The organism is Streptomyces sp. TSRI0281, from assembly GCF_001905125.1.
Taxonomy (GTDB): Bacteria; Actinomycetota; Actinomycetes; order Streptomycetales; family Streptomycetaceae; genus Streptomyces.
In genome coordinates, this window is sequence record NZ_LWLE01000022.1 from 1 (window position 1) to 57,499 (window position 57,499).

Consider the following 57,499-nt stretch of genomic DNA (forward strand, 5'->3'; position numbering starts at 1 on the left):
AACCAGCCCAACGACCAACCTGGCCACCAGTCACACCAAACGCCGTTGCAGTACTAGCACCAACGCCCTGACCGCTCGGGAGGCCGGTGGCTGCTGATCAGCTTTGCTCGCAAGGATCGGGAGCATGGTCCGCAGGCAGCTCGATCTTGCGCAGCCGTGTGAATGGCACAGCGGAGGCGAGCGCGAGAGCAATCACACCCACCAGCAAGAGGGCGAGCCAGGCGCCGGACCTGTCGATGAGGAATCCAGCCGCGGCGGATGCCAGCGATGCGCCGAAGTTTACGGACGTGTTGATCCATGTCGACGCTTCCGTCCGGCTGGTGTCCGGAACCATGGTGTCGGCAATGAGGTATCCGGTGATGAGGGACGGGGCGAGGAAGAGGCCGACGAGGGCGAGGCCCGCGGCGAAGAGACCAAACGTGTCCAGTTGGGACACCAACACTGCGGCAAGCCCCATGCTGACGCACAGGACGAACAGTCTCTTGCCGATTCCCGCCTTGAGGTTCAGCTGCCCATAGAGAAACCCTCCGAGAGCACTTCCACCGGCAAAAGCCGCCAGGAGCCAGCCCGAAGCTGCGACAGCATCACGTTGCGCAGCGACGGCCGGCGCTGCGATCTCCGCGACGCCCAATACTCCACCGACGCCCAGCAGGACGATCAACACCCTTGCGAAACCTGGCTGTCGCAGCGGGCGATCACCTCGCGCGCCACTCCCTCCTGTTCCGCGCAGCGCCCCCGACGACGCGCTGGACGTCATCGCTGCAGTGCCGAAGAAAACCGCTGCCGCGGTCACCCAGAGCCCGATGCTGGGAGAACTGGCCACGATGACCGAGGTGATGATGACGGGACCACCGACAAAGAGGAGCTCTTCGCAGACCGCGTCGATACTGAATGCCTTTGTTCGCTGGTCACCGGCCGTCGTGAGCGATGCCCAGACCATTCGCATCGCCGCCCCCAGGGGTGGCGCTGCCAGGCCGACCACCGCGCTGAGAACTAGGAACCAAATAGCCGCAACCCCCTCGGCTTCCGCGATCAGCGCGAGAGCGATGAACCCTGAGGCCTGGCCCGAGGCCATCGTGGTGAGCGCGATCCGTTGACCGAATCGATCGACGGCCCGGGCGCGCCAGGGGGCGGCGATGACGTTGGCTATGCCGAACGCCGCTGTTGCGAAACCGGCCTGCGTGTACGAACCCGTACTGTTCTGGACGGCGAGGAGGAGAGCAAGACCGCCCATCGCGAGAGCGGACCGACCGATCAGGGCGGGGAGGAAGGCGCGAAGGGCGCCAGGAAGGAGAAGTACTGTGAGCACGAAGAAGCTCCGATGATGTGCGACCGACGCTAAACGCGCGGCCGCCAAGAGTCTGACGGCTATCGAGGTCCGGAGGGCAGGACAGACCGCACCCTCAACGGATCAGAACCTGGACGGGAGAGACCCAGGACCGTCAGATGAACATCACGATGAACATCCGGAAAGGGTAACAGGCTGCGGCCTCGATGTCGGCTTGGGCAATTCCACGCCGGTGACCTTCTCTACTGCCGAAGGTCGCATCTGTTCCAGGCTGAGCTGCCCAAGACCGGCGACGTGCGGAAGGGTGACCCGCTCAAACCGCGGGAGCGGATCGAGCGCGTCCTGGACGACAACCACGCCGCCGACCTGCCGGGAGCTCGGGCGCTTCGTCCATGGCCTCATGATGCCGACCCGCTCGCGGCCGGGTCAGGCGGCTTGGCGGAGACCGGCGGCGGTCAGGTCCTGGTCGCGGAGCGGAGTGAAGTCGATGTCGAGTTTTGGGTCGTACGCCTCGGGCTGGATGCCGAGTTCGTGCGTGCTGTACTCGCCGAACCGGTTGATGTGCTCGGTCAGGTACGGCGAGATGTGTGCCAGGTCCTCCGGAGCGATCGTCCAGCCCTCCTCCAGCAGCTGACGGACGATCTCGGCGATGTCCAGGGCGTTGTGAAAAATGACCGCGTTCGTGAGCAGGGCATTGAATTTCATAGCCTTCTCCTGCTCGACCGAGTCGTTGTCGGCGATGACCCCGCGGTTGCCGAAGCCGATCCACTGCGAGAAGCCGTTGAATGCTTCGGTCTTGTTCGTCGCCGCGGTCACCCGTCGGCGAAGCGCCGGATCACAGAGGTACCGCAGTAGCTGGACGGTGCGGATCACGCGGCCGACCTCGCGGAAGGCCACGTAGGTGGCGTTCTTCTTGGAGCCCGAGCGTAGCCGCTTGAGCAGCGTGGACGAGGAGATCACTCCCTCCTGTACGGAGACCGCCACCTTCATCAGGTCCCAGTCGATGACGTTCTTCCCGACCTCACCGAACAGCGCGTCGATGTGCACGTACTCGGTGGTCCTGCTGGGCCGGTAGAAGGTCAGGCCCTTCCAGTTCCTGATCCTGGGCATGAGGTCGAAACCCAGCAGGTGCGCGAGCGCGAACACCGGCTGGGACTTCATGTGGGCGCTGTCACGTTGGCTGGCTGAGTGGGATGATCTTCGGGTTGATCATGCTGGAGAGGGTTGTCCGTGGGGGACGGTCGCCGTCGTACAAGGGCCATCGGTGCCCGGTCGAGGTGATCTCCCACTGTGTGTGGCTGTACTTCCGGTTTCCGCTGTCCTTCCGTGAGGTGGAGGAGCTGATGCTCGAGCGCGGTGTCGTCGTCTCGCATGAGACGGTCCGCCGCTGGTGTGCCAAGTTCGGGCAGTGCTACGCCAGCGCGCTGCGCCGCCGGCAGCCCCGGCCCGGCGACAAGTGGCATCTGGACGAGGTCTTCATCAAGGTCAACAATGAGCGGAAGTACCTGTGGCGGGCCGTGGATCAGGATGGCAATGTCCTGGACATCCTCGTGCAGAACCGCCGGGACACTGCCGCGGCCCGGCGGTTCTTCCGCAGACTGCTGAAGACGACCCGCACAGTGCCCCGGGTGGTCGTCACCGACAAGCTGCGCTCCTACGGCGCGGCTCACCGTGAGGTCATGCCCTCGGTGGAGCACCGCTCGCACAAGGGTCTGAACAACCGGGCGGAGAACAGCCACCAGCCAACCAGGCAGCGTGAACGGGCGATGAAGGGCTTCGGCTCCGTAGGCAGGGCCCAACGGTTCCTGTCCGCGTTCAGCGGGATCTCGCCCCACTTCCGACCCCGCCGCCACCTGATGACCGCACACGACTACCGAGCCGAAATCCGCCACCGCTTCGCCATCTGGGACGAGATCACCAGCGCTGCCGGCTGGCCCACCACGGCCTGAACACAGGCCCGGACCGGGGCCCACCATGCCCCGACGCCCCGTCAGGCACGTACACACCCAACAACGTGACAGCGCCGGACCTGGGGCGCTCAACTTCCCCTGCGGACACGAACTCAACGCCACGAGCCGAACGTTTGGATCGGTATCCGGCGCAGCGGGAACCGATAGCGTCCGTTCAGGCCGTTTCGGCCGCCGGGACGGCGGTGCCGTCGCTCGGGGCGGCAGGCCATTCGCGGTGTCCTTCGTCATGCCAGAGCGGGCGTCGGTCGACCTGCAGGCCGAGGATCTCCGGTCGCGCGTAGTGACCGCGGGAGTCGACCCAGACCTTGACGGCGTTGATGTCGGCGAGGTCGATGACGGCGGTGACGAGCTTCTCCTCAAGGCCGGTGTGCGGGCCGGCGAGGTACTGGTTGAAGGGGTGAATCACAGCTGACCAGCCGCCGCCCGCAGTAATGTGCTTCTGTGGTCCGACAGTGGACTCCATCCACTGCAGGCACGTCTCGTCCACCGGGTTGCCGGCGGAGATGACGAACACCTGTGCCGTGAGTGCGTGAGTCTTCATCATGGCGTCGATCTGGACATCGGCGACGTTCTCGAAGCCGGTCATGGTGGACAGACCGGGCCACGCCGCTGCGTGGATCTGCTCGCCCTGGGTGATCAGGGACTGGCGGGCCAGGTTCATGGTGTGTTCCCAGCAGGCCAGACCGCCGATCCGGCCCAGAGTGCTGTCGAAGACGCTGAGGGTGGCGCCGCCACCCTGAGCCCACACGATCCGTTCGGCGTAGGTGGGCTGGAGCTTGCGGTGAACTCCGAGAAGGGTGCCGTCGGGTTCGATGAAGACCTGGCTGTTGAAACACGTGCGGGTCCCCGCGAGCCGTTCGCTGACACCGAGAACGGCGCCGACCCCGGCGCGGTCACAAGCGGCCTGGACCCGGGCGATCTGCGGACCGGGCACCTTGATGGACGCCTCGGCGTAGGCGGCGTTGGCGCCCTGCTGGTCCAGCGGGGCGTAGGCCTCGATCCAGTACGGGTATCCGGGCACGAAGGTCTCGGGAAACACCAGCAGGTCGATACCTTCCCGGCCGGCCTGTTCGATGAAGCGGATGACCTTGCCGACGGTTGCCTCCGTGTCCATGAACACCGGAGCGGCGTGCACCGCCGCGACAGTTCGTTGCGTGGAAGCGGGAGATGGCATGTCGGAGTCCTCCTCAGAAATAGAGCGCACCGGCAGGCACGGGCAGTCGAGCGGTGTCCGGGGCGCACGGTCCGGATGCGGATGAATGAGTGAGCCGGTCACGAAGGAGCCTGCCATCGTTCACAGCAACACGTGCCTATGCTGACCAGTTCGGACAGGAGATGCCAATATTCGCCACTTCCTGGCATGAGATCACGGACTCACCCGTCAGACGATGATGGGGATGGTCTCGGAGGGGTTGGTGGACCAGTTGGTGACGATGGGCTTGTCCACGGTGGCCATGCCGGGGAGTTCGAGCTCGGCGGGGTTGGGGTCGTCCTCGGTGGTGGATGACGTTCCCGAACTGTGTGCCGCTGTCGCCCTCCGTGGTCTTGGGGTTGATGCCGACGCACGCGACGGCGGAGCCGGTGAGCTTGATGGGGTGCTCGGTGGCGCCGACGTCCCGAACCATTACGGCGACCTGGTCCGCGTCTCCCTCGGGGAAGCCCGCCCCGCCGGTTTGTTGACCATCCGCGTACCCGTCGCAAAATCTGGCGACTCCCTCGGGCGGAAGTGGGTGAAGGACGGTCCGCAAGGTGCCGCTGTCGGCAACGTCGTGCACATCCAGCTGAAGTTCACCAAGGGGCACGCCAAGCCCAGGACCTGGGTCGTCTACACCGCCTATCCGGAGTAAACATGACATACGAAACCGGTCTCGCCTGGCTTGCGGAGCAGTGCATGGAAATGACCGAGCTGCTTCCCCCGGAGCTCGACTGCCTCGTCGAGCGAGGGCCGGTCTCCGCCATGGTCCTGATCGCCGAACGGTCGGTGTCGGAACTGGACGGTTCGGCGGGACTGCAACTGGGACGTGACGTGCGGCGTCTGCTGGATTCCACACTGCCCGAGGAGACGATGCGGACGGCTTGGGCCGGCTCCACAGACCACGCGTTCGACCCGTGCAAGGAGGACGTCGGTCCTCGGGCCTGGCTGAAGAGGATCGAATCCGCCTGGCTGGCCGCCGAGTTCCGCCGTGCTGCCGGGTTCGTTCCACCGGCCGCCGATCCGGTGACGGGCGACGCACCGCGCGCCGCCGCGCTCCGGGCGATCGGCCGGGCCGCCGCCGATCTGACGCTGGCGCACGAGGATGGGCAGCGGTACAACCCCCTGCCACAGCCAGGACTCGTGCCGGCGCTGGAACAGGTGATCGTCCAGGTCTGCGCCGACCTCGGCTACCGGCTGTTCCTGCGAGCCATGAAAATGTACGACGTGGCGGTCGACACGAGCAGCCTCGACGCGTTCGTAGCACTCGGCAAACAGTTCGGATACCCCGACCCGCTGGTGGAGGAAGGCCTCAACCAACGCTGAGGAGGTTCGGGCGGGCAGAAGAACCGGGTACCCGCCTCGCCCGGGCCAGCACACGTATAACTCTGGGGCGTCCCCCGCAGTAGTGCGGGGGACGCCCCAGAGAGACCCCGGGCACCCGGCGTCTCTCTGTCGGCGCCGTGTGTACGGGGTCATCGGACAGCGGCAGGTCTGGCGGCCGCCCGGGTCGGGGCGGGGCTGGCCGTGTGCGCGGAGCAGGCGGGCTGGAGGGCGAGGCGGACGGCGCACCGTCCGCTCATCCCGCCGGCGCCCATGGACGCAGGTGCTGGCGCGCGGCGCGTTCCTGTTCCATGGCGCGGTGCAGGTGCCACAACGTTACGGTGGGAAGCAGGCCGCCGAGCCGGGCAGCCGCCCTCAAGTCCTCCACAGCACCGGTCAGAAGGATCGTGGCTGTGTGCCCGGGCTCGCCGGCCCGGGCGGGAACTTCGGCCGCGGCCTCTTCGAGGAGATCGGCCAGCTCGGCTATACCCGGTCCTCCGGCACCTGTCTGCCCCACCCCACCGCCGCGTCACCGAGCTGAACAACACGACGGCCACGCCCCGCCGCCAGACGTAAAGAGACATCCCCATTGATCACAGAGACATCGTCCTCCACCACCCGAACACGAGAACACAAATCGACCCGGCGGGCGGCGGGATCCTCAGTCCCCGGGGAGTGCGCTGGGTCGTCCCGGCGGGTGAATCTCCCCTCGCGGGCGCGCGGCTGGTACTGCAGCGGTGTTTGTCGTGATGGGTGGACAGGGCCGTCCGGAGGGCGCGTTGAGCACTGCTATGCCCGTGGGGGTGGCGATGTGGGCGGTCGTGTGGCGGTCCCGGTGGGTGTTGATCAGGCCGGCGTTGCGCAGTGTCGTGGCATGCTCGCTGGCGCTGGCCTTGGCGATTCCGACGAGCGCGGCAAGTTGTTGGGTCGAGCAGTCCGGGTGACGGGCGATGGTACTGAGCACCGCAGCCCGGGTGTGACCCAGCATGGATCCGATCACGTCGACCGCCGACGCCGCACGGCCTTCGCCGGGCGGGGGAACGGCGAACAATGGTGTGGCCGTGCCCTCCTGGAGCTGAGCCACCGGATAGGTGAGGACGGGTTGCGGGACCGCGTCGAGGTCGACGACCGGGGCCTCGACAGCGAACACTGACGGCTGGAGCAGCATTCCCTGTCCGGCCAGGTGCACGTCGGTGTCCAGACGGGAGATCATCGCGACCTCCAGCACGGGTGCCCGCCAGCGGATCCGCCGTGGGTTGATGCGCGAGAGGAGGGTCTCGACGCCGCCGCTGAGCATCTGGCGGGAACGCACCGCGGCGTCGGCCGCGGTCATGGCCTGGACTTCCTGCCAATGAGGGATGAGGGCGCGGCCGGCCACGTGCTCCAGGCTGTCGCACAGTTGCTGCAGTAGCAGCGGATCGTCTGGCAGCTTGTGGGCCCATGAGGGCAGGGGCTGGTACTGAGCCGTGTGCTCCAGGCTGGCCCGTAGGCGGCTGCGGGGCGTGGAACGGATCTGTTCGAGCAGCTCGGCGGGTGTCGCGCCGTTCGTACCGCTCAGGAAGTCGGTTGTCCGCCCGCGACGGGGCATGAGTGCGAAGACCATACGCGAGGCGGGGTGCAGGGAGGACAGGGTGCGGTGGCGCCAGGCCCCGAGTCTTACCAGTTGTGTGCGTTCCTGCAGTTGTCGTGCCGCGGTGCTCAGCTCGATGCAGGGTGCGGGTCCGTCGGCGATGCGGGTGCGCGCGAGATCATCCAGGGTGAAGTGAATGCGTAACGGCACGTCGTCACCATCTCCCGAAGTCCGACCGGCCTCTGCCGGTGCTGCCGTCTTCCTTCGCTTCACAGCCATCCTCGTCGGGTGTGGGCGTGTGGACCAGTAGGGATCGAGCCCGACTGCCGGAAGGGACAGTCGGCTCTGCGAGGAGGAGTCGAGGAGGGCGTCTTCGATGACGGCGAGCTGGCGACGGGCGCAGAACGCTCAGCGCCGTGCAGGTCGGGTGGCGGCCTGCTGACGCAGTGTGCGGTAGATCGCGATCTGCTCGGCGTGTTCCTGGGTGACCTGGCGTCGGTATTGGTCTTCGAGGCCGCGCAGGGTACGGGCACGGCCGGCGTGGGCGTCGCACGTGGCGTCGGCGACGGCGACGGCGATCTCCCGGCGCCGGAGCCGGTCAAGATCCCGGGGCCGAGCGCCGGGCCTGCCAGTGACGTCCTCGTACGCGGAGAGCACCGCCGCTCGTGCTTCGGCTGGGTTTCTGTAGAGGAATCCACGGGCCTTCATGCAGTCGTGCCACAGGGGCAGGGCCCGCGCGGCGCGTTTGTCGTCGGCCGCCTTGCGGCTGACCTCGCTCGCCAGGTTCATCACGGTCATCTGGGCCTTCAGCCATTGGGTCAGGTCGCCGTACAGCTGCCGTTCGGCGTGCGCGACGCAGCCGTCCTCGTACATAAAGGCCACGCCGTCGGCGAGGTTCACCTCGATCCGGTGGGATGGTGTCCCGAACAGTGCCGCGCCGTAGGCCTTCGCCTTGTCCGGGGGCAGTGTCCGCAGGTAGTCGCCGTTGGGGTCCTCGGCCTGTGCCGGCCTGATCGTCGAGGGGCCGCCGTACCCCTCGCGCCGGCGCGCTGCGACATCGTCCCCCTGGGTGTCGTCACCGTCGCCCGGCCCTGGCGCGTGCCAGGCCAGGGGTTGGTACGGTCGGCCGCGACCGCGCATGCAGGCGGCGACCAGGCGTTCCTGTACCTCGAACAGGAGCCTCTGCTCCGCCGGGTCGCCTTTGGGGTCGGGGGCGGAACCGTGCACCGGTAAGGTCGCCGGTGACCTCGTCGCTCGGGACGATGCTTCAGGGGCCGGACGGTCGTCGGACGCTGTGCAGGAGGTCAGGAGAAGCAGCACGGTCATCCCTCCGAGCAGGAGGGACGTACGGCGCGGCGGGCAGGACCGGAACATGCGGGGCACCTCGTCGTCGGTTCGAGGACGGTCCCCGGGCGGCGTGGGCCGCTCGGGGACCGTCGGGGCGGTTCAGAGGAGCGGTGTCAGCAGCTCCGCACCCACTGGTTACCTTCGCCGTCGTCATTGGGGCGGTGCTGGGTCCAGCCCCGGGCGGGCGGCAGGCATCCCAGGCGGCGACTGTAGCCCTCGTCGCCGTAAAGGATGACGCTCCTGCCCGTCGTACCGCCGTTCCAGGACGACGAGTCGTCGTTGAAGATCGCCCAGCGAGCCCAGCTGGAGTTATTCCCCTCGAACAGGAACTCCCGACCCCCGTAGTTGGCGTCCCAGTACACACAGTAGTAGCCCGGGTTGCAGGTGTTCGCCGCAGTGGCTCCTGCGGTCGTCTCGGCCGCTGCGGCTCCCGGCGCCCCGAGAAGACCGGCTCCCATAAGGACCGTTCCTGCCAGTGCGATGAGCATGCGCTTCACGATGTGCTCCTTGTCTGCCGTGCTGTCCACTTCGAAAGGCGTGGGCAGCGTCGCTGCGTTCCAGACTGGCCGGTCCGAGCCGGCCGATCGAGACGGTTCGGCGTGGCCCGAACACCTCGCCGGCTTCGTCGGACGAGCCGCCTCGCGCGGGGCGCCCTCGACCAGGGAAAGATGACACATTTGTGGAGCACGGAGGCTTCGTGCAGACGCTCGATCTCCTGCTGCGGTGACACTCCCCGGTTCATCCGCCCCGTACCAAGCGCCTCTTCCTCAACTCCCCGACCGAGTCCGGCCGGTAGCCCGCTACCGGGTATACCCGCGGGAGCTTCATCCACTGCGCCGGGCTCGTGCTGCTCGGCAAAAGGAACAGCAGAAGGTAGACGACGCGTGACCGAAGAGCTCGACGCCCTGGCAGAGCTCAGCAAGAAGCGGGCGTGACACTCGCGCAGGGCGGCGGTCACGATGACCAGCAGTAACAGGCCGAGGGTCTCGACGACGAGTTCCTTGGCCACGTCGCGGTCAGTGACAGGTACTCACTCAGTACCTCGAACGCGAAGGGCACGAACGGCCGGTCCCGAGGAAGCACGAGGAGCCCGTCGAGGTCGACGGCCAGGAGCACGTCGTGAAACTCGGGGTGTTCATCAGCAACACCAAAAGCCGACGCGACCGGCTCACCCCCGAACCGCGCCAGGCCCTCGCGGAGCTCGGGGTGGAGTGTGCGTGACACCGGCCGTGGCCGGTCGTTGAACCCGCAGGACAGACGTCACGTCATGTCACACAGAGACGCCGGGCGAATACCCGGGGTCTCTGTGCTGTCGGCGCCGCTGGCATCACGGGGCGCCGTCCGGGGTGCCCGGGAGCTCCGGGCGGCCGAGCGCCTCCCGTCTACTTTCGGATGGTGAGCTGGGCGAGGGGTGAGCGCTGCCCTTCGCGGAGGGCAGCGCAGCGCGTCCCAGTCCACTTCCGGATGGTCTGCCGGTATCCGGTCGATGCGGTCGGTGCGGTAGAGCGGGACCGTGGCCGTGCCGCCCTGGGCGGCGCCGAACTTCACCTTCACCTCCTGGTCGGCGGGGCCGATCCAGTCGAGGCGGACCAGGTGGTCCCACTCCGTTTTACCGACCACTGGAGTGACCGGAATGTAGCTGACGTGGGGCAACGCATCGCTATCGTGGAGAAGGATGTGTCGGCGCGGGAGACCGGCTTGCCCGCACGGTCTGACCTGCGAAAACGGACCATGTCCGATTTGGGCGGCTCCCACCTCCGGCAGTACCTCCGGTCCCCCGCCCGGAACAACCGTCCAGCCTCCTGTCCAGCCACCCTCCGGTGCAACTCCTCCGGGCCGCTCCGGGCGGCTCCGGGCGGCTCCGGGCGGCTCCGGAAGGGCGCTGAGTAGCCGTCAGGGAGCGTGCGGAGCGGGGTGTGCCCAAGCGGGGCCGGACAAGCCCGGACGGGGCTTGTCCGGCAGCCCGCGCGGCTTGCCCAGGAGGCATCGGCGGGTGACCGCGAGGACGGCCGCCCGCGGGCCTGCGGCCTGCGGCACCGTGCGGGCCAGGCTGGCCTATCCCTCCACCAGGCCCGTCTCCGGCACGCAGATCCCGCACGCCTCGATGTCCGGCTCCGCCAGCGCGATCACCAGTTGCGGCTGAGGCCTCGTACCCGGCGTAACACCCGCTACCGGGGTTGACCGCCCCCGTTGTCCTCGAACAGCTCTCGGGTACGGCGCAGCAGCGCCTCCCGTACGCGGTCCGGTGACAGGACCCGTAGCGTGGCGCCCAGGCCGAGGAGGTATGTGGCGAGCTGGTCGGCGTCGTTGCCGCCGATTTCGACGATGGTGGCATCGGGGCCGTCCGGGTGATGGGTGCCGATCGTGGGCGGGACCAGCCGCAGGGCTTGGTCCATGGGGTGCGCCAGCCGGACTGTGGCATAGAGCGGGTACACGACGCCCGCGATGGATCGAGAGACGAGGAGCGCCGGGTCGGGCGGGTCGACGAGTTCGACGGCATGTCCGGTCGGCTGTACCCGTACCACCCGGTCGGCCCGGAATGTCCGCCACTGGTCCCGGGCGACGTCCCGGGCGACGAAGTACCAGCGGTGGCCTGTGTGTACCAGGCGGTAGGGGTCGATGTCCCGGACAGTGGCGTTCCCCGCATGGTCGCGGTACGAAAGACGGGTGCGTTCGCCACGACGGCAGGCGGCGGCCAGTTCCAGCAGCACGCCGGGCGAGATCTGACGTCCCTCGGGCCTGGCAGTGTGTACGAAGGTCGCATCCATCTCCCCCAGCCGGTCCGCGATCCGGGGCGGTAGGACCTGCCGAAGTTTCAACAGCGCCGACAGCGCGGCCTGTTCGCTGCCCAGGACGCCGCTGAGCGCGGCCTCTCGCAGCGCGACGGCCACGGCAAGCGCCTCCTCGTCGTCGAGGATCAGCGGTGGCACCCGGGTGCCACCGCCGAGGCGGTAGCCGCCCCACGGCCCGGGGTCGGACTCGATGCCGTAGCCGAGTTCCCGCAGCCGGGCGATGTCCCGCCGGACCGTGCGGTCGGTGACCGTCATTCGCTCGGCCAGCTCGCGGCAGGTCCACGTCGGTCGAGTGGACAGCAGCGAGACCAGTCGCAGCAGGCGGGCAGAGGTGCTGATCACATCCCGAAGTGTTCCCCATGACCAGGACCGGAACTGTCCTGGTCCCGTCATAGCGTCCTCCCCATGAGTACCGAACCCACGTCCGGACCCGCGATCCGCTTGCTGTCCGTCGACTTCGATTGCCCGGACCCCGCCGAGCTGGCCCGCTTCTACGGCACCGCGCTCGGCTTGCCCGTCGTCTACTCCAGCGACGACTTCGTCCTGCTCGGCCGGGAGGGTTCACCTGGACTGGGCTTCATCCGGGTGGGCGACTACCGGCGTCCGACCTGGCCGGACCCGTCCCAGGGCAAGCAGGCTCACATGGAACTGGGCGTCGACGATCTGGACGCCGCCCACGCACGGATGCTGGCATTGGGCGCCATGGAACCCCCTGTCCAACCGCACCCCGATCAGCGGAGGGTCCTGCTGGACCCCGCAGGCCACCCCTTCTGCATCTCCACGCAGAACTGAGCATCACCGGTCGGCCGACGCCGTTGTCATCAGTAGGGGGCGGCGCAAGTGCGGCCGGAACAGGCAAAAGCGAGTAGGAACCCCTGGTCATCGGTACTCCGACGCAGCTTGCCGCCGCAGTAAATGCCGGATTTACTGCGGCGGAGCCCCTGCCGTGATCACCGCGACCTATGGCGGGCGGTTCCGGCCGCCGGGGCGCGAAGCCGCCCGTCTTCCCCGTCGCCGCGATCGACGACCCGGCACTGCCCGAGGCCTTGGCCGAGCTGGCGGCGGCGCGGGCGGACGAGATGGACGCCGACACCGTCAACCGGGAGCTGTCCGTCGCCGCAAGGCGATCGGCTGGTGGCAGCGCCAGGGCTGGATCGAAGGCGATCCCACGATCGGCATCGAGCGGCGGCCGGCACCGCCGGACCGCACCGAGGCTCCCTGGCCAGCCCTGCAGCATGACCCGGATCATCACTGAGCAGTTCGCCGGTGTCCGCGACGTCGCCAGCTACCTGCTGCGCATCGCCGACACCACGGCTACCGCTCAGCGCGGGCGTGCCGCCTCCAGCGCCATGCTGGTCTCCCACCTTCAGGCCTCGCGGGGCTCGGGATGGGATGGGCGTGACACCAGCCGTGGCCAGTCGTTGAACCAACAGGACAGACGTCACGTCATGTCACACAGAGACCCCGGGTGCAGTCACCCGGGGTCTCGTGCTGCCGGCTGTGGTGGCCGGTGGCGGTTCAGGTCGCGTCGTCGGGGGCGGCCTGGAGGCGGTCGAGGCGTTCGTAGAGGGCGCGGACCAGACGGGCCCGGTTCTGGGCGCTGCGAAGGGTGCCCTGGTGGGGTGTGCTGAGGCGGCGTTGTGCTTCGGCGAGGACGATCTCGGCCAGGGCGCGGGGGCCGGTGTCCTCGTCCAGGAGATCGGTGTGGTGGCGGACGTCGGTGGCGACGGCGCGGGCGTGGCCGGTCAGCTGGAGGGCGATCTGCTCGAAGTCGTGGGGGGGGTGAGGGTGGCCGGGTCGGTCCAGGACAGGACGGCGGCGACCAAGCGTTCGTAGGGGGCGCGGTCCAGGGGTAACCGGGCTCCGAACATCCCGTGCGGGTCATGAAGAACGGTGTGCGTGTTCGGCTTCATCAGCCCTCGCCCTGGGGGTTTCTCCCGGTCACCGGCGGCCGGCCGCCACCTGATGATCATTCGCCGCCACCACCCCCACCGGATGGGCCTCCCCGATTGCAACCCTATGCAACCCTCACGCCCCGCTCCGGGCCGGGACGGCCGGTGGGGTGTTCGGGCCGGGGGCCACACTCGCCCGGCACAAGCAGGGAACTGCCGGAGCGGGCCCCGGCCCGACCGGGCGGCGCGGGTCACCGAGACCAGGACCTGGCGGGACAGGCTCACCCCGGAGCAGCGCGACGTCCTCGCCGGGCTGGGGATGAAGTGGGCGTGACACGGGCCGGCCATGGCCGGTCGTTGAACCGGTGGAACGACACTGCACGGAGAGACCCCGGGCATCATCGCCCGGGGTCGCCTGCTGTCAGCGCGTTACGGCCGGGACCGCACCAGAAACCCAGGCACCGGTCCCCGGGATCTTGCGTTCGGATCAGGCACTTCACGGGCCGCTCCGGACGTTGTGCGGGGGAAAGCACCCGCACCGACCCGGAGGAACCACCCACATGCAGAACAGGGCCGAGCCCGCGGTCGCCCGGAGCGACTGGTACGTACGGGCCCGCGTCAGGATCGTCCGCGACTACACCGCCGTCACCGCGGCCCCGCCCGTCCAGCGACACTTCACCCAGGGCGAGGAACTCACCCTCACCCAGTGGGGCACGGCCGGACATCCCGTCAGCGACGACTGGTGGACAACCCAGAACACCAACACCGCCCACACCGTCCCGGGCGACCACGCCACCATCCTGAGAATCATCGACGAGACATCACCCGCCGGATAGACCCGGCGAAGCCGGCGGTGCCGCGAACAGGGCGGACCGGAGGCCGGAAGCCACCAGGGATCTCACCGGAACCGATGGGCAATTCCGCCAATTGCAACCCCCCACATAACCGCTCCCGGCCCACGCGCTACATCTATGCATCACGACTCGACAGCCAGCCGTTCCGCCTCGTAGTCGCCCCGAAATTGCCCGAGCGGCAGCGGCGGGAACATTGGTGTGACCGATGCATTCCATTCGTCCGGTCCGGTCGGTGCCGCGATCGTGACCACGAGGAACGTGTCGAGCGAGGCGGCGTCGCCGGATGGAATTGCACCACGTGTTCCAGGCCCTCGGCGAGCCGCTCCATCACGACGGCCTCGGCGACGTCCGGCGACATTGCAGCCCCGCACGATCCACACGTCGGGCACATCCCCACTGCGAGACCGCCCGAGCAGAAACACCCGGGTCTGCCGGCGGAACCGGGCCGCGGGTCGGGCCGCTCCCGGCGGCTACGGCTTCGAGGTACCGCGGCGGTATTCGGCGTTGATGCGCTGGGCTTCCTCCAGCTGGTCCTCAAGAATGACGATGCGGCAGGCCGACTCGATGGCGGTGCCCTGGTCGACGAGTTCCCGGGCGCGGGCGGCGATGCGCAGCTGGTAGCGGGAGTAGCGGCGGTGGCCGCCCGGGGAGCGGAGTGGGGTGATGAGGCGGGCTTCGCCGATGGCGCGGAGGAAGCCCTGGGTGGTGCCGAGCATTTCGGCGGCCCGGCCCATGGTGTAGGCGGGGTAGTCGTCGTCGTCGAGTCGGCCGAACGAGTCGTCTGCTGTCATGTCACCTCTCTGTGTGGAACGCGCTGGAGGGGCCCGGGTGCCATGTGGCACCCGGGCCCCGAAGGAACTGCTACACCATCAGCCGGCCCTGTTACTGCGCCGGCCTTCTGTTTCCGCACCAGCTCACGGGGGATGAGAGCGTGTGCGGGGATCGCGGTTGCTTGACCGGAGACCACCTCACTATCGATGTCCTGCGGTACCCGGGCACAAGACTTCCGCCCGGGCGATCCTGATGGCGGTCAACTCCTCCGTTCTTCCCTCTGGGATATCGCTTACCTGCTGCTGGTACTGCTCTGTTGCGTACTGCTGGTGATGCGAACTGCTCCGTGGCCTGTGACAGCGCCACTCTCCGGCAGCCAGCCCCGTCGCCCGTGATGCGTCTGCTCTGGCCTGGAACCCCACTGCCGAACCTCCCGGTGCGCGCGCCCGCAGCCGACGCCTTCACCGAGGAACCACTCCTGGTCCTGCTGCTGCGTGATGCCACTACGTGAACTGCTCACGGCGGCCCCTGATCACTGCGGGCCACCCGGTCCGGTCGTCAGCCCCGTCGCCATCCTGCAACTTCTCCGGCTCCGAAACTCCACCACCGCACCGCCCTGCACACTGCAACTACGGGTACTGCTGCCCGGCAGTTCATCTCTGCCGGGCCCTGCCGTCTCTCTGGGCTACGAGAGAAACCATAACCACACCACCACCCGATGTCTACTCCAGCCACCACAGATTTTCGTGAGCCCGAAACGAAGACAACCTCCGCCCCCACTCCCCCGGCCGGTCTCCCCGACCAGGAGGGGATGGTGAGGGTGCCGGGATGAAGCGTTGAAGCTGCGAAGTTCGCCGCGCCCCGCAGCTTCCACCGGTCCCACGGCCACCTCGCACCGCGGCAGGACGCGGAGCGGAGCGGATGACGAGTTGGTGGCGATCGGACAGCTGGCGGCGAACCTGCACTCACGAACGGCCTGGTCAAAGACCAGGAACGGGCCGAGAAACGCGCCGAACAGCTGACCGCCATCGATCAGGACTGGAACTGCCCGTGGCCGCTGGACTGGCAACGCCACCACCACGTCCTCGCCGATCTCACCGACACCGAGGCCGGCGGACCCCTCCCCGACATCCAGGCCGACGTGCTGTCCGACGGTGACGATCTGGGGAAGTGGCCGCCCGGCGGGTTCAGGGCGGGACCGAGTTTGCGGCCGAAGGCCTCCCAGTACAGCTCGGCCGCCCGCCCCTCGGCTCCGGCCGGAACACCCCGCCGCACCGCCACCGGTCCGGCCCCGGGGGGCGTCGGGTTCATTCCCATGCCGTGCCCCCTTTTCCCTCTGAAAACCGAAACCGAGACCCGGAGACGGAGTCAGGATCGCAGCTGTCCTCCTGGTCACCGTCGGCAACGGGACCGGCATTCCCAGCGTCACCCACCTCGCCGCCTACGCCGGCCTCGCCCCCACGACCAGATCCTCCGGGGACCTCGATCCACGGCGAACACGCACCCCGAGGCGGAAACCGGCAGCCAAACGCACCATGTTCCTCTCCGCCTTCGCCTGCATGAACGCCGATCCCGCCCCCCGCGCCTACCACGACAAGCAACGCGCGCCCGCGGCAAAGCCACACCCAAGCACTCCTGCGACTCACCCGCCGACGCATCAACGTCCTGTTCGCCATGCTCCGCGACGGCACCTTCTACGAATCCACAACTCCCACCATCAACCTCGCCGCATGACCACCCCAACACCCACATACCAGGCACCACGTCCTTGACGAAGGACATAGAGACCCCCCAGTCCGCGCAAGCGTCGATGGCGTGGAAGGCGCTGCGGACCGCTCCTGCGCCTTCGAGGATGTGAGCTCTCTCTCGAACGCCCTCGACTCCGCACTCACCGCCCCCGACACCTGGCCTGCGCCCTCGGACGCCAACATCCGCTGCTGCGTCAACCCGAGGGCTTCCAGCTACGAGCCTGGCAGTGCGCCTGTCCCGTACCAGCGCAGCTCCGGTCGCAGTGGAGTGCACGGTCTCAGGGCCAGTCGTGGGTTTCGGGCTGCCAAGTCGTCCTGGAACAGACAGCGTCCGCCGGATTCGATCCGCCCTTGCTTGTCCAGGCGCCATTTCTGGTGAGGACGGCGGTCACACGTCGAAATGGTGACCCGCCGTGAGACGGCTGTGAGGCAGAGCCGGGTGGCCTTCGATTCGATGGTTCCGGCGTGGATACGCCAGGACTGATCGGCTTTGCCGTCGCAGTCGAAGGTGCTCGCTCCCACGGCCGTGCCCGAGGCTCCCGGGCCGCCCGCCGTACCGAGACAGCGCTCGAGATGCCCTGCTTGATTCGCCAGGCCCATCGCCGACACGATCTCTCCCGGCTGCGCTGCCCGTGGCTTCAGGGAGTACTCCCTGCGCACCCACTCCCGGTATTTCCCGCGCATGTAGTGGCCGGCCGGGCACGCTCTGGACTCGCACCCCGCACCTCTGCGATAGGACTGGAAGATCGCGTCCTTCTGACGGCCCCGGATCGGGTCGAGCCAGGCGTCACCCGGCGCCTGATCGAGGAGCACGCACCGCAGCGCCCGGTCGCTGCGGTGCGTGCTCCGGTGCTGCTCGGCGGCATCACTGATCGTGAACGCGAGGTGTTGCACGAGGTGGCGCGCGGACGGTCCAACGCCGAGATTGCCGAACGGCTGCACCTGTCGCTGTCCACGACCAAGACCCACGTCAGCCGTCTGCTGCTGAAGCTCGACGCGCGCGATCGGGCCCAGTTGGTGTCGCCGCCTACGAGGGCGGGCTGATGAGCTGAGTGCACCGACGGCCGACGGTCGCACCTGCCGCCGAGGAGTGAGCTTGTCCGTGGCCTCTCCCCGGCACTGTGGGAAGACGGTTCGGTTCGAGTGACAACGAAGCCGGGCCGTGGAGAAACCCGACGCCGTGGCGGCTCAGCGACGCGATGAGCAAAGCGCAGCCCCGGCCTGAGGCATCTACCCCACGGACACCTCAGCTGTTCCTAATCAACGGCCATTCTGTTCACCTCCGCCCGGCCGGGCGGCCCGATGCTCCTGCAGTCGCGGCGCGGCAGTGCGGACGCTGTCGTCTTTGACGCAAGGCGGTCACCTGTAGGACCGCTCCAGAGGGTGCGATCAGCATGGTCCGGACCGCGCTGACGTGCATGGCGTGGATGAACACGTCATCGGCGGCATGCGCCAGTGAGAAGCCGTCTGAAGTTGAGGGGTGCCCCTATGTTCTTCGTCAACCCCGCGCGGCCGTTCTTCAGGTGCTTCGTCCGTGTGGGGTTCATGCGGCCAACTCGACGGTTTTGGGTTGGCGGGCCTCGTAGAAGGTGCCGTTGCGGAGCATGGCGTGGATGACGTTGATGCGCTGTCTGGCGAGGCGGAGGAGCGCTTGGGTGTGGGACTTGCCCGTGGCTCGTTGCTTGTCGTAGTAGCTGCGGGAGGCGTCATCGTGCAGGGCTGCGAAGGCGGAGAGGAACATCGCGCGCTTGAGCTGGCGGTTGCCGCGGTGGGGTGCGTGCTCGCCTCGGATGCTGCTGCCGGAGGAGCGCGTGACGGGGGCGAGTCCGGCGTAGGAGGCGAGGTGCCCGGCGGTGGCGAAGGTGCTGCCGTCGCCGATGGTGATGAGCAGGGCGGCGCCGGTCCTGATGCCCACGCCGGGCAGCGACATCAGGAGCTGGGAAAGAGGGTGGGCCTCCAGCAGGGTGCTGATCTGCGCTTCGAGTTCGCGGCGCTGGTCCAGGACGGTGCCGAGGTTCTTGGCGAGCTTGGGCACGATGGTCGCGGCGGCGTTTGTTCCGGTCACCACCACGGTCTGCTCGTCCAGGGCGGTGAAGATGTCGTTGACCAGGCGTTCATGCATGCGGGGCGCGTGAGGTCTGAGGCGTTCGGCCAGCGCCCGGCGTCCCGCCCTGCGGATCTGGGCAGGGGTGCCGTAGCGCTCCAGCAGCCAGAGCACCGCCGGATGGTGGATGCGCGGGCCGAGCACGCGTTCCAGGGCAGGGTGGATCTGAGTGAGCATTCCGCGCAGCCGGTTGGAGACGCGGGTGGCCTCACCTGCGAGGTCGTCGTCGAAGCCGACCAGCATGGCCAGTTCCGCGCTGGTTTCGTCGGTCAGTTCGATGGAGCGCAGGGTGTGGGGCATCGAGCGGGCGATGTCGGCGATGACGAACGCGTCGCGTGCGTCGGTCTTGGCCTCGCCGGGGTAAAGATCGGCGGCCCGGCGCATGGCGAGTCCGGGCAGGTAGGCGACCTGGCAGCCGGCATCGCGGGCGACCGCGAGGGGCAGGGCGCCGATGTTGGCGATCTGGTCGACGATGACCAGGACGGTGCCGAACTTCGCACTGAGCTTGTCGAACAGGGCCCGCAGTTTCGGTTCGCTGTTGGGCATCCGCTTGTCGTGGACGGTCTTGCCGGCCGGTGTCAGGCCGTGGGCGTGGTGTTCGCCCTTGCCGACGTCCATACCGAGGAACACGCCTGTCCCGCTGGTGTCGAACATCCGCTTCCCCCTGGTGGGTTGAGCATCCGTCCTGGCCATCCCTTCGGCACCACAAACCGGCAACCACGTTACGCAGAGGTCCACCCGTTCAAGGCCGTGCGTTGCGCCGGGCCGGGGTGGCCATCAGGCCCCTCATCAGCGGTCAAGCGGTGCCCCAGACCCGGTGACACCACCCCCCGGGCCATCCGTACGGCAGGGGGAGACAGTCATGCCGGGCCCGGGGGCCAGGAGCCCCATTGCGGAGCCACAGAAAAGGTAACGGGGGGAAGGAGTCATATGATCATGTGAATGCCCTCAGGGGCCGACAAACTACTCTGAACGAGGTGGAGAAATCATGTGGCCGCGAGTCAACGGTATGCGCGCACTGGAACTGGGTACTCCCGGCGACATGCGGGCCGAGCTGAACTCTCTGGTCCTGGCCGGTAGTAAGACAGCCACGACCTGCCTGCTCGACGAGTACGCCGAAGAGGCCGAGGGGCTGGAGTACGTCGGTGAGCGGCAGGAGCTCCTGGACAACGACGGTCGATCGATCGCAACCCTTGAGTACACCGGCGTGGAGGTGAAGTCCTTCACGGAGGTGACGTGGCAGCACGCCGAGGCCGAGGGCGAGGGCGACGCGTCTCTTGAAGACTGGCGCGATGTGCACCGCCGCTTCTGGCACCGTTCGGGCACACCGGTCGAGGATCACACTGTTGTCGTCTGTCTGGCCTTCCGAGTCGTCGGGTGCTCCTGACCGAAAAAATCAACGGTCAGATGAGTACGGCGAGATAGCCCTTCAGCGGTGACGGCCGTGGGGCTCTCGCGGTGCGGTGCGCGCGGGGTGAAGCCGAACGGAAAATCAACGTTCGCCTGGGCAGGCGGCGGAGCCGGACGGTCTCTCTGCGGATTGGTCTGCGGGGTCAGGCAGCGGTCGTGCGGGCGAGGGCGACCTGGTGGCCGAGGGCCTGGAGCTGGCGGACGAGGTCGCGGGTCCTGCGGGCGGGGTTGGGCCTGTTCTCGTATAGCTACCGCCAGGTGGCGTGTAGCGCTGAGTAACTACTTGAGGGTGCGGTCGCGCTGCTGGAGAGCGGCGAAGTCGGCGTGCGCCGTCTCGACGGCCTCGGGGTACACCTGAGCTTTCTCGTACTCGGCGAGTGCCCGGTAGATGCTGGAGAGGCTGGGGTTCTGTCCCTTGCGCTTGCCGGTGGGGATGATCAGGTCGGGCTATGTCCTCGACGGTCTCGCCGTTCGCGCGGCGGCGGAGCACGGTGTGCAGTATGTCGTCGGTGATGACCGGGGGCCGACCTCCGTGGTTGCCCTTGCGGGCAGCGGCGTCCAGCCCTTCTAGCGGTGGTTTGTTGACGGACGGTCAGGGCCGTAGTAGGCCAGTAGCAGAGGAACGTTGCCTCGTCACCCGGGAGCTTGTGATGACCCGTCGTCTGCCGTGTCCGCCCGCTCCGGGCCCGCTGGAAGCCTACGCCGCACGCTTCGATGACCTCTTCTCCACACTGGCACAGCGCCGCGGGTTCCGAGTACCTCGCGGGCCTGCTGCTGCCGCGGGACCGCAACAAGACGCTGACCTGACTGGCCGACGCCGAGCCCGTGGCCGGGGCCCAGCACCCGGCGGTGCAGCGGCTGCAGTTCTTCCTCTCCGAGTCGACGTGGGACCACGAGCAGGTCAACGCCCGCCGGGTGGAACTGCTGCTGGCCGACCCGGTGACCGCGCCGCACGCGGGCGGGGTACTGGTGATCAACGACTCGGGTGACCGCAAGGACGGGACCGCGACCACGCACGTCGGCCGGCAGTGGCTGGGTCGGCTGGGCAAGACCGACAACGGCATCGTCACCGTGACGACCTGTTGGGCCGATGAGAACCTCTACTACCCGCTCCACGCCGTGCCCTACAGTCCCGCCCGTCACTTCCCCGCCGGCAAGAGCGACCCCGGCTTCCGCACGAAACTGCAGATCGCCGCCGAACTCGCCCGCACCGCCAAGGCCGCCGGAGTGACCTTCCGGGCGGTGTCCGCCGACTGCGCCTACGGCGACCAGGACGGCTTCCGCCGAGACATCTACGCGGCGGGGCTGCCGTTCGTCATGGCCCTCAAGCCGAGCCACGGCACCTGGGTCTACGGCAAGGACGCCTACACCCCCCTCCATGCCGCCCGCGCCCTGACCTGGACAGACCCTGAGCATCCCGGCGACTGGACCCCGGTCGAGCGGACCTTCCGGGACGGGCACACCGAGACGTGGTGGGCCGCCGACGCCCGCCTCGGCTGGTGGGGCCCGACGGAAACGTCCGCCTGCTCGTGGCCACCACCGACCCGGTCACCCTGCCCGCGCAGTCCACCTGGTACCTGGCCACCCACCTGCCCCGCCCCGGCAGCCCCCGCGAAGCCGACAGCCCAGAAGCCGCCGCCGACCTGGCAGAGGTCGTGCGGATCTACGGCATCAGGCACTGGATCGAGCAGAGCTACAAGCAAATCAAGGACGAACTCGGCTGGGCCGACTTCCAAGTCCGCTCCGACACCGCGATCCGCCGCCACCAGACCCTGGTGACCTGCGCGTTCTCGTTCTGCTGGAACACCTGGTTCGCTCAACCTCCAAGGCTGAAGCCCGTCGGCGGTCCTGCGGCCCCCGCCGGCGGCCACGCCGGTGGGACCGGCTGAGAGGGGCCCAGACAGACCCCACCAGCCCCACCAAGCCAGCTGGCCGCAGGCGATCCGCGCCGTCCGGGCGTGGCTCGACCCCTGGACCACCCTCCACCGATGCTGGCGAGCCTGGACCAACGAACCCCCACCGCCCGAACTCCAAGCACTGCTCAACGCCGTCGGCGCAGGCCACCCACTTGATCTCTACTGCCCGGTTTAACAAACCACCGCTAGCCTCGCCGTTTCAGCTGGGGTTGCTGGGTGGTTGAGCGAGGTTGTTTGAAGCCGTGTCGGCCGGTGGACATGGTGAGGGCCCGGCGCGGTGGTCGGGTTCTCCAAGGTCCTTGAGTCGAGGTGGGCGGGGACGGCGAGTCAGCCGGCGGGGCGGGGCAGTGCGGCCAGGCGGTGGAATGCGGCCGTGAGTTCGTGTCGCCAGGGCCAGGTCGCCGGTATCCGAAGGCGTAGGCGGCGGCCGCCCCGGGTGAGGCGGGCGGCGACGTGCAGGATCCGGTAGCGGAGTTTCTTGGGTTCGGCGGCCGCGAGTTCGCCGTCCAGCAGGAGGACGCGGGTCCAGGCGAGGAGGTCGATCGCCGCGAGGCTGAGTTCGAGCCATGCGGCGTTGACGTTGAAGTTGCGGGAGGGGAAGCGGCCGAAGCCGGTGGTCTTGCCGCACCGGATGTGGTCCTCGACGGTGGCGTGTCCGCGGTGGCGGACTTCCAGGAACTGGGCCGATCCGGCGGTGAACGGTGTGTCGGTGAGGAAGGCCTGGTGGCGCAGGCCCTCGTCCTGGTCGAACAGCGAGAGCTGGGCTCCGGGGTGGGGACGTTCGCGGCGGACGATGATGCGGGTGCCGGCCGGGTAGCCGGCAAGGTCGACCGCGCCGGTCAGTTCGGCGGACTCGCGCAGCGTGCCGGGCGGGGTGCCAGACCTGCTCGGGCAGGGCCCGGATCGCGCGACGGACCGGCTCTGTGACCGCGTATCCGACCGAGAAGCGCAGGTCCAGGCCGTGCCCGCGCGAGTCTCGGAGGTGAGCGAGGAACGCCTTCGCGGATCCCGCGCCGTCGGTGCGGATGAGGATGTCGGTCCCGTGCCGGTGGGCGTCGGGGATCTGTGCGAGGGCCTGGTCGAGCACCGCGACGTGATCGGCGGCGGTGTTGGCGCCGGCGTTTCCGGGCCGCAGGATGCCGGACATCGCCTCGCCGGTATTGGCCAGGAAGCACAGCAGCGGGTGGAACCCGAAGCCGCCTTTGTAGGTGGTGCGGCCGCTTCCTTCTCGGAGTGACAGGTGATCAGGGTCGCGTCGAGGTCCAGGACCAGGCCGGTCACCTCGCGCCCGCCGGCCTTCACCGCCGGTATGCCGGAGCCGGTCTCGTCGGCCTGCAGCCAGGCGACTTCCCGGGCCTGAGCGCGGGCGGACCGCAGCCGGTCCAGTACCCGTTCGTCGACGGCGGGCAGCAGCCGCCAGGCCGTCGGCGTGGAGGCCACCGGGCCGAACACCTCGCTCTGGTCTCGCAGAACAGCCAGATCCGCGATCGACTCGCCGCCGTCAGCCAGCATCACCGCGAGATCGACGGCGATCCGGCCCGGGTCATGACCGGTCCCACGGGACCGAAGGGGCCGAAGTGCCGTGGAGTACGCCGCCGTCAGCCCGGTCGCGTCGGCGAGATCCGCCAGCAGCCGTGCTCCGGTATGCCCGACCACCCCCACACCATCGGCGGAGACATGGAGCTTGGGACGCGAACCGATACCCTGCACGCAGAAAGCGCCTTCCGCTGGACCGACAGAACCCCTCGACAAGGTTCATCGTCCCAGCTCAGAAGGCACTTTCGCGTTCACGACCAGCAACCGGTCTCACGCCAACCGAAACGGCGAGGCTAATGCCGAAGTCCACGACCGTAGCAATGCCGTTGGGGCGGACGATGATGTTGGACGGTTTGATGTCCCGGTGCGCCAAGCCCGCCTCGTGTGCGGTGCCCAGGGCGTCGGCGATACAGCCAGCCCTGCGCACCACGTCAGGCAGGGCAGCCGGCCAGCTTTCAGCACCGTGCTGAGAGAATTCCCAAGCAGCAGCTGCATCACCAGATAGGCGTACTGCCGTCCGTCGTGTATCGCGAAGCCAAAGTCGTGCACGGTGACGATATGCGGGTGGGACAGGCCGTCGGCGACCGCCGCCTCGCGGGCGAACCGAGCCGCCTGCCGGTCGTTGTCGGTGCTGCCATCGCCGGTGAGGACCTTGACCGCAACCAGCCGGTCGATCTTGGGATCGTGCGCCTTCCAGACCTGCCCGAACCCGCCCGTGCCGATCGCTTCAATCAGCCGGTAACGCCCGTCCAGGACGATCCCTTCCTGTACCGACTTCCCCTTTCCGCCTCGGACGGCCCCCGCCCCGAGGGGGCCCCGGAGCCCGGCCCTACGGCCGAAGCTTGGTGCGGTGCAGCGGCAGGGCGGGGGCGATCGACCAGAGGACCTCGGCCTCGTCCTCTCCGGGGTTGTCCCAGGCGTGTGCGGCGCGGGCCGAGAAGGTCGTCGAGTCTCCGGCCTCCAGGAATCGCGGCTCGCCGTCCACGCTCAGCCGCAGCGTGCCACGGACCAGGTAGGCGAAGACGGTCTCGGCTTCCAGGCTGTACGCGCCGCCCGAGCCGCCGCCCGGTCGCAGGATCGTCCGCATGACCTGGACGTGCCGTTCCTCGGCGGGGGTGAGGAGGAACTCCTCGATGCCGTGGCCGCCCATCTCCAGCTTGGCGCCGTGGCCGCCTTTGACGATGTCCTGGTCCGGATAGTCGAAGAGCGCGGCGATGCCGGTGCCGAGGACCTCGCAGATGCGCAGCAGTGTCGGTACCGAGACCGATGTCTTACCGCGTTCGGCGAGGCTGACGAACCCCTTGGTGACGCCTGCGGATTCGGCGACCTGAGCCAGCGTCAGCCCCTGCGTCAGGCGGAGCTCACGCAGCCGCGGACCGATCTGAGACATGTGACTGTCAGGGGCTTCTGGCATGGCGGACACGCTACCTGTCGGGGAAGTCACCGGGAGTGGTCGGGGGAGGGCGGGCTGAAGTGCAGGTCAGAAGGGTCTTTACCCATCGAGTTTAGTGCTGTAAAACTCTGACGAAAGTTTAATGGCACTAAACAAGACGTCCCTGTGGGACGCCGTGCCACCCACCCCCTGCCCGTCCCGCACCACCCGAGGAGTAAGCCGATGAGCTCCCCGTCTTCCCAAGAGAGCACCGCACGCACCGTGCGCGGCGTCGTCTTCCGCTCCCCGGAGCAGGACGTGACGGTCGCCGACGTCACCCTGGCCCCGCCGGCCCCCGGCGAGGTCGAGGTCGCCGTCGCGGCGGCCGGTGTCTGCCACTCCGACCTGCATCTCATCCGGGGCGAGTGGGACCACCCCACCCCCGTCGTGATGGGCCACGAGGGTTCCGGTGTGGTCACCGCGCTCGGTGAGGGAGTCACCGGGCTCGAACTCGGCGACCATGTCGTGCTGTCCTGGGTCCCGTCCTGCGGCACCTGCCGATTCTGTGTCTCCGGGCGCCCGGCCGCGTGCAGCCTGGTCGCCGAGGTCGTGGCACCCGGCGGGGTGCTGTACGACGGCACCAGCCGGCTCTCCGTCGACGGCGAGCCGGCCCACCATTACCTGGGCGTCTCCTCGTTCGCCGAGCGCGTCGTGGTGCCCGCCTCCGGCGCGATCAAGGTACGCAAGGACGCGCCCCTCGATGTGATCGCCCTGGTCGGCTGCGCCATCGCCACCGGTGTCGGCGCGGTCCGCAACACCGCGGGGGTCGAGGCCGGGGCGACCGTCGCCGTCATCGGCTGCGGTGGTGTGGGCCTGTCCTGTGTGCAGGGTGCCCGGCTGGCGAAGGCCGGCCGTATCGTCGCCGTCGACGTCGTCCCCGAGAAGCTGGAGCTGGCCCGCCGGCTCGGCGCGACGGACGCGATCGACGCGTGTGACGGCGATGTCGTCGAGGCGCTGCGGGCCCTGGTCCCGGAGGGCCTGGACTACGTGTTCGACGCCATCGGAAAGATCGAGACCACCGAGCAGTCCATCGCCGCACTCGGCCAGGGCGGCGCAGCCGTCATCGTCGGCCTGCCGCCCACCGGCCGCACCGCCCGCTTCGACCCGCTCGCGCTCGCCGAGGCCGATCAGCGCATTCTCGGTTCCAATTACGGCTCCGTGGACGCCGCCCTCGACATCCCGGATCTGGTGGACCTGGTGGTGTCGGGTGAGCTCGACGTGGAATCGATGATCTCGGCACGGCGCCCGCTGAACGAGGCGGGCGATGCCCTGGCCGACCTCGCCTCCGGCCACGCCCTGCGTCAGCTGCTGATGATGGAGGACCGGACATGAGCACCGCAGGAAAGCAGGCCGTCCCCGAAAAGCCGGCCGACGGTCTGGCCCACCGGTCCGTCTCCACCTTCGAGGTCGGCGCGCAGAGCGTCGCGAACGTCGCGCCCAGCGCCGTCATCGCCTTCGCCCCCGCCAGCATGGCGGCGTCCGCGGGCAACGGTGCCTGGTTCTCGTTCTTCCTGGCCATGGCCGCCGTCCTCGCCATCGCTTACTGCATCTGCGTCTTCGCCCGCAGGCGCGCGGGCGTCGGTTCGCTGTACGCCTTCTCCCGGCTCTCGCTGGGCGCCCCCGGCTCGTTCGTGACCGGCTGGGCCCTGCTCATCGGGGCGGTGTGCATCGGCTCCGGTTCACTCGCGGGCGCCGGGTACTACACGGCACGTGCCCTGGACCAGATCGGCATCGGGGTCTTCACCGGCATTCCGGGCCAGATCCTGCTCGATGTGCTGCTGGCCGCCGTCGCGATCCGGCTGACGATCGCCAGTGTGCGGACGGCGGCCCGGGTCGCCTCCGTACTGGAGGTCGTGTCTATCGTCCTCATCGTGGTCGTGCTGGTACCCGCGTTCTTCAAGAGCGGGAACATCATCGACACCGACCAGCTGAGCCTCAGCGGCTCCACCCTCGACGGCATCGTCTTCGCCGTGGTGCTGGGCGTGCTCGGCTTCGTCGGTTTCGAGGGCGCCGCGTCGCTCGGGGCCGAGGCCACCGACCCGTACAAGGCGATTCCCCGCTCGGTGATGGGCAGTGCGGTCCTGGCCGGTGTGCTCTACATGTTCGCGACGTACGCACAGGTCGCCGGGTTCGGCGGGGCGGACGCGCTGGCGAAGAGCTCCGACCCGATGGACGAACTGGCGGAGCTGTCGGGCCTCGGCTTCCTGAAGTTCTTCCTGCACGCGGGCTTCGCGGCGTCGTTCGTGGCCGTGGTGATGGCCTGCATCACCGTCGCCGCCCGGCTGCTGTTCGGAATGGCCAAGGAGGGTGTGATGCCGGCCCGGCTCGGTGTCGCCCACCCGCGCCACCGGACCCCGTCCGCGGCCATCTGGGCCGTCGCTCCGTTCGTCGTCCTTCCCGCCGTTGCAGTGGTCGCCGCCGGAACCGCGCCGCTGGAGGCCACGACGTACATCGACACCGTCGGAGTCTTCGGCTACATGCTCAGCTACACCCTGGTGTGTCTGGCCGCGCCGCTCTTCGTACGTCGCATCGGCGCCCGCGGTCTGCTCATCACCTGGGCCCTGGGTCTGACCGGCGCCGCGGCGATGGTCTATGTCTTCTACCGCAACCTGTGGCCGGCCCCGGCCTGGCCGCTGAACGTGCTGCCGTACGTGTTCGTAGGCGCCCTGGTCGTCGGCGTCATCGGCTTCGCGGTACTCCGCGCACGGAAACCGGAAGTCGCCCGGCGCGCGGGCACGTTCGCGGACGATCTGGACTGATCCCCAGGCCGCGTCTCCCCCGATGCCCTGCTCCCCCGCACTCCACGCGGGCGGGGCGGGGCATCGCTCGTTGGGCCCGACTTTCGGGCCAAGGGACATTTTACAGTCCCCCGCCTCGGCGGGACGCTCACTGATCATGACCATCGGGTGCGTGAAGCGCGGCTGACGGCAGGCCTCCTGGCGGTGGGGTGCGGCGGCGGGCGCGTCCCGAGCAAAGGGCCGGGGCCAGCTCGCGGCGCAGTTCGCCGCGGCCCTGGACGTACAGGGCCTGGTAGATCGTCTCGTGCACCACGTGCATCTGCGGCTGGTCGGGGAAGGTCCGGCGCAGACTCTCGCAGATCTGTTCCGGGCTCCACTTCCGGTCCAGGCCGTCCTGGATGAAGTCCCGCAGCGCGGTGTTCCGGCCGATCTTGCCGGACTTGGGGCGGGGCCGGCGGGCATCGGCGCGGGCCTGGCGGCGTGCGGACGGTAGTGCCATCGGCCATGGGGATCCACGGTTCGGTTGCGGCCGATCTCCCGGCTGACCGTCGAGGGACTGCGGCCCAGCTCGGCTGCGATCGCCCGGACGGTGGCCTTCTCCCGTACCCGGTCGGCGATGTGGATGCGCTCGGTCTCGCTCAAGTACCGCGACGGTGCGGCAACGGGCGCCCGCTCGATGTGAGCGGGCGCTCGATACCTCAGCGGATCCGTCCGGCCATTGCGCCACTCGCGACCGGTCCGCTCATGCACACCGACGAGTAAGGCTGTTGCACGAGCCGGAAGCATTCCGCCCGCTCAGCACCGGTACTTCCTGGGCCCTGCGCCGTCCTGACCTTACGGATCTCGAAGTCCATCGCACCCCTTGAACTGGGATGTTGCGACGACCACTAGAACCCAAGCACCATCGCCCGGGGTCTCGTGCTGTCTGCAGGTTCAGGCCGTGAGTTTCTTGAAGACCGTCGCGATGGATTTGCGGGCGAGGGAGCCGGGTCTGTCAGTCAGCGTAGACCTGCCCACCCCAGCGCCCGTCGCTTGGGACACACCTGTAGTTGTAGACGTTCGAGGCAGCCATGAAGTACGCCCTCCGAGCATCGCAGCTGGGCTTTGCGGAGTAGTACTCGCCTGTCCACTGCCAGGTCGCGGCTGCGGTCGGTGCCGTGTGGGTCTGGGACGGCGCTGCGGGGACTGCCTGTGCGGCAGCGGCGCCCCCTAGCAGCGTGGTGGCTCCCAGCGCTATGGCGGTGAGCAGCAGACGTGTGCGCATGTGTATCTCCTTCTCGCTTCGTGGAGGGGAATGGCTCGGTGCCGTTGTTGCTGATCTGGCAGCACCGAACGCTGTTCATTCCACCGGCTGGTGATTTGTTTGGCAGTGGTGTTCCGGCGGCTAAACAATGGCCGGGCGCGACCTTTCGGGGGTGGTGGGGGGTGCGTAGGTTGGCCGCTGGCCTGCTGCTGAGGCGGCCGGAGGGGTGGGGTCGTGGCGGGTCGTCGTGAGGTGCCGGTGGATCCGGGGGCGGGTCCGGTTCAGCGGTTCGCGTTCGAGTTGCGCAAGCTGCGCACGGAGGCAGGTGGGATTACCTACCGGGTGCTGGCGGACCGGGCGGGTTATTCGATCACAACGTTGTCGCAGGCGGCTGGGGGTGAGCAGTTGCCGACGTTGCCGGTGGTTTTGGCTTATGCGGCGGCTTGCGGTGGTGATGGTGCGGTGTGGAGGCGCGGTGGAGGCAGGCGGTGGAAGCGGCTGCCGCTGTTTCGGTGCCGGGGCATGACGGCGAGGAGGTGAATCCGCCGTACCGGGGTCTGGTGCGGTTCGAGGCCGGTGACAGTGACCGGTTCTTCGGCCGGGACAAGCTCACCGATGATCTGCTGCAGCTTCTGCGCCGTCGGCGGTTCGCGGCGGTGTTCGGGCCGTCCGGCAGCGGCAAGTCCTCTCTGCTACGCGCCGGCCTTGTCCCCGCCCTTCAGCACGCCCGGGAGACGGGGCTGCGGCCGGCGGCGATCCGGATCCTTACCCCGGGCCCGCATCCCGCGCGTACCCACGCCTCTCTCCTCACCCCCAGCAGCACCGGGGCTGGGAGCGGCGGCCAGGACACACTCGTGATCGTTGACCAGTTCGAAGAGGTCTTCACGCTCTGCCAGGAGTCGGCCGAGCGCGCCCGGTTCATCGAGCTGCTCCTGAGCGTCCGTGCGCCTGAGAGCCGATTACGGGTGCTCATCGCGGTACGCGCCGATTTCTACGGTCACTGTGCCGGGCACCGGGAACTGGCTGAGGCGTTGCGTGACGCCAACCTGCTGGCCAGCCCGATGAGCGCCGCGGAACTGCGCGACGTGATCGTCAAGCCGGCCTCGGCCAGCGGCTTGACCGTGGAGCGGGCCTTGACCTCCCGGCTCGTTGAGGAAGTCTCCGACGCGCCGGGCGGGCTGCCGCTGCTGTCGCATGTGCTGCTGGAGACCTGGCGCAGGCGCCGGGGCAAAGCGTTGACCATGGCGGGCTATGAGGCAGCCGGCGGGCTGGAGGGCGCGATCGCCAAGACTGCCGAGGCCGTCTACGGCCGGTTCACCGAACTCCAGGCAGCTGCGGCCCGCCGGATGCTGCTGCGCCTGGTCGCCCCGGGCGACGGCACGCCCGATACCCGTCGGCCTGCCGAGCGCGGAGAGCTGCAGGCCTCCAGCGGGCAGGAAGACACCCCGGTCTTGGAAGCTCTGGCCCGCGCGCGTCTGCTCACTCTCGATAACACCAGCGTCGAACTCGTCCACGAAGCGCTGCTGACCGCCTGGCCGCGGCTGCGCGGGTGGATCGAGACGGACCGCGAACGCCTGCGCGTACACCGCCGCCTCACCGAAGCAGCACGAACCTGGGAAGACCTGGGCCGTGACCCAGGCGCCCTGTACCGAGGGAGCCGTCTCGTCACTGCTGAGGAATGCTTCAGCAGCGGGCCTGCTGAAGATCTGACCGCCCTGGAGCACCAGTTCCTCACCACCAGCACAACTGCACGTGATCAGGAAGAGCACGCCGCAGCGCGTACCACCCGGCGACTGCGCACGCTCAGTGCCACCCTGTCCGTCTTCCTGGTCCTCGCCGTGATCGCGGGCCTGATCGCGTGGAATCAGAGCCGGGTCAGTGACCGGCAGCGGCAGGCTGCCAATGCCGCGCGACAGGTGGCCCTGTCCCGGCAGCTCGCCGCTCAATCCGCTTCGCTCATAGGGACAAACTCCGATCTCGCCTCGCTGCTGGCTATTCACGCCTACCGCACCAGCCCGACGTCCCAGGCCCTAGAAAGCCTTCACAGTGCCGTCGGCGTGCCTCTGCGTCACAGGCTCACCGGACACCCCGGGGCTCTGACGTCGGTGGCGTTCAGTCCCGATGGGCGCACCCTGGCCACCGCCAGCGCGGACAAGACCGTACGCATGTGGGCCGTAAACCTGCCCACCCCCACCACAGCAGTCAACAAAATATGCCGCGCAGTGGGCCGCGATCTCACCGCACAGGAACGCTCCATATATCTACCCGACCAGCCGCCCCGCACCCCATGTCCAAGCTGAACCATCTCCAGTCGCACAAAAACGTCCGGGCACCTCAGCACCAACGTCCACACCGGCGATGTCCACTGAACCGTTCCCAGGGCTCACGTGGAGGCGTTGCCGGACGGCAGCGAGGTGAAGCTCGGGGTATTCCTGTCGAACAGCAAGAGCCGCCGGGCCAAGCTGACCGCCGACAAGCTCGCCGCGCTGGCTGACTTGGGGTTGTCGGTGCGACGGCGGACATGCATGTGAGGGCCCTCGACCCCACAGCCCACCGCGCGCGAGGAGGCCAGCAGGTGCACATCGCCTCGGTGCAGACCAAGCGCCTCGCCGATCCGCTGACCAGTACGGGCCAGCAGCGCGATCAAGAAGCGGTCCCGCGCTCTCGAGGCGATGGCGATCATGTGGCGGATCTGCTCGTCGCTGAGGTCCTCGTAGCCCGGCTCAGCGATCCTGAAGCGGAACGAGGCCGCCTGTACCTCGCGCCGCTGGCCGAACTCGCCTGTGTCGTAGCCGGGTGGAGTGAAACGCTGCAGCTTCGGCTCCGACAGCAGGGCGGTCGTGGAGGCCGGCACCCTGCCGTGTGCGTGTCCGAACCGGATGAACTCCGCCACTGCTGTCATCGACAACCCAAACAAACATCCCTCGCACTCCAACCACCCCTAGATAAAGGGGCTCCGCTCTCATGATGAACGTCTGGTCGAGCAGCTCGCCTCCCGCGCCCTGACACGGAGCAGCCGGGAACGGCCCGTACATGTGAAGCGGGACGCGGACGGGCGGATCATCCACGCCGAGGGTGAGGGTGAGGGTGAGGTCGTCGAGCAGGAGGACGGCACGGAGGCCGTGGTCGAGTCGGCGCTGCTCCACTTCTCGACACCGCGTGACCCGGCGACCATCGCCGCTTTCCTACGGGCCCGGGTCTTCCGGCCCGAATCGCTGGTGTGGCTGGACGGGTATCAGGCCCTGCGACGGTGGCGCGAGGAACACGAGATCACCGGGGTGTATGCGGTGCCGTACGACGTCGAGACCGAGGTCGGGGTCACCCGGTTTCCCCTGGGGCGGTGAGTGCACCAGCAGCGGCGGGCGCAGCGGGTCGGTGAACTCGACGCCCACCGTAAGGAACTCCTCGACCAGGAGGGGATGGCGTGGGAGGCGAAGCTCGCCGCGCTGCGGTCCTTCCGCCGGGCTCATGGGCATCTGGCGCCTCGGCAGGACGCCGTGTGGGGTGAGGCGGAAGACGACCTGGTGGCGATCGGGCAGCTCATGGCCAACCTGCGCCGCACGGACGGCCTGGGCAAAGACCCAGAACGGGCCACGGCACGCGGCGAGCAGCTGGCCGCCATCGATCAGGACTGGAACTGCCCATGGCCACTGGACTGGCAGCGCCACTACCGGATCCTGGCCGACCTTGCCGATACCGAGGCCGGCGGACCCCTCCCCGACATCCAGGCCGGTGTCCTCTTCGAGGGCGACGATCTGGGGAAGTGGCTGGCACAGCAACGCCGGGCACACACCTGGGCACAACTGAGCGGTGAGCAGCAGGAACGCCTCGACAGGCTCGGCGTGACACTCGACGAACCTGCCCCCGCCCCGGTGACAGCACGCACGGCGAAGGGGGCAGGTGGGCTGTCGGCGCCGTTCCGGCGTGGGGTTGCGGCGCTCGCGCAGTACCTCCAGCGCGAAGGGCGCGAACGGCCGGTCCCGAGGAAACACGAAGAACCCGTCGACATCGACGGCCGGGAACACGTCGTGAAACTCGGTGTATTTGTCAGCAACACCAAGAGCCGACGTGACCGGCTCACCCCCGAGCAGCGTCAGGTCCTCGCGGAGCTCGGGGTGGAATGGGCGTGACACCGGCCGCGGCCAGTCGTTGATCTGGTGGAACGGCACTGCACAGAGAGACCTCGGGCATCGTCGCCCGGGGTCTCGTGCTGTCGGCACCGTGTCCGGCGGACGGCATGACGCATGGTCATAAGCGGTTGGGAAAAGGCGTAACCCGGCATTCCTGATCATGGGCGATGGCGGGTCGAAGTCCGTGGTTACAGTCAGACCAACGCGATCGCCCGTGGCTCCTCCGGTCCAGCTGGCCGGAGGGGAGATCCTCCTCCGGCTGTAAGGGAGGAACGATGCACGGCAGCAATACGCCGGACTACGCCGCCTTGGCCCTCTACGTCAGCCTCATCGAGGCCGCTCTCGATGTACTGACCTGGCTCGGCGGATAGCCCGGCATACGCGCGAGGGTCGCTCCCGCACATCTCAAGAACGGCCGAGGAGGGCAACGGGGGGCTGCAGTTCAGTCGTCTGCGGACCGCCGAGCGGGGTCGTAGTGCCACCACCAGTCGAAGGCGGGAATGCCGAGCGGTTCCGTGGTCTCCGCGGGGACGAGGTCTACCAGCTCACCACCCTCGTAGTTGCCTTCTTCTTCCAGGCCGCTGTTGGACGCGTACCGGCTGGACGTTCGCGTCCATTCCACAGCCCCGTAGTAGTAGTTGATGCAGCTGTCCAGGTAGGCCCGCTGGGCGGCGGATGCGCCGGGGAGGAAGTCCGCGTGCAGGCGGCGGAAGAGGCTGATCGCACGGTTTCGCATGGTCAGGTGGTAGTCGAGGCTCTCCTCGAAGGACATGCCGTGTCTGCTCTGCAGGACGGCGTGCAGATTGTGCTGACGAGTGTCGCGCGCGGACTCTTTGGTGAACGCGTACCGTTCGGCGTCCCACAGGTACAGGGCGGTGATGATCTCTGCCATGGCGCGGACGCGCCGGTCTTCGTACTCCTCCGGCTGGATGTCCACCTGGGCGATGATGTGAGCGAAGTTCAGGAACATCCATCCGCCGCCGCCGTACTGCCTCATGACCAGGCAGTCGTTCAGGTCCGGCTCGGGGCTCACCGCCTTCCACGACTCGACGAACATGTAGGTGCGTACATATTCAACGAAGCGTCCTACGTGGGCGGGTGAGGCGTACCGGTCCATGCGCCTGCGCAGGTCTTGCATCCCCAGGACGTACCGGTCTTCGCCCACCGCATGTTCCGGTGATTCCGCTGCCCGCTGGATTCGGTGACATGCCTCGATGAACCGAGCGTGGTTGCGGCTGAGCGGACCTTCGTCGCAGTACTCGTCGTCGAAGGCGAACGCCCACATCAGCAGGTCGGAACCGATCTGCAGCAGTTCGTCCGGGCCGAAGGGGTAGGTCCGTGCCGCGAGGGTAGCCGAGCCGCCCCGGGCCAGACGGTCGCGCTGTTCGTTGCTCTCACCGAGTTGGAACCGGTCCAGGAAGTCGTTGGATGCCAGCTGAATGGGATCGGACGCCGGGTCCTTCAGGTTGAAGTGGGGGTGTGCCACGTCAGGGAAGGGGAGGGGGAGGGGAGGGAACTTGATGACCGACATCGAGGTCTGCCTTTCCTGGGCTTGTGGACTGGTGCGTCGCAGTCCCTGTTCGGGGCCGCTCCGCCGGGACGGTGTACTTGATCAGGGTGGCGAAGGTCCCGAGCGAGATGGCCACCGTGAGGAGGCCGAGCAGCGCCATGGGTAGGAGGGGGAGCTCCATGACCATCCCCCAGAACACCGGCCACCCCATGAATCCCTCGGCGCCGAGCATCAAGCTGGCGCCCATGATGAGGAACGCGAGCCTGCGGATTCCTGAGACATTTCGATCGAAGTGATACAGGATCAGGCCAGTCCCCAGGTAGGTGGTGACGTAGATGAAGGCCCAGGGGATGGGGGCTCCCAGTACCTCAAGGGGCTGGCTTCCGTAGTACTTGAACGCGCCGAAGTGCGCCATGACGATTTCACTGACGAACTCGATCAGCACGATGGCGGCGAGAGCTACCCAGAGCTTCCGCACCGCCCTGGGCCGGTGCATCAACTTGATCGCCATCGCGCCCAGAGTGCTGGGTACGGCGCAGAGATAGAGGAACACCCACAGAGGTTCGCCTCGTCCGAATTCAGCCACGTCGTAGACGGTCAGTTCGATGGGATGGAACTGGACCTTGTTCAGAACCTCGACGATTGGCTCTTGGAACGTGGCGATGAAGTTCGCGCCAACAAGCAGAGCGTAGAGGGGGCGGTTCTTTCGCGGCTGGAGGGCGACCCAGATGATGAATCCCAACAGCCAGGCGCCCGTGATAGCGGTGAGGGACATTTCAATTGCCGGGTTGATCTCGCCCAGCTGGGGTGGGTGCATGTGGAGTTCCTTTGTCGCTGGCGGCCGCGGAGATGCCGAGTGACAAGGGGCCGCGATGGGGGCCTGCTCAGCTCAGGCGGAGCGGCGGGCGATGATGCTGTAGGCGGAGACCTTGTCGTGCAACAGACCGGCGGACATGTTGTCGGCCATGACCCGGAGTTCTTCGAGGGGGCCGGTGACGCCTGCGGGGAAGTGGTGTTGGATGTTGGTCTTCACTTGGCTGAACCAGTGGGCGACATCGGCGTTGGAGGGCAGGATGCGCATGTCTGTGATGGTGAAGCCGCTGGCACGAATGGTGTCGGCGAAGTATTCGGGGGTTTTGCGGTTTCCGCAGGCCAGGCGGTCGACTTCGTCGGGGATCTTGGACGTGTAGCCGTCCAAATCTCCTTTGAAGAGTGTGTCGGAGATGATGACCGTGCCTCCGGGGCGTACGCGACTGGCGAGTGCTTTGACGGACCGTTCGAAGACGTCGTTGCGGAAGTGGGTGTAGACGCCTCGGATGACGACCAGGTCGTAGGGACTCTCGGGGTTGGGGAGGCGGTCGATGTCCTGCCCGTTGCACAGGTAGAGCTTGATGCGGTCGCTCAGGTCATGGTCGGCTAAGTAGTCGGCGCAGTAGCTGAGTTGCTGTGGGCTGATGTTGACGGCGTCGATGCGCTCGGCTTCGTGGAAGCGGCGGGCGAGCAGGTAGGTGATGAAGCCCCAGCCGCAGCCGAGGTCGAGGATGCGGCGGATCTGCGTACGGGGGCCGTCGAGCAGGTCGGCGTGGTGCAACTGACGGTCGAAGAAGCGGATGCCGGCCTCACCGAGGTTGAGGTGGCGCTTGGCGCCTTCGTAGATGCCCCATTCGAACAGGCAGGTGTCGCCGAGGGCTTTGCGCCATGTGTCGGGGTCGTCGGCGTAGGTGTTGACGACCTTGTCGCGGTACGGGTCGGGTGCATCGCCTTCGATGACGGTCACGGTGCTGGGCAGCGTTGTGACGGGGTGGCGCGATGCGGTGGTCATGGATTTGTCCCTTCAGCTGAGCTGTGCGGTGTGTTCGTCAAGTGGGTGTGTGCTGCCGTGGCACCCAGATCCGCTGCCTCCGCGCGCAGGTCGCGGCGGAGCTCCCTGGGCAGCGAGAAGGTGCTGGACTCGTCGTCGGTCTTGACCGTCTCCACGTCCGCGTAGCCGCGCTCGGCCAGCCATTCCAGTACGCCGTCGACCGCCACGTCGGGGACCGAGGCGCCGGAGGTGACACCGACCGTGGTGACGCCTCGCAGCCAGGCCGCGTCGATCTCGTCGGCGAAGTCCACCAGGTAGGCGGCATCCGCGCCGACGTCGGGGGGCGACCTCGGCCATCCGCTTGGAGTTCGAGGAGTTGTGGGAGTCGGCGATGATGACCAGCTGGGCGTCCTTGGCGAGCTTCTTCACCGCGGTCTGGCAGTTCTGCGAGGCGTAGCAGATGTCGTCGCCGGGTGGGAACCGCAGTGTGGGGAAGCGATTCTTGAGGGCGGTGACCGTTTGTGTGGTCTCGTCGATGGAGAGGGCCGTCTGGGACAGCCAGACCTCTTTGTCCGGGTCCCGGACGTGGACGCGGGCCATGTCATGGGGGCCGTCGACGACCTGGATATGGTCGGGAGCCTCGCCGCTGGTGCCGATGACCTCCTCGTGTCCTTCGTGGCCGATGAGGAGGATGTCGTAATCCTGCCCGGTGAAACGGGCGGCCTTCTTGTGGACCTTGGTGACCGGCGGGCAGGTGGCATCAATCATCCTGAGGCGCCGTGCGGCCGTCTGTTCGCGGACGGTGGGGGCGACGCCGTGGGCGGAGAAGATGACGATGCTGCCCCCGGGTACATCGTCGGTCCCCTCGACGAACACGGCGCCCTTGTCCTTGAGCGCATTGATGACGTGGGCGTTGTGGACGATCTCGTGGCGGACGTAGATCGGGGGCCCGTACCGTTCCAGGGCCTTCTCGACGGTGGCGATGGCGCGGTCAACCCCGGCCCGGCAGGCGCGGGGGTAGGTGAGCAGGACACGGCGGCGCTTCATGAGGTGCGCTCCACCGCTTGGGCGGCGATGTGCCGCAGAGCGGCGGCGGCCGCTGGCGGATAGGGGGTGGCGTCCAGGGCAGTGAGGGCGCAGGCGTACCGGGTGGCGATGACGTCTTCGACTGTGGCGCGGGCGCCGGTGGCGTCCAGGATGGTGCGGATGCGGGCGGCGCCGTCTGGGTCCAGGTCCGGGTTGCCGACCAGGGAGTCGAGGAGCGCGCGCTGGGCGGCGTCGGCGCGCTGGGCGGCGAGGGCGATCAGGACGGTGTGCTTGCCTTCGCGCAGGTCGTCCAGGACGGGCTTGCCGGTGGTGTCGGGCCGGCCGTACACGCCGAGGATGTCGTCGCGCAGTTGGAAGGCTTCGCCGAGGGGAAGGGCGTACATGGACAGCGCGGTGTGCAGCCGCGGGTCGGCGTCGGCCAGGGTCGCCCCGCAGTGCAGGGGGCGCTCTACGGTGTACTTCGCGGTTTTGAACTGGATCACTTTCAGGGCCGCTTGATGGTCGTTGAGGGGGCCGAGGGGTGTCATGAGGTCGAGGTACTGGCCGTAGATGACTTCTTGGCGCATGAGGTCGATGACCCGGCGCAGGTCGGCGAGGCGGTGGGGTGGGTGGTTCGCGGTGTGCAGGAGTTCGTCCGACCAGGCGAGAGCCATGTCGCCGATCAGGATGGCCGCGCTGGTGCCGAGTTGGGCATGACCGCATCGGAGGGCGATGGAGCGGTGCACGGTGGGGTGGCCGCGGCGGGTGGCGCTGTTGTCCATGATGTCGTCGTGGATGAGGCAGAAGGCGTGGAACATCTCCAGGGCTGCCGCTGTGCGGATCACGGCGGCGTCGTCGCCGTGCCCGCTGGCGGCGTGCCAGCCGAGCACACAGAACAGGGGGCGCAGCCGCTTGCCGCCAGCGGCGAGGAAGTCCCGTAACGTCGCCGGGACGTCCGGGGGCAGGGACCGGTCCGCGGCACCGCGCGTCTTCGTTTCGAGGAAACTGTGCAGAACGCTGTCGACGCGGCTTCGGAGGGCCGCCAGGTCGAGGGGCTCGACGTGCAAGGACGGTGCGGTCATGGGGTCCCCCTGTCTGCTGGGTGGGAGTTTGGGCGGTCAGACGCAGGGCCTCGTCGAGGAGGGCTTTGACGACCTGGGACTCAGGGACGGTGCGCACGACCTGGCCGCGGGCGAATATCTGGCCTTTGCCGTTGCCGTTGCCGCAGGAGACGCCGAGGTCGGCTTCGCGGGCTTCGCCGGGTCCGTTGACGACGCAGCCCATGACGATGCGCAGGGGGTGGGGGAAGCCGTCGAAGGCGGCCTCGACCTGGGCGGCGAGGCGGTGGATGTCGACCTGGAGGCGTCCGCAGCCGGGGCAGGAGACGATCTCCAGTCTGCGGGGGCGCAGGCCGAGGGAGGAGAGGATGTGGCAGCCGGCCTTGACCTGTTCGACGGGTGGCGCAGAGAGGGAGACGCGGATGGTGTCGCCGATGCCCTCGCCCAGCAGGATCCCGAAGGCCACGGCCGATTTGATCGCTCCCTGGAGGGCCGGTCCGGCTTCGGTGACGCCGAGGTGGAGGGGGTAGTCGCAGGCGTCGGCGAGGAGCCGGTTGGCGGCGATCATCGTGGCGGGGTCGTGGTGTTTGACAGCGATCTTCAGGTTCTGGAAGCCGTGTTCCTCGAAGAGGGAGCATTCCCACAGGGCGGATTCCACAAGGGCTTCGGGGGTGGCGCGGCCGTGCTTGGCGAGGAGGCGGGGGTCGAGGGAGCCGGCGTTGACACCGATCCGGATCGGTACCCCCGCCGCCGTGGCGGCCTTCGCGATCTCGCCCACCCGGTCGTCGAATCTGCGGATGTTGCCGGGGTTGACCCGTACGGCGGCGCAGCCGGCGTCGAGGGCGGCGAAGACGTAGCGGGGCTGGAAGTGGATGTCGGCGATCACCGGCAGCGGGGACTTCGCCACGATCTTGGGGAGGGCGTCGGCGTCGTCCTGGGAGGGGACGGCGACGCGGACGATGTCGCATCCCGCTGCGGTGACTTCGGCGATCTGCTGGAGGGTGGCGTCCACATCGGCGGTAACAGTGGTGGTCATGGTCTGCACGGATACCGGTGCGCCGCCGCCCACCGGGACATTCCCGACGTGGAGTTGGCGGGTGCGGCGGCGTGCCGGAGTGCTGGGGAGGGCGGGCAGGCCGAGGTCGGTGGTCATCATGTCTCCACGGGATACTCGGAGTGGTGCGGGAGCCCGGCGCGGGCCCGGAGTATCGCGTGGACGATGCCCGGGGTGTCGAGGCCGGCCGCGCTGAGCAGCTCGCTGCGGGTCGCGTAGGGGAGAAAACGTAGGGGCAGGCCCAGGATGTGTGTGGGGACACGGCTCCCGGCGTCGGTGATTGCCTGGGTGATGGCTGTTCCCATGCCGCCGGAGCGGATGCCGTCCTCGACGGTGACGACCAGGCGGTGGCGGGTGGCGAGTTCGGTGAGCTGGTGGGGGACGGGCAGGGCCCAGCGGGGGTCGGCGACGGTGCATCCGATGCCCCGGTGGTCGAGATGAGCGGCGGCTTCGAGAGCCGCTCCGGCCAGCGGGCCGGCGGCGACGAGCAGGACGTCCCGGACACCGGAGCGGAACAGGACATCGACGGGGCCGTGCCGTTCCAGCGCCTTGATGTCGTCCCCGGTGGTGCCTTTCGGGAAGCGCAGGGCGGTGGGACCCGCGCTGTGTGTGGTGGCCTCGGTGAGGAGTTCCCGTAACTGGGCGGCGCCGCGCGGAACGGCCACCCGCATGCCGGGGACGGTGCCCAGGAGGGGCAGGTCCCACATCCCGTGGTGCGAGGGACCGTCGGGGCCGGTGATACCGGCCCGGTCCAGGACGAAGGTCACCGGCAGGGAGTGCAGGGCCACATCCATCAGGACCTGATCGAACGCCCGGTTCAGGAACGTCGCGTAGATCGCCACCACAGGGTGGAAGCCTGACATCGCCAGCCCGGCCGCCGACGTGACCGCGTGCTGCTCGGCTATCCCGACATCGAAGACCCGCCCTGGGAACTTGTCCCGCATGGGGTGCAGGCCGGTCGGCCGCAGCATCGACGCGGTGACGGCCACCACCTCCGGGTGCCCGGCCGCCACCGACACCAGCTCGTCCGCGAACACACTCGTCCACGAGCGCCCCGAGCCCCCCTCCGCCGGGACGGGGCGGCCGGTGGACGGATCGACAATGCCGACCGCGTGCAGGCAGTCCGCCTCGTCCGCCTCCGCAGGCGCGTACCCGCGGCCCTTGACCGTCACCACATGCACGAGGACCGGGCAGGCCAGCGCCCGCGCCCGGCGCAGCGCCTCCTCCAAGGCGGCCGTGTCGTGCCCGTCGACCGGTCCGACGTAGCCGAGGCCAAGATCGGTGAAGACATTCCCTTGTCCTTGCGTCCCTGGGTGCTCGGGGGATTCCGGGTGGTCCGCTGTCCTGATTCCCCGCTGCTTCAGTGTGTTCAGATGTGCGGCCAGGGCGCCGGTGGTGGGGGCGTAGGAGCGGCCGTTGTCATTGAGGACCACGATCACCGGACGGGACCGGGCGGCTCCGAGGTTGTTCAGCGCCTCCCAGGCCATTCCGCCGGTGAGGGCGCCGTCGCCGATGACGGCGACCACGGCACGGTCGTTGTCTCCGCTGAGGGCCCGTGCCTTCGCGAGGCCGTCGGTGTAGGAGAGGGCGGTGGAGGCATGGGAGTTCTCCACCAGGTCGTACGGCGACTCGGCCCGTGACGGGTACCCTGACAGGCCCCCGGCCTGCCGCAGCGACCCGAAATCCTTGCGACGGCCGGTCAGCAGCTTGTGTACGTATGCCTGATGCCCGGTGTCGAAGACGATCGTGTCCCTGGGCGAGTGGAACACCCGGTGCAGCGCCAGGGTCAGCTCCACCACCCCCAGATTCGGTCCCAGATGACCGCCCGTCGCGCAGACCGTTTCCACCAGGAATGCCCTGACCTCCGCCGCCAGCTCGCCCAAGTGCTGCTTGGGCAGGGCCCGCAGGGCCGCCGGGGTGCTGGCCTTCACCAACAGCGGGAAGCGGGAGAGGAGTGTGCTGGTGGTACTCATCGGTTCTTCCTCACTGCGGCGGGCGGTGCGAAGTGGGTGTCCTCGGTCGTGGTGATCCGTTCCCGCACGGTGAGGGGCCCAGCCCAGCCAACGCCGTGAGGGTCTCCTGGACCAGGGCGGGCGGAGCGGACGCACCAGCGCTGAGCCCGACCGTGGCCACGTCCCGCAGCCAGGCCGGCCGGATACCGGAGCAGTCCTCGATCAGGTGGGCCGGTGTGCCCGCCTTGCGAGCCAGTTCCACGAGCCGGACCGAGTTGGAGGAGTTCTCCGATCCCAGGATCAGGACGAGGTCCGACTCCGCAGTGACGGCTTCCAGGGCATGCTGGCGATTCGTGGTGGCGTAGCAAATGCCCTCCGAGCCCGGACCGCGGGCCTGGGGGAAGCGTTCCTTGAGTGCGGCGATCGTCGCCCGGGTCTCGTCCACGGCGAGCGTGGTCTGCGTCAGGTACGTGATCCTCGACGCGTCCGGCAGGTCCAGGCCGTCGACGTCCTGCGGACCGCCGACGACAACGGTGGCGTCGGGGGCCTCGCCATAGGTGCCCTCGACCTCCTCGTGACCGGCGTGCCCGATGAGCACGATGCTGCTGCCCCGGCCGGCGAAACGGCGTGCCTCCGCGTGGACCTTCGTCACCAGCGGACACGTCGCGTCCACCACTGTCAGATTCCTGCGCTCTGCCTCCGCGCGGACCTGCGGGGAGACACCGTGGGCGGAGAACACCACCAGGGAACCGGCGGGAACCTCGTTCAGTACCTCCACGAACACCGCCCCACGCTCCACCAGGCCCGCTATGACGTGGGTGTTGCGGACGATCTGCTTCCGCACGCCCACCCGGCCCGTGCCGCTGCTCAAGGAGTGCTTCGACGACCTCGATCGCCCGCTCCACCCCGGCGCAGAAGGACCGCGGGGAGGCCAGCAGTACCGTCCTTGGCTCCATGACCCGCGCCCAGGAATCCGCTGCCGCCCCCACCGCCGGCCGCAGGCCCTCCTCCGAAGCCACCGCCACGGCCGCACCGCCGGAGCTCTCCGCACCGCAGGCTTCCCCGGCCGGGTGTGCGCTCTCTCCGGTGCGGGCGACAGCCGCCCGGAACGAACTGCCCGACCCCTCCCGCAGCAAACGAACCGCACCCGTGACAGACGAATGGCCCGCGGCTCCGAGTGCCCCCGCGACCATCGGTGCGGCAGGACAGGCCATGACGCGCCCGTCGGGCCACACCAGTTCGTCAGCCACCAGCACATGACCGGCTGGAAGCTCCGCTGGGGCGGCGGCCGGGTACCAGGAGACGGATGACTGCGACATACGTGTTCACCTCGCTTTCGGTACGGGGATCGGCACCGGCACGTCCTCGCTGCCGAGGGGGACCGCCGCGCGAACAGGGGCCGCCCCGGTTGGGCACCGGGCTTGAGGGACCGATCCGGGCGGGTACCTCTCATTCAGTACATCCCCCGAAGCCCCTTCACGTGCAGGGGTGCTGATGCCCGGATGTGCTGCGCGTGCTGCACCTGTGCGCCCTTGTGAAATGCGCCGTACCCGGATCACCCTTTGTCACGGCTGAGAACGGGGAAGCCATGTCCTCTCACCAACGCAACGCGGGACTTGCCCGATTACTTGAGGAGGCGGAATGGAACGCGACCCAGCTTGCCCACGCCGTCTCGTCGGTCGCGTCAGAACACGGACACGGCATGCCCGTGAACCGCTCGACAGTCACACGCTGGCTCGCGGGCACCCATCCCCGTCCGCCCGCGCCCGCCTACATCCTGGAAGCCCTTTCACGACGCCTGGGCAGACCCCTGGCCGCCGCCGACGCCGGCCTGACCCGCGCCCCCGCCCGTATACCGGACTGGTCCTGGGAGGCAGACCCCGTGCACCATCTGGCCAAGCTCACCCACAGCCAACTCGACCCCAGCCGCGGAAAGCTCCCCGGAGCGGAGGTCTACAGCCTCGCCGCACTGACGGTCCCGAACTGGGAAGACCTACTCTCGCGGACCACAGCCCGCCGCGCCGGCGTCATGGCCGGACGCCGCGTGGGCCACACGGAAGTCGAGGCACTGAAGAGCATGACCGTCTTCTTCGCAGCCTCCACCGGGTCCTTCGGCGGCGGACACGCCCGCACCGCACTCACCGCCTACCTCGCCGACGACGTCACCCCCTGGCTCCTCACCCACGCCAGCGAACACGTGCATACACAACTCCTCACGCACGCGGCGCAGCTCACCATCCTCCTGGGCAACATGTGCACCGACGACGGCAACAACGCCCTGGCCCAGCACTACCACCGCTCAGCCGCCCACCTCGCCGCAGAAGCCGAAGACCCCCACACCTACACCATCGCTCTGCGAGCCCTCGCCTCCCACGCACTGGACCTCGGACACCAGCAGCCCTCACTCACCCTCACCGAACAGGCCGCCGCCACCGCCGCCCGGCACTCCTCTCCCCTGGCCCAGTCCTTCACCCAGTCCCAACTCGCCCTGGCCCACGCACGCGCCCACGACCGTCCCCGGGCCTTCCTCGCGCTGCACAACGCGGAAGTCCTCCACAGCCACGCCGACCAGAATCTGTCCGACCCCTTCGACAGCTACCCGACCGCAGCCGTGCACTTCCAGCGGGCCCGGACACTGACCGCGCTCAGGGAACACCAAGAGGCAGACCGGGCCTTCCACGCCTCCCTGCGCGCACGCGCCCCAAAGGCACGCAGGGCCAGGGCACTGACCACGGCGCTCCTGGCCGAATCGCAACTCCTCCAGGGAAACCTCGAAGAATCCCTCACCACCTGGAGGCGCTTCCTGATCGACTACCCAGGACTGCGATCAGCCCGCGCCACCGCCTCCCTCACCACCATGCGCCAGGTACTGCGCCCCTACAGCACCCACCCCGACGTGGCACTCCTGACCGAGGAAGCCGCAACCCTGTGACACCACGCCGTCGGCGGTGGTCTTCGCCGTCGAACTGCACCAGCGGACCCTCGCACCTGGTCGTGGACCGAAGCGCCCGCCGGGCCGAGTTTGCGACATCCAGCTGTGCTGACCGACAATCATTCCTCGTGGCGGCAGCAGCAGTTGCCGCCCGTCATCCGGACGGAACCCGCCCCCACAGGGCGAGGCTCTCGTGTTGCATTTGGATTTATGGGAGGGATATCCCGAATGGGCGACTCTGTAACCAACGACGTCGGCGCGAGCGGGCAACCGACGACCCTGACAATCCCGGCCGAGAGCCTGGTTGATGCCGGACTGGATTCGCAGATCCAGTCGTGGATCAGCGAAGGCCCCAACGAGCCAGTCACCGCCGATCAGATCGCAGCGGCCGTCGGCGGGGACCAGCTTGCCCAAGCCGCCGAAACCCTCGGCAAAACGCCCGATGACCTGGCCGCGGACCTCGCCGCCGAACTCCCCGGACTCGTCGACGCCGCCGCGACCGACGAAGCGAACGCGCAGGGCAAGACACCTAGTGTCCAGATCAACCTGCGTGCGTTCACCCTGATCGCGCCGAACACCGATCTGACTCTCCTCGACGAGCTGCCGATCGACGGTCACGCGACACTTCAGCTCAAGTACATGTAGAACACGGCCCCGGGAGCATGAAGGCCCCGGCCCCGAAAGGGAGGCCGAGCAACTGTACCGGGACGGACCGGCCGGTGGACTGGCAACGCCACTACACCGCCCTGGTATGCCTTGCGAAGACCAGGAGCACGCTCGGGAAAGTGACGGCCGGGACGGCCGTCCACGGCATGGACGCGGGGGCGGTGGCTGACCACCACACAGCGGCAGGACCGGGACCGGCTCGCCCAGGAGCAGCGCGAGACCCTCTGCTCGGGGTGGAGCGGGCGTGACACCGGCCGCGGCCGGAGGTTGAACCCGCCGGACACGTCACAGTGCACTGAGAGACCCCGGGCATCATCGCCCGGGGTCGCCTGCTGTCAGCGCACTTGCGGCCGGACCGCACCAGAGACCCCAGGTATCGGCGCCCGGGATCCTGCGTTCGAATCAGGCACTTCACGGGCCGCTCCGGACGTTGTGCGGGGAAGAGCACCCAGCACCGACCGGAGGAACCATCCATATGCAGAACAGGGCCGAGCCTGCGGTCGCCCGGAGCGACTGGTACGTACGGGCCCGCGTCAGGATCGTCCGCGACTACACCGCCGTCACCGCGGCCCCGCCCGTCCAGCGACACTTCACCCAGGGCGAGGAACTCACCCTCACCCAGTGGGGCACGGCCGGACATCCCGTCAGCGACGACTGGTGGACAACCCAGAACACCAACACCGCCCACACCGTCCCGGGCGACCACGCCACCATCCTGAGAATCATCGACGAGACATCACCCGCCGGATAGACCCGGCGAAGCCGCGGTTCCGAAATCAGGCGGAATGGAGACCGGTGTCCACCAGAGTCCCGCCGGATCCGTCGGTCATCCCCCACTTGCAATCTCAATCTCTTTGCAAACCCTCCAAGTACCCGCTCCCGGCAGGACACCGGTCCGGCTGAGGGGTGTGGGTCTCCAGCACCAAGAGCCGACGCGACCGGCTTACCCGGGAGCAGCGCGAGGTTGTCGTACAGCTCTCCTCGTTCGCGACGCGACGGGACAGCAGTCGGCGGGCGTCCTCGTCGATTGCGACGCAGAGGTGGTGGGTTTTGCCTGCATCGATGCCGGCCCAGATCACTGTCATGTGGTGCCTCCGCGCGGTGTGGTTCTGCTGCCTGCCACGGACGACCTCGCTGTCGATTCCCTACTCAGCGATCATTCGCAATTCCTAATTGGCAGCCGAGTCGTCGTGGGGCGCCGAGCGGCCAATCAATGAGAGCCACAAGCGGCAGAGCCTTTTGAACCACACCCGGCACCCCTGGGCGGGTCAACCATACGAAGGGCTCACCCCACCATTTGCGCGGTGCCGGGCCAGTCACGGCGACGCCACATCCCGCCCTACAAAGGTTACGACTCATCGAGTTTGAGTATCGTATCAAGTTCCGGATCAGGAGACTTGTACCGGGCCAAGTCAGCCTCGGTGACGAAAAAGCGCTGTCCGGTGCTCGGATTCTGCAGAATGGCACCGCGGAGTATGTCGTGCCCGGGGAGGAAAACGTGCTTCTTGATCTGTATCGACTCGCCTCCGTACGCGAATTTCTCCCCGTCAGGGATCACGAAAGTGTCTGAGGCGTGAGCAGTGATATCTTCCATGAGGCACCTCGCTGAGAAGCTCTCTAGGTCCAGCGAACGTCTTCGCTTGCTGAGGCCCTGGTTGCGGCCTTACTGCAGGATATACCTTGATGGCTATCCGCGCTGTCCTGCGGGGGGTGACGCCAGGACTACGCCTAGGTCCGCGAACCGGCGGCGAGGCCTGGGACCAGGTAATCGTCGGTGAGCCCGTCGTCGTAATTGCGCCTGCGCGTTTTGGTCGACACTCTCACTGCGTTGGGCCATCCATCACCCCGAGCTCAACCACTCCCTCAGAAAGAAGGCGCCGCAGAAGTGTCAACCTGCCTTCGTCATCCAGGTTCGCGGCGAGGTCCTGGCCTGTGATCAGGCCGGCGTGCAGAAGAATCTCCAGAGACGGACAAACGTAGAGTGGAAATGCGATCGATTTTGCCCCGAAATGAAGAACGACCTCACTGGAGCGTTGTTCGAGTTGCGCGGCGACCCCCTTGGAGATCCGAACAGCCGTCGTGAGTGACATGGGGGACGGCTCGACCAGCGCCCGGAACCGGCCCCTGCGCAGGTTGGCCTGATGCGCGGGAACTCGCGGCTCCCTGGTGGCGAGGGCTGTCATGTGCGGCGACAGCCTCGCGAGCAGCTCATGCAAGTCATCGTCGACTGTGGACGGGGAGGCGGAGATGACGGAGCGCCTCAGGAGCGCGTCCGCGCTTTCGGCCCGCGCGACCGCCTCGCCTGCCAGATCGGCCCAGGTGTAGGAGTATATTCCCAAGGTGATATGCAGGGAGTGAGAGTTTTCCGTGGCCCCCTCGTGCAGCAACCCTCGAGGGATGTACAGAGCGTCACCGGCCTTGAGCGTGAATTCGTCCCAAGCCGCCGTGGACATCGGATCTGAGGAGACGTTGGGGCTTCGAGGCGTGGCAAGGAACTCCAGCTCTTTTTGCAGCCCCCACCTCTTTCGACCTTCGGACTGCAGTAGGATCACGTCGTGGGTGTCAGCGTGCGCCGAGAACCCTTGAGAGTTCGGTGGTGTGATGTACACGTTGGCTGCAACCGGGGCGCAAAAAACCCTTGCCAGTTCATTGCAGAGCGCAGCAAGTCGCTCATTGCACTGATGCGCCTGGTTCAAGGTTATGGTGCCTCCGCCGGCGTACAGGTCAAGAATTTTTTCTGTATCGAATGCGACCAGCCCTCCTCGCTTCGGCGCTGAGTACTCATCGGCTGATATCGGATGACCTCCCATGCTCATCTGGATGAAGCCCTGGAATCGTGGCCCGGAAACCGACAGTATCTGGTCGACGTCGTCGAAGGAGAAGAGGTCCCGGCAGTGACTTGTCATTTCCGGGTTATGCTCGCTACGGGAAAGGAAGCAGCAACGCTCGAAGTACCGTTCCATAAATGCCTCGAAGGAAATTGCCATCAGCTTGTCGAACGAGGGTGAGGTGCGCTTCATTAGGTTACCCGATCGTCGCCACGCGGAACGGTGCCCGTCAGCGCATCTCAGTGCCCGGCTCAACTTGTCGAGCGTTTTGAACCGGGCACTGAGATGGTTCGAGCTTCAGAGCCAACTGATATCGATTCCCTTGAAAGGGTTCCAATCGCTGTCACGTGGCCGCCGCTCGTCTTCGGCGGTATACGCGGTATACGCATTGGCCCTCTTCACCTCGGCCGCCAGTATGGCGACAAGATCCCGGAAAACCTCTGCCGGGACCTCTATGTGTTCGTCGCGGCCGGACTCGGTGACCCTGAGTGCTGCTTCCAGGAAGGGCTTGGAAGATCGCAGAACGTCAGCGGCGTTGATCGCGGTCTCGCTCACCCGGATCTGATCGTCCCTCAGAGTGCGCTTCTCGCTTTGTGTGTGGACCATGACTACCTCCCACTTTTGACGGCAACGGATCTTTCAACCAAATCAAAATCAAGGAGCGAAAGTGGGGCAGTCCACCACCTGGCAGGGGCAAGGGGCAAGGGGCAAGGGCGCCGTGCAGGGCTGAGGTTCTGATTCTGAACATACCTCTGCCAGAGACCTCTCGCGACCTGAAGAAAGGATGCGGCCACGCGTCTGCGTCAGGTCTTGACGGTCCGGCCTTGCCACCATCCGACCGGCTCTGGCCACGGCTCGCACAACAAGGTGGATGGTCGTCGATCGGCCTGCCTGGAAGGAAGTTGAGCGTCAAAGCCCCCCGCGCAGCAGTCGGACGACTACGCGGCCCGGGATGGCAAGGTCAGCCGAATCCGATGTCGTCCGGCCGAAGCGAGATCCCCCTCGGGTATCAGGGGCATTGCGTGATTGGGATTGGTCCGGTCCGCCGGCCTCGTGGGTGACGTGGCGTCATGTCCGTTGTGCGGCAAGGGGCCCCGGATAGCAGAGCAGGCACGGTGCTGGTGATCATGTGGTAGTCGAGACCCATGAGAACCGAGCGAGACCGTGCCTGCCCGAACATCATCGCCCATTCCTTCCGCACTGGAGCACTCGGGCTCCCCGACTGGTTCCCTCACCTCAAGCGATGTTGCTGACCTGCGGCATTTCCTGATCCTGGTTGCTGATCCCCGCGATCCGCGAGGACGTCGGTATCCGGCCCTCGCGGTGTTGTGCGCAGCCGTCTCGGCGGTGCTGACCGGGGCCCGCTCGCTCATCGCGATCAGCGAGTGGACCACGGATGCCCCGCAGCAGGTGCTGGGCGTCCTCGGCTTCGCTGCCGATCCACTTACCAGTCTGCGGCGGGTGCCGCACGCCGCCACCGTGCGCCGCCTGCTGCAGCGTGTGGACGGTGACGCGCTGGACGCGGCGATCAGCGCGTATATGCAGGCCAGAACACCGCCCTCGGCCAAGCCCGGGGCGGAGAAAGGGCCGGTGCGACGGGTGATCGCGGTCGACGGCAAGGCGGTCCGCGGCTCGCGCACCGCAACGGCCGCAGCGATCCAGCTGCTGGCGGCGATGGACCACCACGGTGTGGTCCTGGCCCAGCGGCAGATCGCTTCTAAGAGCAACGAGATCCCCTCCTTCGCGCCCTTGCTGGACGCTCTCAAGCTGGAGAACACGGTGGTGACCGCCGACGCCCTGCACACCCAGCACGACCACGGGGCCTATCTGACCAGTCGCGGCACGCACTACCTGACCGTCATGAAGAAGAATCATCCGGGCTTGTACGCCCAGGTCAGGAAGCTGCCCTGGCGGGACATCCCGCTCGGGCACCGCACTCGCGACCACGCGCATCACCGCGACGAGATCCGCCGCCTCAAAGCCGCCGCGTTCAGCCACCTCGACAACCCCGGCGCCCGCCAGGCGATCCAAGTCCTCCGGTGGCGACGCGACTTGAGCACCGGGAAACTGACCATCGAGCGCGTCTACCTGATCACCAGCCTGAGCGTCTTCGACGCCACCTGCACCGAGCTCGCCACCTGGATCAGAGGCCACTGGGGCATCGAAAACCTCCTGCACCACGTCCGCGACTGCACGTTTCGCGAGGACGACTCCAAGGTCCGCACCGGCGCCCTGCCCCGCGCCATGGCTTCCCTGCGCAACCTCGCCATCAGCATCTTCCACCAGGACGGCCAGACCAACATCGCAGCCGCCCTCCGCCACACCGGCCGCGACTACCACCGGCCGCTACGAACCCTCGGCCTCACGTGACGAACCCAGACAGACCTCGATCATGCAATGACCCTGGTCTCGCAGGCGAACTGCTTATCTCAAGACTTCTCAAAGGCCTTGAGCAGTGGATAGCGTGGGGCAGCCTCCACGAACCCAAATGCGTGAACCAGAGCCGCGCCACTTTGATCTGCGGCGTGCCGCACAGCATTCCGTAGCGGCTTCCCTCTTGGATTGGAGTCGTGTCGCGGCTCGGCACCCGCTTGGCCAACCTGATCGCCCCAACCAGAGGAGAAGAAATTGGGCGCACAACAATCCACTGCGATGTCCCGTGCTGCGACCGTGCGACGTATCGACGCACTGTTCCAGGCCATGGAGACGGACTTTCTCCTGCGAGAGCAATTCATCACTGGTCCGACCCAGATGTTGATGGAGTATCTTGCGGGCCCCTCCGTTTCGCGGGAACAAGCGGCCCTCACAGACCGGCTCATCTACTCGGTTTTCGCCAGCCCGAAGCTGCTGCAGTGGTTCGAGGAGTACGCGCACCGTCACACAGACAAGGACAAGATGCCTGCTGGGAGTCAGTTCCTGGCCGACTTCTGTGAGGCGACTGTCAGCCATGGTGGCCGAGACGTCGTGTCCACCTTACTGGAAGGATGTGTGGCAGAAACCGGAATCTACGGACTCACCGATGAGTTGCTGCACTACTTCATTAACCTCCCTGTCGCGCAGACACTCTGCGGTGACAGGGCTGGCAAGCAGGACGCAGAACCGGGGGAGGGCCAAGAGAACGTCGGCCTGATGGCCCGAGGCAAAACCCCGTTCGTGACGGATATGACCTGGAAGACTTGGTACAAAATCCAGTCGGCGGACGATGAGCAGGCATTCAGTGCACGCTTCGCGCCCCCATACGTCGCAGTGACCCTCAACGGTCTGGCCCGCTACGCAGTGGAGCTCCAGGCACACGACGCCCTCCGGCTCGGGTGATCTACATGGGCACGCCGTGGGACGCCGGATCGGCGGTCGCCCGCGCGAGGGAGACTGTCAACGCCAGCCGTGCGGAGGAGGAGGTGCGCCTTCTCAGCAATGCCCTCCAGGTCGACCCCCAAGGCTGGGTGAACCAACGCGAGTTGGCGCTCTTGCTGGGAGCCTCGGAGCGCTGGGACGAGGTGCTGCCGTTGTTGCGTGACGAACTGTGCACGGGTGCCGACGGCTTGCTGTGGGCGACGGAGGTGCTCAATGCGGCTTTGGAGCACTGTGACTTCGCGCTCGCAGAGGGGTTCGCCTCGCTCTTCGCCCAGCTGCATTGGGGCGCTTCCTCGGATCCCGCCAAGCGCCCAACAATACCACTGAGCGTTCCCAAGTTGCGGCACGACATCGAGCAGATGTACTACCTCCAAGGCCTGGGCGTGTTGGGCACGGAGTACAGCCGGGTCATCGACGCCTACCAAGCTGTGCACGACCGGCTGGTGGCTAAAGGCCCCGACGCTCAGGAGCCCCTCGACTCCGATGCCAACCCCCGCATCGCCGACACCTATAACCGACTGCTGCATGTACGCAACACACCGCGCGTGGCGCGTGCCCTGTCCAGTCGCTGGGATCCCGCAATCGTTGAAGAGCAATACTTGGCAAACGCACCCGGCGTAGTGTACGTAGATGATTTTCTTACCGAAGAGGCATTGGGTGAGCTATACCAATTCTGTCTGGAGTCGACAGTTTGGTTCGGCAACCGCTACGCCCACGGTCGGCTGGGCGCACTCATGCAGGATGGGTTTATCTGCCCCTTGCTCATGCAGATTGCCGAGGAACTGCAAATCGCCCTACCTCGGCTCATCGGCAACCAATACCCGCTGCGCCAAATGTGGGGCTTCAAGTGCGGCCCCCAAGTACCCGCTGACGTCACCACGCACGCGGACTTCGCCGCTGTCAACGTCAACTTCTGGGTGACCCCGGACAGCGCCAACACCGACGAGCATTCAGGCGGCCTGGTGGTGCACAACGTTGACGCCCCCTTGTCCTGGGGCTTCAGTACATACAACGGCCGCCAAGACCTTATCCGGCCGTTCCTGCAAAGCCGACAGGCCCGCAGCATGACCATCCCCTACCGGCAGAACCGAGCGGTAATTTTCAACTCTGACCTCTTCCATGCCTCGGATGTCATCCGTTTCCGGCCTGGTTACGAAAATCTGCGCATCAACGTCACGATGCTCTACGGCGACCGCGAAGAGGAAGCACACCATCCACAACTGTCTGGCTCCGAAGCAGTAGGTGGCAGACCGGCCTGGAGGTCGGCGGCCTTCACTCGGGTGAAGTCGAGAAGATGACCGGTCACACCAACCACCCCAACGACCAGGCCCACCACACCGGAGCAGTGGAGCCCGGCGCCCACCCGATGCGACACTCGGGCTGTCGACCTGCGCACCCGCAGCCAACCAAAGCGAAACGGTCCGCCGACTCCGTCGGCGGACCGTCAAGAAAGATCGAGGCTAGGAGTCCTCGGGCGCGTGCTTGTATAGCCAGAGGTAGGCGCGGCGCTCCTCCGGTACCACCATCGCTACGATGCAGATCGGACTGCGCCCCAGGCCCACCTGGTGATTGGCCACTGTCGACGTCACAGACCAGTCCTGCTCAACTTCCCTGATCTCGTCCGCGAGCACCCGCACCGGATCGTGCAGAAACCCCTCGAACGGCTCACTGCCGGTCTTCCATTCGCGCCAGTACATGCTCCACGGCTCGTCGCGGATTTCCTTCGAGACATCGTCGATCTTCGTCCAGAGCTCGGTCTTGTTCGCTGTTGCCATGTCTTCTCCCTGTCTGAAGCTGGTAATACGCAGCAGTTCCCGGGCGGTGCCGGCCGTAACCGACGATGTGCCGATTGACATCCGGATGGACGCGACTTGGGCGCCGGAGGCGTCCATCAGGGCGGCGCCTGTCCGCGTTCGACACCGCACTCCGAGCCGGTGACAGTTGGGCGCCGCATACTTTTTTAGCCCGTTGAAAACTGAACTTGATCCTTGAACTCATCGTTACTTCAACCTGGTCTCTGACGCGCGCCGCTTCGCCCGCGAACTCCCGCCCACCTTGCGCCTGCTGGCTCGGACCGACCCTCCGGGAGATCCCCAGGTCGTCGCCTACGGCGTCCCGGTCGCGGCGGAAGCACGTCACCGGGCGGGAGGTCCGGGCACGGGCGGCGGCCTCATCCACGTCAGGTGTTGGCCACGTGGCCTGGGGATGGGTACATCGTTGTAGGCGAGGATGCTGCGGGCTTCCTCCCACTGAGCATTTTCAGCGTTGCCTCTCCAGGGTGAAGACGGCCTTGGCGACCGACGTCATGCGGTTCGGGCTGATCCACCGCTACAACACCCGACGCCGACACTCACGCCTCGGACAACGACCATCGATCGCTTTCGAGAACACCCTCCAACACACACCAACTACGCTGGTACCAGCCGCATAACCCGTGTTCAGGATTCGGGGTCAAGGCCCCTCGACCGCCGCACCAGCTGACCAAAGCCGCTGAGCCATGTCTCAGCGGCATGTTCTTTCTCGGGCAGCTGCGGGCCGCCCTTGCCGAGACGTCACCGGCTTACCTCTCAGCTGTGCGGTTATGGCCGTCTGGACGCGTCGTTGGCGCTCATCGGCAAGCAAGCAGCAGGCATGCGGCTCACGAGGCGTGCCGGAAGACGGTCACCGGGGCCCACACGTACGGCATCAACCATCTGGCCCAGGCCCGGCTGCGGGGCTAGGTGCTCTGTGAATTACTAGAGGAATATCGTTGCGTAGGGATATGCAACGAGCCGCCTGGGAGTCGCCCGATCTTGGGCCGCCAGTTTCAGCGCGCAGCGCCGCATCACGCCAGCGTTGACTCGATGGAAGGAGTGATCGCCATGAAAGGTCGAACAAGGCTTCTGCGCTCATCTGCAAATGCTGTCGAAATCAGCGGCGAATACCGGCGATGAACTGCCGTCGGATCTTGATGAAGCCGGGAAAATGACGCTGGGCGCCTTCGCTTGAAGGAGTCATCGAGATGGTCCACACAGCAGAACGGGAATGAAAGAGGTGCCACCATGCCAGAGCAGCCGTCGCCAGAAAATATGAACCTTCTCCACTTGGAGGCGGTCTCACTGAAGCGATTTGCATTTGTCGCTCGAGCGATCACCGAAAATGGACTATGGGATGAGGTGCTAGAGCACCTCAAAGACAAGGGGTGCCACTCGATTGTGGTGAGCATTGAGCCGATCCGATCCGCCCAAGCCATGTTGCGTGAGCGGAGATCCGCAGACGCGGATCAGGAGTCCCAGCCGTCCAGAACTGAAGCCGCGACCCCTGAGCAGCGCCTCAACCAGTTCATGGAAAGCGTCACGTGTGGCCCGAAACATCCGCCATGGCCTCCGTGGCGCGAGTCAAGCCGTGACCAGAACGGCACGGCCACATCCTCACAGCGGGAGTAGTCGGCGCGGCTGTCGCCGGCCCTGTCGCACTCTGCGAGGGTGCCGTCGATCAGGACGTAGTCGGGGTCGACTTCACGGAGCGCGCGCAGCAGGCCGGGCGCGCGCTCGGGAGCAGGCCGATCACCGCAGCGGTGTAGGCGTGGGCAGTGCCGACAGAGATACCGAAGTCGGCGACGAGCTGGGCGAGAGTGTCGTGTGGGCGCAGGTACACCAGACCGACCAGAGCACGCTGGTGCGGCGGTAGGTTGCAGCGGCGGTCACCCTCGCGGGTAACGATGAGCATGGTGACCCACCCGGCCAGGGCGTGCGGCAGGTCGAGTGCGGCAGAATACGGAACCAATGCGGCTCCTGTGCCTGTGGGTGCAGACTTCGAACGCCTCCCCCAGCGGCGCGGGAGCCTCGTGCGTTGCGCACACCACCAGCGTCACCCGATCAGTGGCCGCGCTGAAAACGCCCAGTGGTTGGCGGCGGTGAACCTACCTGGTGTGGTTACTGATTGACGGGGTGGTGAGAGCTGCCGTGTTGTCCGGGAGCGGTTTTCTGATCAGTAGCTGGTGACCTGGCCTGGGTTGAGCAGTTTGGTATGTGGCTGTGGCCAGGCAGTGCCGTTCCTTCAGCAGCTGTGGCGGTCCAATCCGTAGCCGCATCACCCAAGTAGCGGTGAGGCGGGACCCGGCGCAGACTAGGGACAGGGGAGAACGGAAGGTATAGGCGCGGTGGGGATCGCTGCGGGGGGAAGGTATCGGTGGTGGCGCTGTCGCGCGAAGGTAGTGTTATTCCCTGTCGGAGGCAGCCATGACCGAAGACGTCGCTGCTGTCAGGCTTCGCCTGGTAGAGGTTGTTGCGAAGGCCGAAACCGATGATGCGTTCCGAAGGCGCTTGGCAGAGGACCCCGGGTCCGTCTTCGCCGAGTACCAGATTCCCGAGAACGCGGTCGAGGAGTACTCCCGGGCAATCGCCCAAGCGCGAGAGGGCGAGTGTAGCGATTTTACCTGCTTCTCCTCAGAATGCGGACCTACCTGCTACGTCACGGTCTTTACCCTGTGACGATGGCACGGAAAGCCGCCCCGATGCTGGCTGATCAGCCCGAGCCGTGGCTACTTGACACCGTCGTGGAAGCGGTCGGCGGCTGGCAGTCCGACTGGCGGATCGTGCCGTCCCACGACTCGGTGCAGCCGTGGATAGCCGCCTTCCCACCGGGGGCTAACCTCCCCCGGCAGGGCTGGAAGCTTCACGTTTCCAGCTACGTCTCGACGGCCGCCGAGACCCTTCGACGGGCCCTGCCTCCCCTGGTCAGGCTGGGAGTCGCCTTCAAGGTGTTGGGATCCCTCTCCTGGCTCGAACGGCTCAACCGCGGGGCGGCAGGAATCTCGCAAGTCGGAAAGTTCATCACCGTCTATCCGCACGACGAGGATTCGGCCCTTGAGATCGCGGCCTCGCTGGCAGCCGCTACACGGGGGATGCGCGGTCCCCGAATCCCGTCGGACCGCTCCTACGCGGATGGGAGTGTCGTCTTCTACCGCTATGGCGGGTTCGACGGCACCCGGATGCAGACCCTGCTCGGCGACATCGTCCTCGCCGTGCTGGATCCCGACGGCCGTCTGGTCCCGGATCTCCGGGAAGCGACCCCCTCGGTGCCGGAGTGGGCCGACGACCCCTTCCGCAGGAACGGCATGGGCGCCTCGCCCGCATCAGCGAGAACGATGGCAGGCCGGTACCGGCCCATCATGACCTTGGCACACTCACCTCGGGCCGTGGTCCAACTGGCCCTCGACCTGGCCACACCGTGCGGGTGCATCCTGAAGCGCGCCGCGAAGCGACCTGTGAGCCAGGGCAGCGAGGCTGGCGACGGCGCCGCAGCGCTGCGGCGCGAAACGGCCGTGCTCCTCAGGCTCTCCGGACGGCGGGTGACCCCGGAGGTCCTCGATGTCGTCGAGGACGATGACGAACTGATCCTTGTCTTGGAAGACCTGGGCGGGGAGACGCTCGACCGGCACGTGCGGGGACTCGCCGGATCGGGTCATAGCTGTTCCACCGCTCGCGTGGTGGAGCTCGGAGCCGCCATCGCGGATGCACTGTCTGTGCTCCACGAAGCCGGCCACGTGCACGGGGACCTCAAGTCGGCCAACATCATGCTCCCGGCGGACGGCCCAGTACGGCTCATCGACCTCGAGCTGGCCCATGCCGTCGGCGCCAGGGACCGGCCCGCCGAGGCCGGGACCCGCGGCTACCTTTCGCCCGCGTGCAGGGCGGGAGAGGCGGTGTCACCGGCCGACGACATCTACGCCCTGGGAGCTGTGCTCTACCTGTTGGCCACCGACGCCGAGCCCTCACGGGCCCCCGACCCGCACGACCTGCTGACCAGACAACTCGGACAGCTTCGGCCGGCCGTCGACGGTTCTCTGACGAAAATCGTGTCGCGGTGCCTGGACCCGGATCCCGAGCGACGGTTTAGCTCGGCGCGCGAGGTGCGACGGGCACTGCTGACGGTCGCGGAGAACCTGTCATCACAGCCACCCGCACCACCAGACGCCGTTGACCTCGACCTGACGCGGGCGACGGACTTGCTCGAACAGGCTCGCCGTTCAGGCGACTTCATCTGCGCCCATGCGGAGTTTTCCGCGCAGACGGTGACAT

The 57,499-nt window shown here is 67.5% G+C and carries 45 protein-coding genes and 10 pseudogenes (1 of these 55 cut by a window edge); 23 read left to right on the forward strand and 32 right to left on the reverse strand.

All coding sequences use genetic code 11. The features are described 5' to 3' along the window. Window positions 1-97 precede the first annotated feature (97 nt). Window positions 98-1,234, reverse strand: coding sequence for an MFS transporter (locus A6A29_RS24845; RefSeq protein WP_143197072.1), 1,137 nt, complete (start codon window positions 1,232-1,234; stop codon window positions 98-100). A gap of 480 nt (window positions 1,235-1,714) precedes the next feature. Beyond that, window positions 1,715-2,449 (reverse strand): Tn3 family transposase, encoded by a 735-nt coding sequence (locus tag A6A29_RS24850; protein WP_073723021.1) that lies wholly within the window; start codon window positions 2,447-2,449, stop codon window positions 1,715-1,717. A 50-nt stretch (window positions 2,450-2,499) separates the two neighbouring features. On the opposite strand from A6A29_RS24850, the gene A6A29_RS24855 reads away from it, so the two are divergent. Beyond that, the gene (locus A6A29_RS24855) at window positions 2,500-3,237 is read left to right on the forward strand and encodes an IS6 family transposase (RefSeq protein ID WP_073723082.1); all 738 of its coding nucleotides are present in this window, start codon (window positions 2,500-2,502) and stop codon (window positions 3,235-3,237) included. Window positions 3,238-3,412: 175 nt separating this feature from the next. On the opposite strand, the gene A6A29_RS24860 is transcribed toward A6A29_RS24855, so the two are convergent. Beyond that, window positions 3,413-4,432 carry a carbon-nitrogen hydrolase family protein gene (locus A6A29_RS24860; protein ID WP_158074463.1) on the reverse strand — a complete coding sequence of 340 codons (1,020 nt, stop codon included), beginning with the start codon at window positions 4,430-4,432 and terminating at the stop codon, window positions 3,413-3,415. Window positions 4,433-4,639: 207 nt separating this feature from the next. Further along, window positions 4,640-4,913: pseudogene (locus tag A6A29_RS46930) on the reverse strand (hypothetical protein); the annotation flags it as partial. A 194-nt stretch (window positions 4,914-5,107) separates the two neighbouring features. Between A6A29_RS46930 and A6A29_RS24870 the strand changes: the two are divergent. Both A6A29_RS24870 and A6A29_RS47615 read left to right on the forward strand, forming a co-directional pair. Then, window positions 5,108-5,776: a hypothetical protein gene (locus tag A6A29_RS24870; protein ID WP_073723024.1), complete on the forward strand. Its 669-nt coding sequence runs from the start codon at window positions 5,108-5,110 to the stop codon at window positions 5,774-5,776. A gap of 412 nt (window positions 5,777-6,188) precedes the next feature. Next, window positions 6,189-6,314, forward strand: a complete 126-nt coding sequence (locus A6A29_RS47615; protein WP_274535836.1) for a hypothetical protein — start codon at window positions 6,189-6,191, stop codon at window positions 6,312-6,314. A 120-nt stretch (window positions 6,315-6,434) separates the two neighbouring features. Here A6A29_RS47615 and A6A29_RS24880 read toward each other — a convergent pair whose 3' ends face one another. The 3 genes from A6A29_RS24880 to A6A29_RS24890 all read right to left on the reverse strand — a co-directional run bounded on the left by A6A29_RS24880 (window position 6,435) and on the right by A6A29_RS24890 (window position 9,178). Then, window positions 6,435-7,553 (reverse strand): ArsR/SmtB family transcription factor, encoded by a 1,119-nt coding sequence (locus A6A29_RS24880; RefSeq protein WP_073723025.1) that lies wholly within the window; start codon window positions 7,551-7,553, stop codon window positions 6,435-6,437. 198 nt (window positions 7,554-7,751) lie between these two features. Then, the gene (locus A6A29_RS24885) at window positions 7,752-8,570 is read right to left on the reverse strand and encodes a hypothetical protein (RefSeq protein ID WP_073723026.1); all 819 of its coding nucleotides are present in this window, start codon (window positions 8,568-8,570) and stop codon (window positions 7,752-7,754) included. A 233-nt stretch (window positions 8,571-8,803) separates the two neighbouring features. Beyond that, entirely contained in the window at window positions 8,804-9,178 is a 375-nt protein-coding gene (locus A6A29_RS24890) for a peptidase inhibitor family I36 protein (protein ID WP_241838648.1), read from the reverse strand. Between the two features lie 1,505 nt (window positions 9,179-10,683). On the opposite strand from A6A29_RS24890, the gene A6A29_RS45425 reads away from it, so the two are divergent. Beyond that, window positions 10,684-10,833, forward strand: coding sequence for a hypothetical protein (locus A6A29_RS45425; RefSeq protein ID WP_158074465.1), 150 nt, complete (start codon window positions 10,684-10,686; stop codon window positions 10,831-10,833). Window positions 10,834-10,858: 25 nt separating this feature from the next. On the opposite strand, the gene A6A29_RS24900 is transcribed toward A6A29_RS45425, so the two are convergent. Beyond that, entirely contained in the window at window positions 10,859-11,824 is a 966-nt protein-coding gene (locus A6A29_RS24900; RefSeq protein WP_107468320.1) for a helix-turn-helix transcriptional regulator, read from the reverse strand. 63 nt (window positions 11,825-11,887) lie between these two features. On the opposite strand from A6A29_RS24900, the gene A6A29_RS24905 reads away from it, so the two are divergent. After that, on the forward strand, window positions 11,888-12,274 hold the full coding sequence (locus A6A29_RS24905; protein ID WP_073723030.1) for a VOC family protein: 387 nt from the start codon (window positions 11,888-11,890) through the stop codon (window positions 12,272-12,274). A 726-nt stretch (window positions 12,275-13,000) separates the two neighbouring features. Here A6A29_RS24905 and A6A29_RS46940 read toward each other — a convergent pair. After that, window positions 13,001-13,288, reverse strand: a complete 288-nt coding sequence (locus tag A6A29_RS46940) for a DUF6415 family natural product biosynthesis protein (RefSeq protein WP_338012897.1) — start codon at window positions 13,286-13,288, stop codon at window positions 13,001-13,003. Window positions 13,289-13,934: 646 nt separating this feature from the next. Here A6A29_RS46940 and A6A29_RS24915 point away from each other — a divergent pair. Further along, entirely contained in the window at window positions 13,935-14,210 is a 276-nt protein-coding gene (locus tag A6A29_RS24915) for a hypothetical protein (protein WP_073723031.1), read from the forward strand. A gap of 488 nt (window positions 14,211-14,698) precedes the next feature. On the opposite strand, the gene A6A29_RS24920 is transcribed toward A6A29_RS24915, so the two are convergent. After that, window positions 14,699-15,019: a MerR family transcriptional regulator gene (locus A6A29_RS24920; RefSeq protein WP_073723032.1), complete on the reverse strand. Its 321-nt coding sequence runs from the start codon at window positions 15,017-15,019 to the stop codon at window positions 14,699-14,701. A 1,395-nt stretch (window positions 15,020-16,414) separates the two neighbouring features. On the opposite strand from A6A29_RS24920, the gene A6A29_RS24930 reads away from it, so the two are divergent. Next, a complete protein-coding gene (locus A6A29_RS24930) occupies window positions 16,415-16,771 on the forward strand; it encodes a transposase (RefSeq protein ID WP_385731813.1) in 357 nt (118 codons plus the stop codon). Window positions 16,772-16,960: 189 nt separating this feature from the next. Here A6A29_RS24930 and A6A29_RS48205 read toward each other — a convergent pair whose 3' ends face one another. Further along, the gene (locus A6A29_RS48205) at window positions 16,961-17,431 is read right to left on the reverse strand and encodes an RICIN domain-containing protein (RefSeq protein WP_079183003.1); all 471 of its coding nucleotides are present in this window, start codon (window positions 17,429-17,431) and stop codon (window positions 16,961-16,963) included. Window positions 17,432-17,596: 165 nt separating this feature from the next. On the opposite strand from A6A29_RS48205, the gene A6A29_RS24940 reads away from it, so the two are divergent. Then, the gene (locus tag A6A29_RS24940; RefSeq protein ID WP_385731792.1) at window positions 17,597-17,791 is read left to right on the forward strand and encodes a response regulator transcription factor; all 195 of its coding nucleotides are present in this window, start codon (window positions 17,597-17,599) and stop codon (window positions 17,789-17,791) included. A gap of 499 nt (window positions 17,792-18,290) precedes the next feature. Here the strand turns inward: A6A29_RS24940 and A6A29_RS24950 are convergent, their stop codons facing one another. Further along, on the reverse strand, window positions 18,291-19,505 hold the full coding sequence (locus A6A29_RS24950) for an IS110 family transposase (protein WP_073723035.1): 1,215 nt from the start codon (window positions 19,503-19,505) through the stop codon (window positions 18,291-18,293). Window positions 19,506-19,839: 334 nt separating this feature from the next. On the opposite strand from A6A29_RS24950, the gene A6A29_RS24955 reads away from it, so the two are divergent. After that, window positions 19,840-20,238: an ASCH domain-containing protein gene (locus A6A29_RS24955; protein ID WP_073722417.1), complete on the forward strand. Its 399-nt coding sequence runs from the start codon at window positions 19,840-19,842 to the stop codon at window positions 20,236-20,238. 673 nt (window positions 20,239-20,911) lie between these two features. Beyond that, a pseudogene (locus A6A29_RS24965) lies at window positions 20,912-22,333 on the forward strand (IS701 family transposase). Window positions 22,334-22,504: 171 nt separating this feature from the next. On the opposite strand, the pseudogene A6A29_RS24970 reads toward A6A29_RS24965, so the two are convergent. From A6A29_RS24970 to A6A29_RS24980, 5 genes and pseudogenes are all read right to left on the reverse strand, one after another. Beyond that, window positions 22,505-23,929 (reverse strand): annotated as a pseudogene (locus A6A29_RS24970) (IS1380 family transposase). 16 nt (window positions 23,930-23,945) lie between these two features. Continuing rightward, the gene (locus A6A29_RS47620; protein WP_274535837.1) at window positions 23,946-24,086 is read right to left on the reverse strand and encodes a hypothetical protein; all 141 of its coding nucleotides are present in this window, start codon (window positions 24,084-24,086) and stop codon (window positions 23,946-23,948) included. After that, window positions 24,072-24,221, reverse strand: a pseudogene (locus tag A6A29_RS47625) (hypothetical protein); the annotation flags it as partial. The gene A6A29_RS47620 and the pseudogene A6A29_RS47625, both read right to left, overlap by 15 nt. 2 nt (window positions 24,222-24,223) lie before the next feature. Further along, window positions 24,224-24,472, reverse strand: a pseudogene (locus A6A29_RS47630) (protein kinase domain-containing protein); the annotation flags it as partial. Window positions 24,473-24,542: 70 nt separating this feature from the next. Next, complete coding sequence (locus A6A29_RS24980) at window positions 24,543-25,103, reverse strand: helix-turn-helix domain-containing protein (protein ID WP_073723037.1); 561 nt, start codon at window positions 25,101-25,103, stop codon at window positions 24,543-24,545. Window positions 25,104-25,328: 225 nt separating this feature from the next. On the opposite strand from A6A29_RS24980, the gene A6A29_RS24985 reads away from it, so the two are divergent. Next, window positions 25,329-26,477 carry a Zn-dependent alcohol dehydrogenase gene (locus A6A29_RS24985; protein ID WP_107468321.1) on the forward strand — a complete coding sequence of 383 codons (1,149 nt, stop codon included), beginning with the start codon at window positions 25,329-25,331 and terminating at the stop codon, window positions 26,475-26,477. Further along, window positions 26,474-27,904, forward strand: coding sequence for an APC family permease (locus tag A6A29_RS24990; RefSeq protein ID WP_073723039.1), 1,431 nt, complete (start codon window positions 26,474-26,476; stop codon window positions 27,902-27,904). The genes A6A29_RS24985 and A6A29_RS24990 overlap by 4 nt, the downstream gene beginning before the upstream one ends. Window positions 27,905-28,009: 105 nt before the next feature. Here A6A29_RS24990 and A6A29_RS43385 read toward each other — a convergent pair. Then, a pseudogene (locus tag A6A29_RS43385) lies at window positions 28,010-28,737 on the reverse strand (transposase); the annotation flags it as partial. 731 nt (window positions 28,738-29,468) lie between these two features. On the opposite strand from A6A29_RS43385, the gene A6A29_RS48210 reads away from it, so the two are divergent. Then, a complete protein-coding gene (locus A6A29_RS48210; RefSeq protein ID WP_443333364.1) occupies window positions 29,469-29,666 on the forward strand; it encodes a hypothetical protein in 198 nt (65 codons plus the stop codon). Then, a complete protein-coding gene (locus A6A29_RS25015) occupies window positions 29,615-31,426 on the forward strand; it encodes an nSTAND1 domain-containing NTPase (protein WP_443333363.1) in 1,812 nt (603 codons plus the stop codon). The genes A6A29_RS48210 and A6A29_RS25015 overlap by 52 nt, the downstream gene beginning before the upstream one ends. 83 nt (window positions 31,427-31,509) lie before the next feature. Here the strand turns inward: A6A29_RS25015 and A6A29_RS45920 are convergent, their stop codons facing one another. Further along, window positions 31,510-32,019, reverse strand: coding sequence for a tyrosine-type recombinase/integrase (locus tag A6A29_RS45920; RefSeq protein WP_198953214.1), 510 nt, complete (start codon window positions 32,017-32,019; stop codon window positions 31,510-31,512). Between the two features lie 52 nt (window positions 32,020-32,071). On the opposite strand from A6A29_RS45920, the pseudogene A6A29_RS25035 reads away from it, so the two are divergent. Further along, window positions 32,072-33,256, forward strand: a pseudogene (locus A6A29_RS25035) (helicase associated domain-containing protein); the annotation flags it as partial. A 442-nt stretch (window positions 33,257-33,698) separates the two neighbouring features. Here A6A29_RS25035 and A6A29_RS25040 read toward each other — a convergent pair. The 8 genes and pseudogenes from A6A29_RS25040 to ispH all read right to left on the reverse strand — a co-directional run bounded on the left by A6A29_RS25040 (window position 33,699) and on the right by ispH (window position 42,528). Continuing rightward, entirely contained in the window at window positions 33,699-34,742 is a 1,044-nt protein-coding gene (locus tag A6A29_RS25040; protein WP_143197074.1) for a terpene synthase family protein, read from the reverse strand. 1 nt (window position 34,743) lies between these two features. Continuing rightward, window positions 34,744-35,583, reverse strand: coding sequence for a hypothetical protein (locus A6A29_RS25045; protein WP_073723052.1), 840 nt, complete (start codon window positions 35,581-35,583; stop codon window positions 34,744-34,746). Window positions 35,584-35,655: 72 nt separating this feature from the next. Further along, the gene (locus tag A6A29_RS25050; protein WP_073723054.1) at window positions 35,656-36,588 is read right to left on the reverse strand and encodes an SAM-dependent methyltransferase; all 933 of its coding nucleotides are present in this window, start codon (window positions 36,586-36,588) and stop codon (window positions 35,656-35,658) included. Next, window positions 36,585-37,551, reverse strand: a pseudogene (locus A6A29_RS25055) (4-hydroxy-3-methylbut-2-enyl diphosphate reductase). Before A6A29_RS25055 ends, A6A29_RS25050 begins: the two are co-directional and overlap by 4 nt. 59 nt (window positions 37,552-37,610) lie before the next feature. After that, on the reverse strand, window positions 37,611-38,675 hold the full coding sequence (locus A6A29_RS25060; protein ID WP_073723056.1) for a polyprenyl synthetase family protein: 1,065 nt from the start codon (window positions 38,673-38,675) through the stop codon (window positions 37,611-37,613). Window positions 38,676-38,703: 28 nt separating this feature from the next. Further along, window positions 38,704-39,807: pseudogene (gene ispG, locus A6A29_RS25065) on the reverse strand (flavodoxin-dependent (E)-4-hydroxy-3-methylbut-2-enyl-diphosphate synthase); the annotation flags it as partial. Further along, window positions 39,804-41,678 (reverse strand): 1-deoxy-D-xylulose-5-phosphate synthase, encoded by a 1,875-nt coding sequence (locus A6A29_RS25070; RefSeq protein ID WP_073723058.1) that lies wholly within the window; start codon window positions 41,676-41,678, stop codon window positions 39,804-39,806. The gene A6A29_RS25070 and the pseudogene ispG, both read right to left, overlap by 4 nt. A 10-nt stretch (window positions 41,679-41,688) precedes the next feature. Further along, window positions 41,689-42,528: a 4-hydroxy-3-methylbut-2-enyl diphosphate reductase gene (gene ispH, locus A6A29_RS46950; RefSeq protein WP_241838646.1), complete on the reverse strand. Its 840-nt coding sequence runs from the start codon at window positions 42,526-42,528 to the stop codon at window positions 41,689-41,691. A gap of 837 nt (window positions 42,529-43,365) precedes the next feature. Between ispH and A6A29_RS25080 the strand changes: the two genes are divergently transcribed. The 3 genes from A6A29_RS25080 (at window position 43,366) to A6A29_RS25090 (ending at window position 46,006) form a co-directional block, all read left to right on the forward strand. After that, window positions 43,366-44,589 carry a hypothetical protein gene (locus A6A29_RS25080; protein WP_143197075.1) on the forward strand — a complete coding sequence of 408 codons (1,224 nt, stop codon included), beginning with the start codon at window positions 43,366-43,368 and terminating at the stop codon, window positions 44,587-44,589. A gap of 228 nt (window positions 44,590-44,817) precedes the next feature. Next, complete coding sequence (locus tag A6A29_RS25085) at window positions 44,818-45,234, forward strand: YidB family protein (protein ID WP_073723062.1); 417 nt, start codon at window positions 44,818-44,820, stop codon at window positions 45,232-45,234. A 496-nt stretch (window positions 45,235-45,730) separates the two neighbouring features. Then, window positions 45,731-46,006 (forward strand): hypothetical protein, encoded by a 276-nt coding sequence (locus tag A6A29_RS25090; RefSeq protein WP_073723031.1) that lies wholly within the window; start codon window positions 45,731-45,733, stop codon window positions 46,004-46,006. 597 nt (window positions 46,007-46,603) lie between these two features. On the opposite strand, the gene A6A29_RS25100 is transcribed toward A6A29_RS25090, so the two are convergent. The 3 genes from A6A29_RS25100 to A6A29_RS25110 form a co-directional block, all read right to left on the reverse strand. Continuing rightward, a complete protein-coding gene (locus A6A29_RS25100) occupies window positions 46,604-46,849 on the reverse strand; it encodes a hypothetical protein (RefSeq protein WP_073723066.1) in 246 nt (81 codons plus the stop codon). Window positions 46,850-47,075: 226 nt separating this feature from the next. Continuing rightward, the gene (locus A6A29_RS25105; protein WP_073723068.1) at window positions 47,076-48,275 is read right to left on the reverse strand and encodes a JmjC domain-containing protein; all 1,200 of its coding nucleotides are present in this window, start codon (window positions 48,273-48,275) and stop codon (window positions 47,076-47,078) included. Window positions 48,276-48,380: 105 nt separating this feature from the next. Next, a complete protein-coding gene (locus A6A29_RS25110) occupies window positions 48,381-48,689 on the reverse strand; it encodes a hypothetical protein (RefSeq protein WP_073723070.1) in 309 nt (102 codons plus the stop codon). A gap of 558 nt (window positions 48,690-49,247) precedes the next feature. Here A6A29_RS25110 and A6A29_RS25115 point away from each other — a divergent pair. The 3 genes from A6A29_RS25115 to A6A29_RS25125 all read left to right on the forward strand — a co-directional run bounded on the left by A6A29_RS25115 (window position 49,248) and on the right by A6A29_RS25125 (window position 52,735). Beyond that, complete coding sequence (locus tag A6A29_RS25115; protein WP_073723072.1) at window positions 49,248-50,453, forward strand: ISAs1 family transposase; 1,206 nt, start codon at window positions 49,248-49,250, stop codon at window positions 50,451-50,453. A gap of 258 nt (window positions 50,454-50,711) precedes the next feature. Further along, entirely contained in the window at window positions 50,712-51,398 is a 687-nt protein-coding gene (locus A6A29_RS25120; RefSeq protein WP_143197076.1) for a hypothetical protein, read from the forward strand. 5 nt (window positions 51,399-51,403) lie between these two features. Further along, window positions 51,404-52,735 (forward strand): hypothetical protein, encoded by a 1,332-nt coding sequence (locus A6A29_RS25125; protein ID WP_073723090.1) that lies wholly within the window; start codon window positions 51,404-51,406, stop codon window positions 52,733-52,735. A gap of 162 nt (window positions 52,736-52,897) precedes the next feature. Here A6A29_RS25125 and A6A29_RS25130 read toward each other — a convergent pair whose 3' ends face one another. Next, entirely contained in the window at window positions 52,898-53,329 is a 432-nt protein-coding gene (locus A6A29_RS25130) for a hypothetical protein (protein ID WP_073723076.1), read from the reverse strand. Between the two features lie 1,526 nt (window positions 53,330-54,855). Beyond that, window positions 54,856-55,202: pseudogene (locus A6A29_RS25135) on the reverse strand (helix-turn-helix domain-containing protein); the annotation flags it as partial. A 455-nt stretch (window positions 55,203-55,657) separates the two neighbouring features. On the opposite strand from A6A29_RS25135, the gene A6A29_RS44960 reads away from it, so the two are divergent. Together A6A29_RS44960 and A6A29_RS25145 are read left to right on the forward strand one after the other, a co-directional pair. Then, complete coding sequence (locus A6A29_RS44960) at window positions 55,658-55,909, forward strand: hypothetical protein (RefSeq protein WP_073723078.1); 252 nt, start codon at window positions 55,658-55,660, stop codon at window positions 55,907-55,909. Window positions 55,910-55,911: 2 nt separating this feature from the next. Then, on the forward strand, window positions 55,912-57,499 hold the 5' portion of the coding sequence (locus A6A29_RS25145; RefSeq protein ID WP_158074469.1) for a class III lanthionine synthetase LanKC N-terminal domain-containing protein. The gene runs 1,067 nt beyond the window's last position; the window shows 1,588 of its 2,655 coding nt (coding positions 1-1,588); the start codon lies at window positions 55,912-55,914; its stop codon lies off the right edge, out of view.

Coding starts and splice junctions, on each gene's coding strand:
- A6A29_RS24955 (WP_073722417.1), top strand. CDS start 19,840: ATGTGGCCGCGAGTCAACGGTATGCGCGCACTGGAACTGGGTACTCCC.
- A6A29_RS24915 (WP_073723031.1), top strand. CDS start 13,935: ATGCAGAACAGGGCCGAGCCCGCGGTCGCCCGGAGCGACTGGTACGTA.
- A6A29_RS25045 (WP_073723052.1), bottom strand. CDS start 35,583: ATGCACCCACCCCAGCTGGGCGAGATCAACCCGGCAATTGAAATGTCC.
- A6A29_RS24920 (WP_073723032.1), bottom strand. CDS start 15,019: ATGACAGCAGACGACTCGTTCGGCCGACTCGACGACGACGACTACCCC.
- A6A29_RS25090 (WP_073723031.1), top strand. CDS start 45,731: ATGCAGAACAGGGCCGAGCCTGCGGTCGCCCGGAGCGACTGGTACGTA.
- A6A29_RS24860 (WP_158074463.1), bottom strand. CDS start 4,432: ATGCCATCTCCCGCTTCCACGCAACGAACTGTCGCGGCGGTGCACGCC.
- A6A29_RS24905 (WP_073723030.1), top strand. CDS start 11,888: ATGAGTACCGAACCCACGTCCGGACCCGCGATCCGCTTGCTGTCCGTC.
- A6A29_RS24845 (WP_143197072.1), bottom strand. CDS start 1,234: ATGGGCGGTCTTGCTCTCCTCCTCGCCGTCCAGAACAGTACGGGTTCG.
- A6A29_RS24980 (WP_073723037.1), bottom strand. CDS start 25,103: ATGTCTCAGATCGGTCCGCGGCTGCGTGAGCTCCGCCTGACGCAGGGG.
- A6A29_RS25100 (WP_073723066.1), bottom strand. CDS start 46,849: ATGGAAGATATCACTGCTCACGCCTCAGACACTTTCGTGATCCCTGAC.
- A6A29_RS25085 (WP_073723062.1), top strand. CDS start 44,818: ATGGGCGACTCTGTAACCAACGACGTCGGCGCGAGCGGGCAACCGACG.
- A6A29_RS24850 (WP_073723021.1), bottom strand. CDS start 2,449: ATGAAGTCCCAGCCGGTGTTCGCGCTCGCGCACCTGCTGGGTTTCGAC.
- A6A29_RS25110 (WP_073723070.1), bottom strand. CDS start 48,689: ATGGTCCACACACAAAGCGAGAAGCGCACTCTGAGGGACGATCAGATC.
- A6A29_RS25130 (WP_073723076.1), bottom strand. CDS start 53,329: ATGGACGCCTCCGGCGCCCAAGTCGCGTCCATCCGGATGTCAATCGGC.
- A6A29_RS24950 (WP_073723035.1), bottom strand. CDS start 19,505: ATGTTCGACACCAGCGGGACAGGCGTGTTCCTCGGTATGGACGTCGGC.
- A6A29_RS44960 (WP_073723078.1), top strand. CDS start 55,658: ATGACCGAAGACGTCGCTGCTGTCAGGCTTCGCCTGGTAGAGGTTGTT.
- A6A29_RS25105 (WP_073723068.1), bottom strand. CDS start 48,275: ATGAAGCGCACCTCACCCTCGTTCGACAAGCTGATGGCAATTTCCTTC.
- A6A29_RS24890 (WP_241838648.1), bottom strand. CDS start 9,178: ATGCTCATCGCACTGGCAGGAACGGTCCTTATGGGAGCCGGTCTTCTC.
- A6A29_RS24870 (WP_073723024.1), top strand. CDS start 5,108: ATGACATACGAAACCGGTCTCGCCTGGCTTGCGGAGCAGTGCATGGAA.
- A6A29_RS48205 (WP_079183003.1), bottom strand. CDS start 17,431: ATGCGCGGGAAATACCGGGAGTGGGTGCGCAGGGAGTACTCCCTGAAG.
- A6A29_RS25060 (WP_073723056.1), bottom strand. CDS start 38,675: ATGACCGCACCGTCCTTGCACGTCGAGCCCCTCGACCTGGCGGCCCTC.
- A6A29_RS24990 (WP_073723039.1), top strand. CDS start 26,474: ATGAGCACCGCAGGAAAGCAGGCCGTCCCCGAAAAGCCGGCCGACGGT.
- A6A29_RS25070 (WP_073723058.1), bottom strand. CDS start 41,678: ATGAGTACCACCAGCACACTCCTCTCCCGCTTCCCGCTGTTGGTGAAG.
- A6A29_RS24855 (WP_073723082.1), top strand. CDS start 2,500: ATGCTGGAGAGGGTTGTCCGTGGGGGACGGTCGCCGTCGTACAAGGGC.
- A6A29_RS24985 (WP_107468321.1), top strand. CDS start 25,329: ATGAGCTCCCCGTCTTCCCAAGAGAGCACCGCACGCACCGTGCGCGGC.
- A6A29_RS25125 (WP_073723090.1), top strand. CDS start 51,404: ATGGGCACGCCGTGGGACGCCGGATCGGCGGTCGCCCGCGCGAGGGAG.
- A6A29_RS25050 (WP_073723054.1), bottom strand. CDS start 36,588: ATGACCACCGCATCGCGCCACCCCGTCACAACGCTGCCCAGCACCGTG.